Genomic DNA, 56,119 nt, shown 5'->3' with positions numbered 1-56,119 from the left:
GCGCGACTACCTGATCCAGATGCGCTTCAAGCCGAAGCCGCGCTACAATGCCGGCCTTTTCCTCGACCTCGACCAGCCGACATTCGAGGCGAGCTTGGTCGGCGAAATGGTTCCGCAGCCACACATCGGCAGCGATGCACGGCTTCTCGATGACCATCTCGGTGAAGGTTTTGCACTGGTTGCCCAGGACGAGTCCGGCCGGCGCGCCATCGAGCAGCTCCAGCAGAGCCGACTGATGAGCCTTCCGCTCAGCAAGGTGCATTTCGATCCCAACGCCTGTTCAGGCACCGCGGACCACGCGCGCATAGCAAGACCGCTGTTGACGCACCGCGACCAGATCATGCTGATCCGTCCGGACCGCTATTGTGCGGCAGCCTTCGCGCCCGACCGGCTGCGAGCCGAGCTCGATCGCTACTCTTCGCTCTGTTCGGCGGCCACCCGGGCGAGATCGTCCGAGATGGACGCCGCGGTCGAGATGAGTGCATCCCTGTGAAGCCTTAGCGCCTCGTCGAACTTCAAGGCCGTGCCGATCCAGATCATGGTGAGGCAGGCGATGGGTCGCTCGCCGCTGTAGATCGGTGCCGAGATGCTCATCGTGCGCGCATTGAAGCCCTTGATCCGAAAGCCGACGCCGAGTTCCGATGTGCGGGCAAGAATATAGTCCAGCGGTCCGTCGTCGTGGAAATCGACCGCGTCGCTGCCGAGCCGCTCCCTCAGGCCCTCGATGATCTGCGCACGTTCCTGGCCGGGTACGAAGGCGAGATGCGCCCGCCCGCCGGCAGTCTCGAGCACCGGCAGTTCACGCCCCACCATGCCGTGATCGACCGAGAACGGGCTGATGTTGTGGGTCGATTCGCGAATGGCCATGCGGTAGTCGTGAAAGGTGACGAGGTCGAGCGGCCAGAGAATCTTGCGTCCGAGCTTCATCATTCTCGGCACTGCAACCTGCGCCACCCAGTCCTCATCGCGAAATCCGGAGCTGAGCGACTTGGTCTGCAACGTCGGACGCCAGGCATCCTCCGACGGGCCGCGCACCACAAAACCCAGCCCCTCCAGGGTCTCGAGCAAACGGTATGCGGTCGGCCGCGGGATGCCGACGATGCGGGCGACTTCGGCTGCCCTCAGCCCGTTGTTGCAGTTGATTGCCTGGAGTACTTCCAGTCCACGCTGCAGGGAGCGAACTGCGCCGAAAGTCGAAATGGTGCCGGCCTCCTGATGTTCACGATACGGACAATCGCGGGGGCTACGTTGCAACGAGCCGCCTGCATGTCAAGAGTGTCCGCCTGTCCGTTCGGTTCTCGCCGCGGTGGGAGGAAATACGTGGAAAACATCGAAAGGCGCATCAAGGGCGTCGCGCGCGTCGTTGCGCTCATCGGCTTCTTCGGCCTGCTTCTGCTGGCGGCGATGACCACGGTCGACATCCTGTTGAGGTGGCTTTTCAACGCGCCGCTCCACGGCGTCAACGACGTGAGTTCCGTCGTCATGGCCATCGTCATCGCCGCGTGCATCCCGGCAAACCTTGCAATGAAGCAGAACATTTCGGTCGAAGTCCTCGGCTCGATCGGCGGTACGCGCACACGGCGCGTGCTCGACGTCGTGGCCAGCCTGTTCACGCTCGTGTTCATCGTTCTGATGGCCTGGCGCTTTGTGCCTTACGCGGAAGGTCTGCGCGAGACCGGCGACCGGACCTGGGTGCTGGGCTGGCCCATCTGGCCTTGGTGGATGGCCGCATCCGCGTTGATGATCGCCGCCGCCATCGTTCAGGTTCTGGTCACGATCTCCGACATCGCCACTCTCATTCTGGGCGGGCCCGACGAGGCCGAGCCATCCGAGCCGACAGGCGGCGACGCCATCCTCTGACCTGATCGCCCTCCAGCGAAGGAATATCACTTGGATCCGCTACTGATTGCCCTGGTGGGCTTCCTCGCGATGATGGTGCTGATTGTCGTTCACGTGCCGATCGGCGTGGCGATGGCGCTCGTCGGCGTCACCGGCTTTGCCTCGATCGTGGGCTGGGGGCCTGCGGTCACCTTGATGGCAACCGAGCCGGCCTCGGCGATGGCCAATCTCGACCTCGCGGTGATCCCGCTGTTCATGCTGATGGGCAGCCTTGCCGCTGCCGCGGGCCTGGCGTCCGATGTCTACAACCTCGCCAACGCGCTGATCGGCCACCGGCGCGGCGGGCTGGCGTCGACCACGATCGTGGCGAGCGCCGGCTTCGGCGCGATATGCGGCTCGGGCGTGGCAACCACGGCGACGTTCGGGCGGGTTGCAATGCCCGAGATGCTCGAACGCGGCTACCGGCCTGATCTTGCAGCAGGCTCTATCGCAGCCGGCGGTACGCTCGGCATCATCGTCCCGCCGTCGAGCATGATGATCCTCTATGCCGTGCTGACGGAGCAGTCGGTACTCGACCTCTTTTCGGCAGCGATCGTTCCGGCCGCCCTGGCCGTCATCTTCTACATGATCGCCATTCAGGTGAAACTGACGATGGACCCCGAAGCCGCACAGCGCGGCGAGCGCGCCACCATGCGCCAGCGGCTTCATGCCGCCGGTCAGGCCTGGGGCGTCATCGTCCTCTTCGTCGTGGTCATGGGCGGCATCTATTCTGGCATCTTCACCGTCCACGAGGCGGCCGCCGTCGGCGTCGTGTTCTCATTCCTGCTGCTGGTCGCCAAAGGTCGCTTCACATGGAATACGCTGATCGGCGTGCTGGCCGAGGCGAGTGCGGGGACGGCGATGATCTACATCATGGTCTTCGGCGCCACCATCTTCTCCTATTTCATGGCGGTCTCCGGCGCGGCCGCCTTCATGGTCGGAGCGATTTCCGGGCTGCCTGTCCCGCCTATCGCGATCCTCGTGCTGCTGCTGGTGCTCTATATCTTCCTCGGCGCGTTCTTCGATGAAGTCGCCGCGATGGTGATCACGCTGCCGCTTGTGATCCCGCTCATCCTGTCCTTCGGCTACGACCTTGTCTGGTGGGGCATCATCAACGTCGTCGTGATCGGGATCGGCATGATGACGCCTCCGATCGGCATCAACGTCATGGTGCTGAATTCGATGTATCGATCGATCAGCCTGGGCACGATCTATCGCGGCATAATGCCCTTCCTGATCGCCGAGTTGGCGCGGCTGCTTCTGCTGACGCTGTTCCCGCAGCTGACTCTCTGGCTGCCCAGCGTGCTGCACTAACGATGTCCGCTAAGTGGACAGTTCGAATGGATGCAATGCCTTGCCGAGGGCCGCGCATTAGCGTCAATCCATCATGGAACGAACCAGCAGGGAGGATGCAATGACGTTCATGACCAGGCTGCTTGGCGCCGCTGCCGCGCTCGGTATCATCGCGGTTCCCGCGTCGGCGGAGACGTTGCGTTTTTCAAGCTTCGAGCCACCCGTCGCGCATGTGACGAAAGAGATCCTTACGCCGTGGGCCGAGGATGTCTCGGCAGCGTCGGACGGCGAACTCACGATCCAGATGTTCGCGGGCGGGTCGCTCGGCAGAAATCCCGCCCAGCAGCTCCAGCTCGTCGAGGACGGTGTCGCCGATATCGCCTGGGTGATCCCGGGCTATTCGCCCGGTCGTTTCCAGGAGAGCACCGTGGCGGAGCTTCCGTTCCTCATTCCAAGCTCGACGGCAGGGTCGCCGGCGATGTGGAAAATGTACGAGGACGGCCACTTCAAGGGTGACTTCGACAAGCTGAAGATGCTTGGCATCTTCGTTTCCTATCCCAATTCGATCGCCTCGAGGAAAGAGGTGACGGTCCCCGAGGACATGAACGGTCTCAAGATGCGGGCACCCGGGCCGACCATGCTGTCGGCGCTCGAGGCGCTCGGTTCGGTGCCGGTCGGCGGCATTACCGGTCCGACCGTCGCCGAAAGCATCAGCCGCGGCCTGATCGACGGAACGTTCACCCAGTGGGGCGCGATCGAGACGTTCCGGATGGGCGATGTCATCACGCATTTCAATACGGCACCGCTGGGCGCGACGCCGATGCTGGTCGTCATGAACAAGGCCAAGTACGACAGTCTGTCCGACAAGGCCAAGGCAGCGATCGACAAGTTCTCCGGCGCGGCATTCTCGGAACGCTTCGGCGCTTCCTTCGACGCCAATATCGCCGAGGCCCGCGACGAACTGCTTGCAAAGGGTACGATTACCGTCGTCGAGCCCGATGAGGCGCAGCTCGAGCAATGGAAAGAAGCCGTTGCCATCGCGACGCAGCAATGGATCGAGCAGAACGAGAACGGCCAGGCGATCCACGACGCCTTCGTCAAGGCGGTTGCCGAGGCTCAAGGGACGAACTGACGGCCCCTCAACTCGATTGCCGCCGCCAGACGATGGCGGCGGCGCTCCAGGGATAGGAACCATGGCACTCGCATCGCTCGGATACATAGGCGTCCGCTCCTCGCGCACGGCTGATTGGCAGAGCTTCGCGACCGATCTTCTCGGCATGCAGCAGGTCGATGCCGGCGGCAAGGTTCGCGCCTTCCGCATGGACGACCGCAAGCAGCGCCTGATCGTGTCGGCGGAAGGCGACGAAGGCCTGGACTTCATGGGCTGGGAAATCGAAAGTGCTGAAGCTCTCGATGCACTCGCCAGCCGTCTCGAGAATGCTGGCGTTGCGGTACGCCTTGAAGCGGTTTCGCTGGCCGACCAGCGCCATGTGACGCGGCTGATCTCGTTCGCGGACCCGGAGGGCAATCGGCTCGAAGTGTTCTGCGGACCCGAGATCGCTTCGGAACCGTTCCTCGCCGGCAGGCCGATCTCCGGCTTCAAGACGGGATCGCTGGGAATGGGCCATGCGGTGCTTCACGCCCGGGACGTCGACGTCCTCCTTCCATTCTATCGCGATCTGCTGGGCTTCCAGGTCACCGACTACGGGCTCAAGCCTTTCAAGCTCTATTTCTTCCACCTCAACGGTCGGCACCATTCCTTTGCCATGGTCGGGACCGGCCGCAGGGGCATGCACCATTTCATGGTCGAACTGCTTTCGCTGGACGATGTCGGGCAGGGCTACGATCTTGCCCAGCAGGACGCAGGCCGGGTCGCCTATACGCTGGGCCGCCATTCGAACGATCACATGACGAGCTTCTACGCCAATTCGCCCTCGGGCTTCTTCGTGGAATATGGCTGGGGCGCGCGGGTCATCGACCCGGCTATCTGGGAGCCTCACGAAACGTTCGACGGACCAAGTTACTGGGGGCACGACCGCCTCTACATGCCCGAGGATTCACCCGACCGCGCGCGGTTGCGCGAGATGCGGCTCGATGCGGCCAGGCGCGGGATGCGCGCCGCCGACCCCGCCTCCAACTGCGCCTGGCTCGACAGCATCGTCAGCAACGAGTGACGAAGCACTAGACTTAACCCCGACACATCAACACCTGCCAGGAGACATGACATGCGTGTCTGTTCATACATCATGCCTAACGGAACCCGATCCTACGGCATCGCCGACGGCGAAACGCTGATCGACGCCGGAGAAGCGCTTCGAGGCCGTTATGCCGATCTGCGCGCCGTCATCGCAGCGGGAGCGCTTGCCGAGCTGGGCAAGGATGCGGGCGGCGAGCGGCTGGCGTTTTCCGATGTGACCCTCCTTTCGCCGATCCCCAACCCGGACAAGATCCTATGCATCGGCCTCAACTACATGACCCACATCAAGGAGACGGGGCGCGAGGCGCCGAAGAAGCCTTCCATCTTCACACGCTATCCGTCGTCCGTCGTCGGTCATGGCGTCGATCTGGTGCGCCCGAAGGTTTCCGACTGGTTCGATTTCGAAGGCGAGCTTGCCGTCGTGATAGGAAAGCCGGGCCGTGCGATTTCCGCGGCGAACGCCTATGCCCATGTTGCCGGCTATAGCTGCTTCAACGACGGATCGATTCGTGATTTCCAGCGCCACACCACGCAGTTCTGGGCGGGCAAGAACTTCGACGGAAGCGGCTCCATGGGCCCGTGGCTGGTGACCGCCGAAGCATTCGGCGATCCGGCCGCCCAGTCCATGGAGACCCGGCTCAACGGCGAGGTGATGCAGTCGACGCCTATCGCCGACCTGGCCTTCGACGTGCCGGCATTGATCGAATACATCTCCACGGTCACCGAACTGCTGCCCGGGGACATCATCGCCACCGGCACGCCAAGCGGCGTGGGCCTGTTCCGCGAGCCCAAGCTGTTCATGAAAGCTGGCGATCGCGTCGAGGTCGAGATCAGCGGCATCGGCACGCTCGCCAACTCGATCGTCGACGAAGGCTAGGTAACGCCATGCGCGCCGTCCGTTTCGATACACCCGGAGGTCCGGACGTCCTGTATGTCGGAACCGCCGACATGCCGGTCGCGGGCCGTGGCGAGATCGTCATCAAGGTCAGCGCCGCGGGGGTCAATCGTCCGGACGTCTCGCAGCGTCTCGGCCGCTATCCGGTGCCGCCGGATGCCAGTTCGATCCTGGGGTTGGAGGTTGCGGGCGTGGTGGCCGAAGTCGGCGGCGGCGTGCAGGCCTTCAAGCCGGGCGACCGGGTTATGGCGCTCGTCCATGGCGGCGGCTATGCCGAATTCTGCCGGGCGGACGCGCGGCATGTCATGCCGATGCCGGATGGCCTTTCCTTCGTCGAGGCCGCCGGGTTTCCCGAAGTTGCCATGACCGTCGAATTCAACATGGTCATGCGCGCCGGCCTGAATACAGGAGAGACCGTCCTGGTCCATGGCGGATCGTCGGGGATCGGGACGTACGCGATCGCGAGGGCGAACAGCCTCGGCGCAACCCCCATCACGACTTCGCGCGGCGCCGACAAAGCCGCGTTCTGCCGGGGAATGGGAGCAGCGATGGCGATCGACTCGTCGGCCGGGGAATGGGTCGACGAGATCATGGACTTTACGGACGGCCGCGGCGTCGATGTCGTTCTCGACATGGTTGGGGGCGACTATGCCGACCGCAACCTGGCGTGCATGGCCGTGGACGGGCGCTATGCACTGATATCGCTCCAGGGCGGCGCGAAAGCGGCGGTCAATCTCGAACCGGTACTGCGCCGCCGCCTAACGCTGGTAGGCTCCACGTTGCGCCCGTTGCCCCCCGAGATGAAGGCGGCTATCGCCGCGCGGCTCGTGCGCGACGTCTTGCCCATTCTTTCCGAAGGAAGGCTGCGCCCGCACATTCACGCCACCTTCGACATCGAAGACGTGGGCGAAGCGCATCGCACGCTGGAGCAGAACGATCACTTCGGAAAGCTCGTCCTCACGATTGGCGACTTCCCGTAGCGCCATTCGCCCACGCATCCGCCCTTCCAGCCACACAGATCGGAGACACTCAATGCTGACCCTGTTTCATTCGCCGGGAAGCTGTTCGAATGGCATTCTGTATCTCCTCAATGAAGTCGGGGCCGAGCATGACGTCTCCGTGGTCAACGTTCTCGCCGGCGACCAGAGGAAGGAGGCCTATCTGAGCCTGAACCCGAAGGGGAAGGTTCCGGCGCTGCGGCTCGATGATTGTGAGGTGCTGACCGAATTCCAGACGATCGCGTTCTGGCTCGCGCGTTCCTTCCCGCAGGCGGGCCTGTGGCCGGAGGACACAATGGAGCAGGCGCGCACGCTCGAACTCCTGGATTTCATTGTCGGCTCGGTGCACATGCGCGGTCGCACATTCATCAGGATGCCGCACAAATTCGTGGACGACCCAGCATGTCACGCAGCGCTTCAAGCCCATGGGCGCCAGCAGGTCGCCAACGGATTGGCGCAGCTCGAGGCGACGCTTGGGGGCAAGCCGTTCCTGCTGGGACGTTTCGGCGTAGCGGACGCCGCTGCACTCTACGTCCTCGACTGGGCCGTGCGCGATGACATTGAACTGAGCAGCGCGCTTGTCGCGTACCGGGAACGGCTACACGCGCGGCCGGCCTTCGCTGCCTCTGTCGATAACTGGGGACCAATGTAGCGTCTCGGTACTCTCTGCCTTCAAACGCGGGAGAGCCAGCAAGAACATATGAGAGACGCTGAGTCCTCATTTAGAGGGCGTAACGGGCACACACGTCGAAATATTCGCGAGGCGGAACAAAATCCGCTGCAAATCGTATGGTTTGTATCCTAACCCGCGAACGGGGCGCTTTGATGCACGACCAGGATGTCCTCTACCCACCCGTCTGGGCAGTCAGTCATGTCTATCGTGCCTTGGCGTCCTTCCCCATCGCGGCATTTACACTCACTGTCGTCACCGACCTGGCATATTTGACGACATCGAATCTGCTTTGGCTGCACTTTTCCGAATGGCTGCTGCTGTTCGGGCTGATCGTAGGCATCATGGCGGCACTCTATCTCGGGATCATCTGCCTCGTGCGCCGCAGCAGGCCGTCGCGGTTACACGCGGTGTCCGGACTTGTCGCGTTGACGCTGGCTGCGCTCAACAGCTTTATCCACACTGCAGATGGATGGACGGCCGTTATGCCGTTTGGGTTGGCGACGTCCATCGCGACGGTCGTTGCCATGCTTCTAGCCGGATGGTTCGGTCGCGGGAGGCACGCCAATGAGTGAGTCGCTTGCTTACAGGTCCTTGGCACTCGCACTGGTCGCTGCCCTTGGGGCGGCCTGCAGCGGCGAGGACGAGTTCGACATCTCGCAGCAAATCGGTCCTGAGCCGGTGCTGCCCGAGCCGTCGTCGAGCCTCATCCCAGATTTGAAAGTGGCGGAAGTTGTCGGCTGGTCAGACGGTCAGACGCCCACTGTATCCGACGGGCTGGTAATCACCGCCTACGCCACAGATCTTGCCAACCCGCGCACTGTCCACACCTTGCCGAACGGCGACGTTCTCGTTGTGCAGTCGAAAGCGCCGCCGGGCAAGCCGCTCAACCGACCGAAGGATATCATCCGCGGTTTCATCATGTCGATGGCCTCGGGTGGCGGTGGTGAGAACAAGGAGACGAATCTTGTCACGCTGCTGCAGGATTCGAACCGCGACGGTACGGTGGACGAGCGCAGCGATCTACTGACGGGACTGACTTCCCCATTTGGAATCGCATGGCACGAGGATGTTCTCTATGTGGCCGCGGCGGATGCGATCCTCGCCTATCCCTATCAGCTTGGACAACAGGAGATCACGGACAAGCCACAGGTCCTGACGCCTCTGCCCGGAGGGCCGATCAACCACCACTGGACAAAAGATCTGGCGCTAAGCCCCGACGGACGGTTTCTCTACGCCTCTGTCGGATCGAACTCCAATGTCGGTGAGCGCGGGATGGAGGCCGAGAAGGGTCGAGCGGCCATCTGGCAGGTGGAAATCCAGACAGGGGCATCTCGCGTCTTCGCGTCCGGCCTGCGCAACCCGAACGGATTGAATATCCATCCAGAAACTGGCGAGCTCTGGACCGTGGTCAATGAGCGCGATGAGCTCGGACCGAACCTCGTTCCCGACTACATGACTTCAGTACGCGACGGCGGCTTCTACGGCTGGCCCTGGAGCTATTACGGCCAGCATGTCGACGAACGGGTCCATCCGTCACGGCCTGACATGGTCGAGCAGGCAATATCACCGGACTATGCGCTGTCCAGCCATGTCGCGGCGCTCGGTCTCGTCTTCACCAACGACTCTGCGATGCCGGAGGCGTATCTCAACGGTGCATTCGTTGGCAATCGGGGCAGCTGGAATCGTGACGCTTTCAACGGCTACAAGGTGATTTATGTGCCGTTCACCGACGGCATGCCTTCCGGTCAGGCTAAGGATATTGTGACCGGGTTTCTGGACGGCGAGGAGGCGCGCGGCCGTCCTGTGGGCCTCGCTATCGACGGGACGGGCGCTCTGCTGGTTGCTGACGATGCAGGCAACACGGTCTGGCGAGTTTCGTCTGCTGACGGGAATATTACACCGGAGCCTATTCCGACCGACCGCGTCACCGGCGTTTCGGCGGAGCCCGCGGAGACGACGCAACCGGCTAACCCACGTGAACCCGGAGATGGAGCCCCTTCTCAGACAGATGTCGCACCCCCGGTGTCGCCGGAGGAGGGGGCACCCGCGCCGCAGACGGAATGACGTGATTGGAGCAATACCTTGGGCCTATTCGCGCGGGGTTGGCGACAGCGCGGCAGGATCATCTGGATCAGGTCTCAGCATGCGCATCAGCACGTCGGACCGACGTATGAAGTGTTGGAAGAGTGCACCTGCCACGTGAAGCACGATCGCGGCGAGAAGGGCATTCTTGAGGACGACGTGTATAGCGCCGGCGGGAGGCACTGCAAGGAACCATGCAATGAAGCCGCTGACGGGCAGCAGGAGCAGAAGTGCGTAAATCGCGACGTGAACGACCTCGGACAAAAGCTGCAACAACCGAGGTTCTTCCGCAGGCGGTGGCGGTGCGCCGCGCGTCAAACGCAGCCCGATCCGGGTTCCGGCGAGCAGGAAAACGAGGATGCCGGCGCCGATGTGAAGATAGACCAAAGCAGCCGCCTCTGCAGGCGGTGTCTCGTTGCGCCGCAGGGCGTCCCATGCCGCCTCTATACCGCTGTGCGCTACATACTGGAAGGCGACGAGCACGACGACGGCCCAATGCAGTCCGATCTGGAGCGAGGAATAACCCGTCACCGGTTTCTGCATGGCATCGCCTCTTGTTTGGTAGGGAACGTGATTCCTGACCGCACGTTCCCGTTTTCCAGCGCGCGTCGGTATCGAAGTTTGATGCCAACCGCTTCGCGATCTGTATGCTGTTTCACTGGTTCGTTATCGCCGCAAAGAAAGCCCAGAGGGTAACCGACCTGACCCAGACCGAGCAACCAGCAGCCTTAAGGCGGATCGTGTCGCCCGGCCGGTGGGGTGCCCTTTCGGTCGCCTGCCCATTGCTCGTTTCCTGCAGCGGCATCCAGTCGGCGCTTGATCCTGCGGGCGAGGAGGCGAGCCAGGTGGCCACGCTGTTCTGGGCAATGGTGATTGGCGGCGTTTTCATATGGGCATTCATGGTGACGTTGTCGCTCTATGCATCGCTCTGGAAGCGCCGACCCATTTCGGAGGAGGCCGCTGGCCGCCTGATCCTGTGGGGTGGTGCTGCCTTTCCGGTAGCCGTGCTGACCGCCCTTCTGGCTTACGCACTGTGGCTGATGCCCTCGCTACGCCCCTTTAAGGCTGAGGAACAGGCGGAATTGCGGATCGAAATCGTCGGCAGCCAATTTTGGTGGCGGGTGGTCTATCATCAGCCGGAAGGCCCGCCGGTAATCTCCGCCAACGAAGTCAGAATGCCGGTCGGCAAACGCGTCGAATTCTCGCTGACAAGCGCGGACATGATCCACTCCTTCTGGATACCCGCGCTCGGCGGCAAGATGGATCTCATCCCGGGCAGGACCAACAGGCTTTCGCTGCTTGCCAACCGCGAAGGTACATATCGTGGCCAGTGTGCCGAGTTCTGCGGCACGTCCCATGCTCTGATGGCATTCCCGGCAATAGCAATGGAGACATCCGACTTCGAGGCGTGGCTGAGCGCGCGAACCTCGCCGTCAACAGGAGTGGAGGCGGAAGGAGAGGGGCGGGCGCTCTTCCTGCGCGAGGGATGCGGCGACTGCCACAGTGTGGCCGGAACATCCGCGCAGGGAACGTCAGGACCCGACCTTTCGCACATGGGTTCGCGGCTGACGATCGGCGCGGCGGCACTGGATAACGATGCCGACATGCTGAAGCGCTTCATCGCGCATTCTGCCTCCCTGAAGCCCGGAAGCCACATGCCAGCCTATCCGGCACTTTCGACCGATGACCTCACTGCCATCGCCGTGTGGCTCAAGGGGCTGCAATGAGCGAGATATCCCCGCCGGGACGCGATCAGGCAGAAGAAGAGAGGCAACTTCGTGCCGTTTGGGCCAACCCCAGTGGGTGGCGGTACTGGACTTCGGTCAACAATACGCAAATCGGGCTCTGGTACGGGTCCGCAGCATTCAGCTTCATGCTGTTTGCGGGGCTACTCGGTCTCCTGATCCGAGCCCAACTCGCCGTTCCAGAGAACGATCTTCTGTCGGCCGAGACCTACAACCAAGTCTATACCCTGCATGGCACGGTAATGATGTTCCTTTTCGCCGTGCCGATCTTTGAGGCGGTGGCAATCTTCCTGCTTCCCCCGATGCTGGGAGCGCGAGAACTGCCGTTTCCCCGCCTGGGGGCCTTCGGTTTCTGGAGCTTTTTGATTGGCGGAGTGTTCGTTTGCGGTTCGATCTTCTTCGGTGCAGCGCCGAATTCGGGTTGGTTCATGTATCCGCCCCTGGCAACCAGCGAACAGGCGGGCATCGGCGCCGATATATGGCTGCTCGGCCTATCCTTCATAGAGGTAGCCTCGCTCGCGGCCGCGGTCGAACTCATAGTCGGCATCATGAAGTGCCGCGCACCGGGTATGCGCATCAACCTGATGCCGCTGTTCGCCTGGTATCTGCTGATCGTGGCAGGCATGATCCTATTCGCCTTCCCGCCGCTTATCGCGGGTGACCTGCTGTTCGAGATGCAGCGTATGTTCGACTGGCCGTTCTTCGATCCGGAGCGCGGTGGCGACCCTCTCCTGTGGCAGCACCTATTCTGGATCTTCGGCCACCCAGAAGTATACATCATCTTCCTGCCGGCTATCGCCCTGTTGGCGATGATCGTCCCGACATTCGCTGGGCGGCCCATAGTCGGCTATTCCTGGATCGTGCTTGCCGCGGTCGGCACTGGCTTCTTGTCTTTTGGCTTGTGGGTCCACCACATGTTCGCGACCGGCCTGCCACAGATATCGCTTGCCTTCTTCTCTGCAGCCTCTGGTGCTGTCGCGATTCCGACCGGCGTGCAGATCTTTGTCTTCATCGCCACGATGCTGGCTGGAAGGGTAGTTTTCTCCATTCCGATGCTGTTTGCCATCGGCGGGCTTGCCATCTTCGTAATGGGCGGTCTGACCGGCGTAATGGTTGCGCTGGTGCCATTCGACTGGCAAGCGCACGACAGCTACTTCATCGTCGCTCACCTTCATTACGTGCTGATCGGCGGCATGCTGTTTCCAGTCTTCGCCGGGCTTTACTATTATTACCCGCTGATCGACGGGAAGCACATGTCCAAGAAGGTCGGCCGCTTCTCCTTCTGGATGATGTTCACCGGCTTCAACATCGCTTTCCTGCCGATGCACCTTACCGGCCTGCGGGGTATGCCGCGCCGCGTCTATACCTATCCGGCCGATATTGGCTGGGACTGGCTCAACCTGGTCTCGACCATGGGTGCGGTCGTCCTCGGCATCGGCATGTTCGCCGTGGTCGTGGACGTCACGTTGCACCGCCGCAAGCAACCGAAAGGAGAGGTAAACCCCTGGAACGCTGGCACGCTCGAGTGGATCAGCGAGCCAGAGGAGCTTTGGGGTATTCGCTCGATCCCGCGCGTCGAAAGTCGCTATCCGCTGTGGGAACAGCCGAACCTGGCGCACGAGGTCAAGGCCGGCAACTGGTATCTGCCCGACGCTGCGGAGGGGCTCCGCGAGACCCTGGTGACCTCGGTGCTGGACGCAGAACCTGAACAGGTGCTGCGCGTTGGAGGCACCTCTTTCGTCACGATCGTGGCCGCCTCGACACTCGGCACGGTGTTTGTAGCGTTGACCTTCAAGTGGTGGTTGGCGTCGCTAGTGGCCGGCGTGGCCTTCGTCGTCGCCGTGATCTGGTGGCTGTGGACCGGCACCGCAGCAGTTCCCAAGAAAGTCGAGAAGGACATTGGACGTGGCATGAGCCTGCCGCTCTACGCTTCCGGCGTGAAGTCAGCCGGTTGGTGGGCCATGTTCATTACCATGACGGGGGACGGCACGGCATTCGCCAGCCTCCTGTTTGGCTACTTCTTCTTCTGGACCATCCACACAGACTTTACCGGCGGTGTTGGCGGGCCGGGCATGTTCTGGCCGCTTACAGCGCTGGCGCTATTCGCCGCGGCGTGGGCTGCAACCCTCGGCGCTCGTGAAACCAATCGACGCGGGGGCGTGTTCGCAGGACGATTTTTGCTGGTTGCTGGAGCGGCTTTATCCATCGGGGGGTGTATCGCCGCCCTGGCGGGACCATGGACGACGGGCATGGACCCGACCGCCCACGTCTATCCTGCGATTGTCTGGATCCTCGTCATCTGGGCGTCGGTCCACGGCGCGGTTGGCGTCCTGATGCAACTCTACTGCCTCGCCCGCAGCTTCGCCGGCTACCTTACCCCGCGCCACGACATGGACCTGCACAATGTCGCGCTCTACTGGCACTTCATGCTGGTGACGGCGGTCATCACCTTCGGTGTCATCGGCTTGTTTCCGGAGGCGCTCTAGATGTGGCACCTGCTGCCGAGACAGGTCGAGACGCTCTGGACGCTGTTTACCGCGCCGGTGGTCTGGGCGCTGCATTTCCTTGCCTGCTACATTGGAGCAGCGATATTCTGCGAGAAGCCGGGTTTTCTGGGCAACGACTTCGGCAATCTTCGCATTGCCATCGGCGTCGTCACCACACTTTCACTGGGCATGATTGTTTTCTCCGCCGCGCTGGCGTGGCGGCAATGGGGATTTGGTGCCGGAGACCCGCCGCATGACGATCCGACCAGGCGCGACCGGCTACTTTTCCAAGGCTACGCTACGTTGCTTCTATCGGGCCTCAGTTTTGTCGCTGTCATCTTCACGGCACTTCCTGCTTTCTTCATTACGGAATGCCTCCGATGAGAAGGCTGGCGCTGGCGGCGGGCATCGCCATTCTGGCGATAGTCTGGCTGGGGCCTTTGCTCTCCGAATGGCGCGGATCTTTCGCGTCAGGAATGGTTGCCCACATGGCAGTCGTAGCGATCGTCGCTCCACTCATCTCTATAGGCCTACCCGTGCGTCTGCGTCCGGGACCTGGTATGCCAGTCGCACTGCCAGCCCTCGCCTCGCTGTTAGAATTGCTGGTCGTCTGGGGATGGCATGCGCCAGCCATTCGTTACATCGCGGAGACATCCGTCGCCATCACGGTGTTGGAGCAGGCGAGTTTTCTCGCCGCTGGACTTCTGCTTTGGTCCACCAGCTTCGCTGGAAGCGAAAGAGCTCATGCCGCAACGGGCGCCGGTGCGCTGCTGTTGACGTCGATCCACATGACCCTGCTCGGCGCTCTGCTGTCGCTCAGCCCGCGCCCGCTTTACGGGTCGGGAGAAGTCACCTGTTTCGGCGTCGTGCTTGATGCCGCGCAGGACCAGCAGGTGGGCGGCGTCATCATGTTGGGGGTCGGAGCAGCCGTGTATCTCGCCGGCGGGCTTGTCCTTGCCGGGAGGTTGTTGGGCCACGAAGGTGAACGACGTCGGACTTAGCTTGTTCACTAGCGTAGTGCAGCTTTAGGCCCGACAGCAGATTTTCAGTTGTTAGTCAAAATCAGAGCAGCGCAGTCGCTGCTAGCGGCCCAGAAAGCGTCCGCCAAACGGCTCGGCCGTTGTGACACGACCGTCACACAGCGCTGCTACGCAGTCCCGTCTTTCTACAAATCACGGGAGCCTTCCATGCGCGCTCACGCATTCCGATTCCTCGCTGCTGCGGCCTTTCTTACTATAGCCAGCCCGGCACTCGCCGAGCCCTCCGGTTCAATAACCGTCTACACTTCGCAGCCGAGCGAGCAGATGCAGGCTGTGGTCGATGCCTTCAACAACGATTACCCCAACGTCACCGTTGACGTGTTCCGTTCGGGTACGACCGAGGTCATGAGCCGGTTACAGGCCGAACTGACTGCCGGCTCCAGCCCGGCCGACATCGTGCTGCTCGCCGACGCCGTCGCGCTGACGCAGCTCAAGAACGCCGGTCACCTGTTGACCTATGCAGATGCGCCGGTGCGTGACATTCCAGAGGCGCTGGTCGATGCCGACAAGACCTATTTCGGCACCAAGCTCATCACCACCGGGATAGTCTATAACACCAATCTTGTACAGAAGCCGCCGAAGTCGTGGAAAGACCTGGTCGCGGCCGAGGTTGCCTCACAGACAATCATGCCATCGCCGCTCTATTCCGGCGCGGCGGTGATCCACGTTGGCACGATGGCGCAGCAGGGAGAGTTCGGCTGGGGCTATTACGACACGCTGGCAGAAAATGGCGCTGTCGCGGGCCAAGGCAACGGCACGGTGATTGAAGCCGTCGCAAATGGCGAGAAGGCCTACGGCATCATCATCGAATACATGGCTTTCAACGCCAAAAAGAAGGGCTCGCCGGTCGAGTTCGTATTCCCCGAGGAGGGCGTGTCGTCGATATCGCAGCCGGTAGCCATCCTTAAAGGGACCGACAATGAGGAAGCTGCCAAGGCTTTCGTCGACTGGCAGCTGTCGCGCACCGCGCAGGAACAGTCTGTGGCGCAAGGCTATTTCCCGATCGTTGACGGGGTCGCTTCGCCGGAGGGCTATCCAGAAGCGAAGTCGCTGAAGATCCTGCCCACCGACCACGGCGCAATCCTAGCCAATGACGAGGCCAATAAGAAGATGTTCGCCGAGCTCTTCGGTGGCTGACACGACGCTGGGAGGCGTCACCGGTGGCCGGCGCCTCTCACTGCCGGCGATACCCGTTGGGCGCCTTCTCATCTGGCTCGTGGCAGCATATCTCGTCGCAACGACGCTCTGGCCGCTGCTGCGCCTCTTCGCGGAGGCCTTGCGCAGCGACGAAGGGCGCACGCTCGGCATCCTGCTCGACCAATGGCAGAGCCGATCGACCGGGCGAGCTCTTTGGAACACCCTGGAAGCGAGCGCACTCGCCACGCTGCTCTCGGTGCTGATGGGAACCGCCTTCGCCGCGCTGGTGACGCTCACAAACATCCGGCTGAAAAGCGCGACCGTTTTCGCGCTGCTGTTGCCATTGCTGATACCGTCGCAGATCACGGCGCTTGCCTGGATCGGCCTTGTCGGTCCGTCGAGTCCGATCCTCAGCGCGTTCGGGGTAGCGCCCGCAGCCGGCACGACCAGCCCACTCTACTCGAAGTGGGGAATCGTGCTTGTCATGGGCATCGAACATGCCGGTCTGGTATTCCTGACGGTGCGGGCGGCTCTCATCGGCCTGCCGAGAGAACTGGTCGAGGCCGGGCGACTCGCGGGCGCCGGGGGTGCGCGCATGGTCGGCGCGATACTGATTCCACTAGCGTTGCCGTCTATCATTGCGGGTGCGGCGCTGTCGTTCGTCGCGTCGATCGGCAATTTTGGAGTACCCGCGTTCCTCGGCATTCCCGGGCGGTATTCGATGATGACGACGCTGATCTATCAGCGCTTGCAGGGTTTCGGTCCGTCAGCACTCGGGGAGGTAGCCAGCCTCGCGCTGCTGTTGACGCTGATTGCGGCGGCTGGCCTGGCGCTACGCGCGCTGGCCAGCCGCTCTTTCGCGACTGTCGTCGAGCGTGGTGGCGGAGCCATGGAGCCGCTCGACCTCGGCCGATGGCGCCTGCCGGCGGAATTGACTGCATGGCTGACAATGCTGTGCGTCTCGATCCTGCCGCTCTTCGCTCTGCTCGGTACGGCACTGATTCCGGCGACCGGGGTGCCGCTTTCCTCGGAAACAATTACCCTATCCAATTTCGCATTCGTGCTAACAGAATACGCCTCCGCGCAGCGTGCTTTCGTCAACAGTCTGCTGCTCGCACTCTCGGCGGCCATAATCAGTGCGGCGGTCGCACTCTGCCTCGCCTATCTCGGCGTGTTCGCCAAGAGCCGCGTCGCCCGAGCACTCGATCTCATCGCCGATGCGCCTTACGCCATACCCGGCACGGTGCTCGGGATCGCCATCATTCTCGTCTACCTGCCACCGCTGCCGTTGCTGGACGTTTCGATCTACAACAGCTTCTGGATCGTCCTGATCGCCTATCTCGCGCGTTTCCTGATCCTCGCGTTGCGCCCCGCCGTCGGCGCGTTGGAAGCGCTTGATCCGGCTCTCGATGAGGCCGGCAGGATGGCCGGTGCCAGCGTCGGACGCAGACTGATCGCGATCATCGTGCCGGCCGCAGCGCCGGCACTGGGCGCCGGTGCGATCCTCATATTCATGCAAGCCTTCAACGAACTTACGGTTTCGGCGCTGCTGTGGTCGAGTGGATGGGAGACATTGGGTGTGGTGATTTTCTTCCTGCAGCGCGAAGGCAACGCCGTTGCGGCCGCTGCACTTGCCGTGCTCACATTGTCGGTGACGCTGCTGATCGCGCTTCTGGCAACCGCCTTCGCTCGCCTCCTTCCGAAGGGTGTACTGCCATGGCACGGCTAGAGCTCACCGGGCTTGGGCGGGCCTACGGCTCCAGCCGCGCCGTCGACAACGTCGATATTGCGGTGCCGGACGGCGGCTTCATGGCACTGCTTGGGCCTTCGGGCTGCGGCAAGACGACCCTGCTGCGCCTCATCGCTGGGTTCGACCTGCCGAGCGCCGGCGAGATCAGGCTCGACGACGAGGTGGTGAGTACGCCCGACTGGGCTCTTCCGCCGGAGCGCCGCGGCGTCGGTATGGTATTTCAGTCCTATGCGCTGTGGCCGCACATGAGCGTCGCGGGAAACGTCGAGTTCGCTCTCAAGGTCCGCGGGCTGCCTGCGGCGGAGCGCAAGGCGCGGCTCGACCGTGTGCTCGATCTCGTCGGACTTACGCAATATGCGACGCGACGCCCTGCTGCGCTATCCGGCGGCCAGCGCCAGCGCGTAGCGTTAGCACGGTGCCTGGCGATGGAGCCGCGCGTGATCCTGCTGGACGAGCCGCTAGCCAATCTCGACGCGCATCTGCGCGAGGCGATGCAGGCCGAGTTCCGTCGCTATCATCGCGAGTCGCGAACGACATTCGTCTACGTGACGCACGATCAAAGCGAGGCGATGGCGCTGGCCGACCGGATCGCCGTCATGGACCGCGGACGCGTGGTCCAGTTCGCCGATCCTCGGACAATCTATCGCGAACCGGCGACGGCGATGGTCGCGCGCTTCATCGGCGGCGGCATGGCGCTACCCGCGTATGCAGCGCGTGGTTCGGGTATCGTCGATGTAGAGGGCTGCCAAGTGCCGGCGCGCGGAGAGACGGGTGGTCGCGGCAAGGTCGAAATCTGTGTCAGGCCTCCCGACCTGCAGTTGGCGAAGCTCGGCCCGAATGCGATTGGCGCCAGGGTCACGGACGTGCGCTATCAAGGGGCGCGCTCGTTAATCGCGGTCGCAACGGCGCGAGGTGCCGACCTGCGCGTCGAGCACGAGGGTGAACCGCCGACCATCGGCGAACAGATCGGCATCGCAATCAGGGACGCCTGGATCATTCCCGAATAGGCGCCGATCGCCTGTCGTCAGGCAGCAACAAATATGCGCTACGCGGAACTTACGTGGGATACGCCCAATTGAATGCTACAGCTACCAAGCTTGTCGAAGCCTGCGAACGTCTGCTCTGCGAGGTCGGCAGCGTCGAGGAACTGACGGCGCGACGCGTGGCGCTCGCCGCCGGAACAACGCCGTCCTCGGTGAACTACCATTTCGGGTCACAGGAACAGCTTATCATCGCGACCGGCAAACGCGTCTACAAGCGGCTCAATGCGGAACGCCTGTCGTTGCTCAACGCCGCTGTCCAAAAAGCATTCCCGGCCCCGCCGGTGCTGGAGGACATCATCGCGGCGCTGATCGGCCCATCGGTTCGGTGGAGCCTCGATCCGCAATCGAAATACAGGGTGCTGTCGCATTTGACCTCGATGTCCCAGCGTAGCAGTTCGCCCGAACTCTACCGTTCGATCGCTGAAGGCATCGAACACCACAATGTCTTCATCCCCTATTTCCGCCTGCTGGCACCGTGGCTCAGCGAGGCCGATATCGGTTGGCGCATAAGTTGCGCGCTCGGCATCCGCTCGCAGGTTACCCGCAACCGGCCGCGAAATGAGGTGCTGACCCGCCACACTATCGACTTTTCAGATGCCGAACAGGTCATAGCGCGCATTGTCGAGGTCGTCGCGCCAATGTTCCGCAGGCCCGAGATCGCAGGCCGGTAGATTCTTTCCACAGGTTCGAACGCCGTTCGAGAAGCGTCACGCGGGCGATACGCCCCCCCGATATTCACAATCCATCGCCGCCCTAAACGAGGCCCCGGCATGGCATCGATTGACATACGTTCCGTCCACAAGCTCTACGGCAAGACGCCCGCGATGCGTGGCGCGAACCTTGAAGTGGCAGACGGCGACTCCTGTGTCGTTCAGGGGCGGCCCGGTTGCGGCAAGTCGACTGTCCTGCGGATGATCCCCGGGCTGGAGGACATCATCTCGGGCGATATCTCGATCGACGGCCGCGTCGCTGCCGCGATCGGCCTGAAAAGGCTGCTCGTCCGCTCTCCCTTGCTGCTTTCCCGCGGGCAGTGGCAGCGCGTTGCGATGGGTCGTGCCATCATGCGCTCGCCGGGCATCGTCCTGTTAGACGAGCCGCTATCGGACCTCGACGCCGAGCTGCCCATCCACGTCGAGCCCCGCAGGCTCAGCATCGAATTCACCGAAACCTCCGGAGCAGATCCATGGCGCGAGAAGTCACTTTCGTACACCTGACCGATTTGCACATCGGCGACCCCACCGCCGATGATCATCTGTTCAGCGACACACGCGAAACGTTGCGGCTGGTGATGGCGCTAGTCGCCACGATAGAGCCGAAACCGAGCTTTATCGTGGCCAGCGGCGATCTTTCCAATCGCGGCGACACAGAAAGCTACGCCGCGCTAACAGAACTTATGCAGGCGACCGACCTGCCCATCGTCTACGCGCTGGGCAATCACGACACGCGTGTGGGCTTCTACGCTGGCATGGGCATCGATTCAGCCTACGGCGATACACCCTATTTCCACGACCGCGTCATCGACGACGTCCACATCGTCACGCTCGATTCGAGCACGCCGGGTTTTATCGGCGGCAGCATCGAGGACGAGCAGTTCGAATGGCTCGAGCGCGTCCTCGACACGCATCCGGACCTGCCTAAACTGATCGTCTGTCACCATCCTCCAGCGCTCGGCGAAGGCCCTGACGACACTCACTGGCGGCACGTTGCCTTCGAACACTCTGTGCGCCTCGCGGAAACGCTCAAGGGCCGCAACATAGTCGGCATCCTCAGCGGCCATATTCATCACGACCGCGTCTCGGTTTGGCACGGCATCCCCGTCGTCGTCGGTATCGGCCAGCATGCGGCCACCGACATTTTGCGAGGTGACGTGTTGCGCATGGTGCGCGGCGCGTCTTTCGCGATCGGTACGATCCGCAAGAGCGGGCTTTCGGTCGCATTCGTGCCGATGCCGTCGGACCGCGCCGAACTCAATGTCTACCCGCTCGAACTGCTGCGGCAGCGCGCCGCGCCAGTGCCGACCGCGGCCAAATAAAACTCCCACCCGTTGAAAGGACGTTCCTATGCTGCGCAGACATTTCCTAGCTTTGGCCCTGTCGACCGGCTTGGCCGGTGCGGCCAATGCCCAGATGGCCGACAAAGTCACCGAGCCGGTGACGCTCTCGTTCTACAACTACAATCTGGCCAGCGCCGGTATCGGCCGCGACGCGACACTGGAGCTGATCGCGCAGTTTGAGAAGGCCAATCCGTTGGTCAAGGTTGAGCCGATCGCCGCGCCGTCCAACGAGGTGCTGTCGCGTGTGCAGGCCGACATGGTGGCCGGCGTTGACGTCGACGTGGCGCAGCTTGTGTTCCGCGACCTGATCTACGCCGCCGACGAGTTGGGCGCCGTGGCACTCGAGGATCTGGCGGGCGAGGAATTGGCCAAACACGCCGAGGGCTTTGTGCCGCAGGGGCTGGCGCTTGGCGAGGTCGACGGCAAGACCTACGGCCTTGCCTACGTGTTCTCGACCCCGGTCATGTTCATCAACCGCGATCTATTCCGCGCGGCAGGGCTTGATCCCGACCAGCCGCCGCGCACTTGGGAAGATGTGAAAACCGCCGGCATGGCGATCAACCGGAAGACCGGCAAACACGGCTTCTTCCCCGGTGCTTACGGCCCGGCCGACGGAACCTTTGTCTATCAGTCGATTGTTATGTCCAACGGTGGCAAGGTGCGCGACGGCAACAAACTGACCTTCGCCGACGAGGACCAGGCCGACGCTGTCGCAATGCTGCGTGACCTGATGGACAGTGGCGCCCATGCGCGTATCGACGTCGGCGCGCATCTCGAAACGTTCCAATCCGGCAATCTCGGCATGTTCTTGTTCACCTCGGCGGTGCTGAATCGCCTGGAGCAGGCTTCGAAGGGCAATTTCGAACTCGGGCTCGCGCCGATGCCGGCCTTTGGTGAAAAACCGACGGCGCCAACCAATTCGGGCTCGGCCGTGTTCATGTTCTCGCAGGATCCGATCAAGCAGCGCGCCGCTTGGGAATTTATGAAATTCCTGACATCGGACGAGGCCTACACGATCATCACCTCCAGGATCGGCTATCTGCCCCTGCGCCCGGCAATCGTCGACGACGAGCGCTACCTGAAAGATTGGCTCGCCGCCAACCCGAAATACCAGGCCAATCTGGAGCAGCTCGAGCGCCTGACACCGAATGTCGCCTTCCGCGGTCCGAACTACCGACAAGTCGAAAACATGATGAAGGATGCGATGACAGAGGCCGTGTTCGGCGAAGGCGATCCACACGAGGTCCTGCGAACCGCGCAGGAGCTTGCGCAACCGCTGATGCCGCAGGACTGATCGCATCCACGTTCAACAGCACCGGAACATATGTCCCGGTGCCAACCTTCGCGGCCGAAATGACCAACATAGCCCTTTCCAATGCTGCCTGGCAAAAGCGGCGCATGCCGCGCCTGCGGCTGAGTGCAGTCGAGCCGTGGTTCTACTTGGCGCCGGCGCTGGCCGTTCTGGTCGTGTGGACCTATCTGCCGCTGCTACAGGCCTTCGAACTGTCGTTCTACCAGTGGAATATGCTGCCGCGCTCGCAGCCGCGTTTTGTCGGGTTCGACAACTACGCTAACCTGCTCACGCTGCCCGACATGCGGCAGGCGGTAATCAACACGATCCTTTACACACTCGGTCTTCTGCCGCTGTCTGTAGGCGTGCCGCTGGCAGTCGCACTGCTGACGGCGCGGCTGAGCGGGCCACTGCGCAATCTCTATCGCTCGCTGATCTTCGTCCCGATGATCGTGGCGCCGATCGTCGCAGCCATCATCTGGAGGTGGTTGCTCAACGAGGACCACGGTCTTGTCAACACATGGCTGCAGGCGATTGGCTTCGACGCGATCGGCTTCCTACGCAATCCCGACGTTGCGCTATGGACGCTGGTGTGGATCACCGGCTGGAAGCTGATCGGCTTCTCAACGCTGCTCTTCGCCGCCGCTGACAGCGCGATCAACCCGAGCTACATCGAGGCTGCGCAGATGGACGGTGCCAAGTCATGGCAGATCGTGCGCGACATCAGATTGCCGCTGCTGTCGCCGACAATCCTGCTGCTCTCCATGATGACGATCCTGTTCGGCGCGCAGTGGAGCTTCGTCTACATTAACGCACTGACGGGCGGAGGGCCGCTGCGATCGACGACGAACGTCTATTTCCTGATGTGGGAATATGGCTTCAAGACCATGGCGGCCGGCTGGAGCACGGCGGCCGGCGTGCTTGTCTTCCTCGTCTTCGGCCTCATTGCCTTGGGCTGCCTTGCGCTGATGAAGAGGCTCGCCGTCTATGACGAATGATGCACGCCTGGCCCGCTACAGCGCGCATACGGTGATGATCGTCTTGATGCTGTTGGCGATCTTCCCGGTCTTCTGGATGGTTCAGACCTCGTTCCGGCCGTCGAACGAAGTTTTTTCGTCGGGCCTGTGGCCGTCAGCGCCGACGTTACAGAACTACCGCGATGTGATGGCCGCGATGCCGATCTTCGGCATCCTGTTGAACACGTTCCTGATGGCCGCTGCGACGACGCTGGCGCAGGTCGCGACTGGCGTGCTCGCCGCCTGGGCGATCGTGCGATGGCGCTTCCCCGGCGGCCGGCTCGCCTATTCGCTGATCGCGCTGTCGTGGCTGGTGCCGTTCCAGGTCGTGATGATCCCCAACTATGTGCTGGCGACGCGGCTCGGACTGCTCGACAGCCTGACCGGACTGGTCGTGCCCAACGCGGCCGCCGCCTTCGCCGTGCTCGTTCTATACAATGCCATGCGCGGCTTTCCGCGCGAAATCGTCGAAGCAGCCCGCATTGACGGCGCAGGCAGCCTGCGCTCCCTGATCGAGGTCGTTCTTCCGAACCTCAAGGCGCCGCTCGCCTCGATCTCCATTCTCTGCTTCATTTCGGCGTGGAACGACTATTTCTGGCCGCTGCTGCTGATCCGGCGCATTGAGCGTTCCGTTGTGCAGATCGGCTTGCAGTTCTTCATGACGCAAGAGGGTAACGACTGGGGCTTGCTGATGGCCGCCGCGACGCTTGCCTCCCTGCCCATCCTGCTGCTCTACCTAGTCCTACAGCGCCAGGTAGTCGACTCCTTCATGAAATCCGGTATCCGCTGATGCCAGATGAAATGTTCACAGGGAACGAACGCCACATCCGTCTCGACGGCGCCTTCAACGTGCGAGACCTTGGTGGTTATCCGACCGCCCGCGGCGGCACTACGCGCTGGCGATCCTTCCTTCGCGCCGACGCGCTGCATGAGTTGACGGAACGAGACGTCAGCACCCTACTTTCGATTGGCCTTCGCACCGTGATCGACCTGCGTAGCGACACCGAGCTTGCGCATCAGCCGAGCGTATTTGCGCGGCACGAACGCGTCCGCTATCATCACATACCGCTGTTCGACGGGCTGGCGCCGGCAGATTTCATGCTAAAACAGGCGGAAACGATCGATCTCTCGCATCGCTATATTGAGGCTGTCGACACGTGCCGTCCCGCACTCTTGCGAGTCGCCAACACCATTGCAGAAAGCGACGACGGACTTGTCCTTTTCAATTGCACGGCGGGAAAGGACCGTACCGGTATCGTGGCCGCGATGCTGCTTGCCCTGGCGGGCGTGGCGCATGAAGACATTGCCGCCGACTACGCACTGACGGGCGAACTTGCGGGTCCCTTCATCGACCGCCTCACCGCAAGGGCGCTGGCGCGTGGTCTCGAACCGGCGATTGCCGCAAAGCTGCTGTCGAGCGAAAGGTCGGCGATGCTTTCCTTCATGTGCCACATAGAACAGCAGCATGCAGGATTCCATAATTACCTGGGCACCGCGCTATCCGCGCGAATTTCAGCGATCGAGGACCGGATACTTCGATCCTGATCTTCCGAACTCGTCTCCAGTCAACGGATTGCGGCAATCGATGCAGTTTACCCTAGCTTGCGTCCGAAGGCTCTGATCGTAGTCACGAAGGCGTCGAGCAACTCGGTGGCTTCCTCGGCCACGGTCAATGCGATCTCGTCATACTCGACGTCCATCTGCCTTACCTCCACGCGTCTGGCGCCGTCGCTGCGACCGCGTGCCCACAGATTTGAGGCCAGTTGCCGACGAAGTACTACCTACTCTCCATCAATCTTGACCCGTTCAGCCGCGCTCGATGCCGGGCTTCCTTCAGATCGGCGGCGCGTAGGGACTTAGTTGGAAGCCGTTGGTGGAGCCGAGGGGGATCGAACCCCTGACCTCGTCATTGCGAACGACGCGCTCTCCCAGCTGAGCTACGGCCCCGTCCAGCGGATGGGCGGCATTTACGAGCGAGGGCGCTATCGTGTCAAGCGCCAGGTGGCCGGCCCTGCCACCCGCATCGGATCTGCGCGCGATCCGTAACGGGCGTTTACCGTGCGGGGGCCGTGCGGCAGCTCGGCACTTGCCGGTTGTGCCCGCAATGGCTACATGTCGCGGGCGTTCGAAGGGAGACCGGCATGCTCGCGCTTATCCAGACCATCGTGCTCGCGCTCGATCTTTACTGGTGGATCATCATCGCATCCGCGATCTTCTCGTGGCTCTATGCATTCAACGTCATCAATCCGCGCAACCAGTTCGTGGGCTCGATCGGCAATATGCTGTTCCGCCTCACCGAACCGGCACTGCGTCCGATCCGGCGCTTCATGCCCGATCTGGGCGGCATCGACATCTCGCCGATCATCCTGCTGCTCATTCTCTTCTTCATCCGCCAGCTCCTTCTGACGACGGTCGCGCCGATCCTGCTTTCCGCCTGATCGAGATGTCGGCGGGACCAGCTTTCCACCGCCGCCATGTGGGCGGCGTGGAGCTATTTGTCCGGCTGACACCGAAATCGGCGCGCGACGCCATCGAGGGTGTGGAGGCCGGCGCCGACGGCCGCGCATTCCTGAAGGTGCGGGTGCGGGCCTTGCCCGAGAAGGGCAAGGCCAATCAGGCGCTTGAAAGACTTCTCGCATCGGCGCTTGGCGTGCCTGCGAGCTCGGTCCGCGTCGTTGCCGGCGGGACCGCGCGCCTCAAGACCCTTCTCGTGGCAGGTGACCCGGAGCTTATCGAAGCGCAGCTTGCACTCTTCGATGGCTGAAGCGAGGCTGGGCGTGCGGCTGCCTTTAGGTTAGATTTGCCCGATCCAGACCAGGGAGCAGCCGATGCGTATCATCCTTTCAGCCCTTCTCCTGCTTGGCGGCACCGGTATCGCAGGCGCACAGGAGATCGTCAGCGCCTACACCAATCTGGAAGCCGATCACCACTGCTCCGTCTTTGCGGCGGCTGAGGAAGGCGACGGCGACTGGGTCGACATGGTCTGCTCCGGCTATCGCGGATATCCGATCGTCATCTATTACGCCGACGCACGCGAATCGATCTTCTACGGCTTTCCGCCGGACGGCGATCTCGCTCCGGCCTGGGAGAGTTTCGACGGCTTCAATTCGGCGGGACCCCGCATCGAATGGCGCATCGAGCGCGACGGCTCGCGCGAGACGCCTTTTGCGACTATCCATCGCTGGTTCGTCAGCGAGCCCGACGATGCGGATACAAAGACCGAGGTTCTGGTGGTGGAAAAGGTCGGCCAGATCCATGGCCGGGAAGGGTGCGCCGTTGGCTATGTGGTCGCCACGGGCAACCCCGACGCTAATGAGAAGGCGCGGCGCATAGCCGATACGCAGGCGCGCGATTTCGCCTGCGGGGACCAGCCGGTCATCGACGCCGGAAGCGTGCCGGTGCCGCCTTTCAGCCGCGCAGAGAATTGAGGCCGATCCCGCAGGCCGGCCTCGTTCGTATCAGGATTTCGCGCGCTCGATGGCCTCGACGATCATCTTGCGGGCTGCTGCCGCGCCGCGCCAGTCGCCGATCTTGACCCACTTGCCGGGCTCCAGATCCTTGTAGTGCTCGAAGAAATGTTCGATCTGCTTGAGCGTGATCTCGGGCATGTCGGTATGCTCGTGCACGTTCTCGTAGCGCCGAGTCAGGTGCGGCGAGGGCACGGCGATGATCTTCTCGTCCTTGCCGGCATTGTCTTCCATCACCAGCACGCCGATCGGGCGCACATTGATGACGCAGCCGGGGATGAGCTGGCGGGTGTTGCAGACCAGCACGTCGATCGGGTCGCCGTCTTCCGAGAGGGTATGCGGCACGAAGCCGTAGTTCCCCGGATAGGTCATCGGCGTGTAGAGGAAGCGATCCACGACGAGCGTGCCGGCGTTCTTGTCCATCTCGTACTTGATCGGCTGGCCGCCGACGGGCACCTCGACGATAACGTTGACGTCTTCCGGTGGGTTGCTGCCGATGGCGATGGCGTCGATGCGCATGGTCGTCCGTTCCTGATGCTGCGTTTGCCCCGGCCGCCACGATTATGAGCGTGTCGCCGCAGGCGTCAAATCCGTCGAGCCAGCGGATATACCGCGCAGCCCGATATTGCAATGCAGCAAGGAAGGGAGGGGCGCGTCAGTCCCAGACGAAGGCGACTTTGCGCAATGCCTTCTGGTCGAAAACCTCGACGCCTTCGGCGACGTCGCGGCCGCCCGCACCGGTATAGAAACCGATGGCGTTGGCGTTTTCCTCGAGCGCCCAGACTACCAGTCCTGAGAGGCCGTGGGTGGCAAGCTTCTCGCGTGCGGCGGCAAAAAGACGCCCGCCGAGGCCGATGCCCTGATATTCCGGCTTGAGGTAGAGCTCGTAGATTTCGCCCTGCTGTGGCAACTCGCGCGCGCGGTTGCGCCCAAGCGTTGCATAGCCGACGACCTCCCCGCCGATCTCGATCACCAGAACACTGGCGGCGCGGCGAATGGCGTTGGACCACCAGGAGGTGCCGCGCCGGTTGATCATCGTCGTCAGCGCCCGATAAGGGATGATGCCGGCATAAGCGCCCTGCCAGGCTTCATGATGCACGCCGGCGATCGCGTCTGCGTCGCGTGGTTCCGCCCGTCTGATGTCGATCGTCAGCGTATTCATGATTTGTTAAGCATAAACCGGGGGGCGGCATTGCGGCAAGAGTCAGGCCGCGTGAGCGACCATTTCTCGCAGGGTGTTGCCGAACTGCCCGTTCAGATTTCGACGACGTGGTCGTCGAGTTCGTTGGGATTGTTGGTGTCGCCGGGAAAATGCCCGGAAAGCAGGGCGCCGGCGCGGTCGACCGCATCGGCAAGGCCCTCGGCAAGGTGGTCGGCGGAAGCGGCCGCGACCAGCCGCTCGACGATCCCGTTCCACTCATCCTGCTGCACCTTGGCGTTGATGCCGGAATCGGCCACGACCTCGGCATATCGTTCCGCAAGCGAAACGAATATCAGGATGCCGGTGCGCTGCTCCGTGAGATGCACATTGTGTGCGAGGAACTGCTTGAGCGCGTTGTCATGCGCGCGCAGGTAGCGCAGGCGTCGCGGCACCAGCAGGATCCGCAATCCCGGCACGGCAAACAGCACCAAGCAGGCGACGGCGAGTGCCGCGAGCTGCGACAGGGCGAGCGTCAGGTGGGACAGGCCGAGCCAGCTCTGGTCCAGCCAGATGGCGACCGGCAGGCTGACGAGCACCACGCCCACCGCAAGCATGAAGGCGGCCGGATAAGCGTAGCTGTCGCTGGAGCGCGCCACCACGCAATAGATTTCGCCGCGCGTGCGTGCTTCGGCTTCGCGGATGCGGGCGGCCAGCGACTGATGCTGATCCGGGGTCAGCGGCTTTGTCATCTGCGTCTCCCTACCAGCTTCCCGATGCGCCGCCGCCACCGGACGAACCGCCACCGCCGGAGAAACCGCCCCCGCCTGAGGACGACGACCAGCCGCCGCCGGAAGATCGTCCGGAGGAGCTTCGCGATGACTGCGTGTAGTCGAACTCCATGCCCAGCCATTTGTAGCGCTTGGCGCCGATCTTGCGGCCGAAGACAGGAGCCAGAAAGGCGAACGCGAAGGCGCCGAAGAAGAGAACGCACCAGACGAGGATGAAGATAACGACAAACCACGGCATGCTGTCGTCCTGTGCCCGATTGCGCTCGGCGCGGGCCTCGAGTTCGGCTGCGTTGCCTTCGAGGACCATGATGATGTCGTCGACGGCGCGGGTGATGCCGCCGGAAAAGTCACCCGCCCGGAAGGCCGGCACCATCGTGTTTTCGATGATGAGCTTGGAATGCAGGTCGGTGAGCGTGCCCTCGAGCCCGTAGCCGACCTCGATGCGCATTCGCCGGTCGTCGCGAGCGACCAGCAGCAGAACGCCATTGTTCTCGCCGGCCTGGCCCAGGCCCCACTGACGGAAAAGCCGGTTGGCGTATGGCTCGATGGCCTCCCCGCCAAGCGATTCGATCGTGGCGACGACGATCTGGTCCGACGATTTCTGCTCGAAAGCCTCCAGCGTGGCGACCAGCGCGCTTTCGTCGGCCGGATCGATCATGCCCGCGTTGTCAACGACGCGGTCGGTGAGCGCAGGCAGCGACTGGGCGAGCACGGGCAGGCAGAAGAGCAGCGCGGCCAGGAGAAGCGCTGCGCCGCGCCAGCAATGCGATGACGCGGGGACTGGCGAAAGCCGGTGCCGTTGGGTCGGGACCTGCATGGTTATGTGCGTAGCCCGCCTAGCCGTCGTTGCCGAAGTTCACCTGCGGCACCTCCAACTTGTCCTCGGCGACTGTGAAGTTCTGGAAAGGCTCGTTGTCGGTGAACCAGATCTTGGCCCATATCATCGACGGCAGGGTCCTCAGGGACGTGTTGTAGACGCGTACCGCTTCGATGTAGTCGCGCCGCGCCACTGCGATGCGGTTCTCGGTTCCTTCAAGCTGGGCCTGGAGCGCCAGGAAGTTCTGGTTGGCCTTCAGGTCGGGATAGTTCTCGACCACGGCAAGCAGCCGCGACAGCGCTCCGGTGAGCTGGGACTGGCTCTGCTGAAACGCCTCGAATGCCGCGGGGTCTTGCAGTAACTCCGGCGAGATCTGCACCTGCGTTGCCTGGGCGCGAGCCTTCACCACCGCCTCCAGAACCTCGCGTTCGTGGGCTGCGTAGCCGCGCACGGTCTCGACCAGATTAGGGATAAGGTCGGCGCGCCGCTGGTACTGGTTGAGCACCTCGCTCCAGGCCGCCTTGGCGCGCTCCTCGTTGGTAGGAATGGTGTTGAAACCGCAGGCCGAAAGGAGCGGCAGCATCAGAGCCACAAACAGCGCCGACAGAGCGGGCCGCGGCAGAGAAAAGGGAATGGCGCGCAACGACATGATTCGATCCCCGGGGTTGTAGAGAGCGCGACCTTAGCGACATTCGCGCGCCGCGAAAATGCGCTATCGCAAATCCGCTTGTGCTTGTGCGCGGCGCTGCCAAGCGTCTAAGGTCCGCGCAGCCAGGAAAGGGCCGCGGATGGGCCGGGACGACGACAGGAAAGCGGAATCGCAGCGCATCATCGGGCGCGTCGGCACCGAGAGCGAGCCGACGATGGCCGGTCGCGTGAAGGACCACATGACCGGACGCGACGCCCAGGAAAAGGACTGGGCCGAATTGTGGGGTACGCGCATCGGCCGATGGTTCGGGCTCGCCTTGCTGCTCTATCTCGTCTGGTGGCTGATCGACTTCACGGCAAGTGGCGGCTGAGACAATGACAAGCGAGGGACCGGGCGGGCGCAGCGCCGTCATCGTCGTTTCCAGCCACGTCGCGCGCGGCGCGGTCGGCAACCGGGCGGCCGTCTTTGCCTTGCAGCAGCTCGGCTTCCCGGTGTGGGCAGTGCCGACCGTCGTTCTGCCCTGGCATCCGGGGCATGGTCGCGCGACAAGGATCATTCCGGACCCGGATCAATTCACAGCGCTGATGCGCGATCTCGAATCGTCGCCCTGGATCGGCGAAGTGGGCGCGGTCCTTTCCGGCTATCTCGGCGATGCGGGGCAGGCCCAGGCGGTCGCATCGCTCGTCGCGGCGGTCAAGGCGCGCAATCCGGATGCACTCTATCTCTGCGATCCGGTGATGGGCGATGCCGGCGGGCTCTACGTTGCGGAGGCGACGGCTGCCGCCATGCGTGACCTGCTGATGCCGCTTGCAGACATCGCCACGCCGAACCGCTTCGAGCTGGAATGGCTTGCCGGCGAGACGCTCGGCGACAACCGCGCCGTGGCGCAGGCCGCGCTGCGTATGGGGCCGTCGCGGATGCTGGTCACTTCGGCCCATGCGCTGATGGCCGGTTCTATCGGCAACCTGCTGGTGACGCCCCGCGAGGCGATACTTGCCGAGCACCGCTCCGTGCCCAGGCCGCCTAACGGTACCGGCGACCTCGCCGCTGCCCTGTTCCTGGCGCGGCTCATGGAAGGCCGCAGCGCGGAGAAGGCGCTGCAGATGACGGCGGCGGCGGTGTTCGAGGTGGTGGCGCGCGCGGTCAAGCGCCAGGCCGACGAACTGATGCTGGAAACCGACGCTCAAAGCCTTGTGCATCCGATGGCGATGGTGCAGATGCGCCGGCTGGTGCATCCCGGCGGCGAAAGGCGTGCATGAGAAGTTGTGCCGGCGTTGACGGCTGCAAAGCCGGCTGGGTCGCGGCGATCCGCCGGCCAGACAGTACGGTCGAGGCGGCGGTCTTCGGCGATTTCGCCACGCTCGTCGATTTCCTGCCGGCTGACGCGACGACTGCCGTAGATATGCCCATCGGGCTGCCGGAGACAACCGGGAAGGCTGGCAGGGGTCCGGAACCGCTGGTGCGGCGGCATCTCGGACAACGCCAGTCGAGTGTGTTCTCGATACCGTCGCGTGCGGCTGTCTACGCTGAGCCGGGTCCGTTCGATGGCATCGAGGCCTGGTATGCGGCGCACCGGCGAGCGAGCGCGGTCGCGCGTGAAACATCCGATCCGCCGCGGGGAGTGTCCATTCAGGCCTTTGGCATCTTCTCGAAGATCCGCGAACTGGACGGGTTGATGATAGATCGCCCGGGACTGCGGGCACGCGTCATCGAATCCCATCCCGAAGCCGCATTCTGGCGCCTCAACGGCGAACAGGCGATGAGCCTGCCGAAGAAGGTGAAGGGGCGCGTCAACGCGCCGGGCATGGCCGAGCGCAAGGCGCTGCTGGCACGGTGCGGCCTGCCGGAAGCGTTTGTCTCCGCCCCGCCACCGCGCGGTGCTGCGGAAGACGACTTTCTGGATGCCTGCGCGGTGCTTCTGGTCGCCGAGCGACATGCGCGTGGCGAGGCGGTGTCGTTTCCCGATCCGCCGCTTGAAGACGCCCATGGCATCCCCATCGCCATATGGACCTGAGCAAGGCGATTGCACGACCGGCGGTTTGAGGCTAGTGGCAAGGCATGGAACATCTGCCGCAAAGACTGCTCGAAGGCTACAGCGCCTTCATGCGTGGCCGCTACGCTGCCGAGCGCGACCGCTACCGTGAACTCGCCCGCGAAGGCCAGACGCCCGAAACGATGGTCATCGCCTGCTGCGATTCACGCGCCGCGCCCGAGACCATATTCGATACCGGACCGGGCGAACTCTTCGTCGTCCGCAACGTCGCCAATCTGGTGCCGCCCTACGCGCCGGACGGCAAGCATCACTCAACTTCCGCCGCACTGGAATTCGCGGTGCAGAGCCTGAAGGTCAAGCACATCGTCGTGCTTGGCCATGGGCGCTGCGGCGGCATCCAGGCAGCCCTGTCCCCCACGGCGGAGCCACTCTCGCCGGGCGATTTCATCGGCAAGTGGATGAACCTCGTCGCGCCGGCGGCGGAGACGGTGGCCGGCAATGCGATGATGACGGCATCGGAGCGTCAGACCGCACTCGAGCGTATCTCCATCCGCTATTCGATCGCCAACCTGCGCACCTTCCCCTGTGTCTCCATTCTCGAGCGCAAGGAACGGTTGAGCCTGCATGGCGCCTGGTTCGATATTTCGACCGGCGAATTGTGGACCATGAATCCCGAGAGCGGGGACTTCCAGCGACCCGAGGTCGACTGACCCGCTACTCGGCCGGAGGCGGCGGGGTCTCGGCCGTGCGGGCCAGAACGACGCTTGCCATCGCGGGTTCGGGCAGCGAGCGCCACCACGCCCAGCACAGGATCGCCAGGATTCCGAGGCCTGGCACCACGGTGGCGATCGCGATCACCGGATCGTCGAAGAGAGCCGCCAGCAGCCCGCCAACCAACCCGCCGCCCATCTGCAGGAAGCCGCCCAGCGCCGCGGCCGCGCCCGCGATGTGCGGGAAGGGTGCGAGCGATGCGGTGGACATCGCGGGCAGGATGAAGGCTGCGCCGAAGGCATAGAGCGCAACGGGTCCCATCACGATGATGAAAGACGGCTCCATCACCCGTAGCAGCACCGCCAGCGCGAGGCTGCCGGCCGCGATGAAGGCAAGCCCGGCCGGCATGATGCGATAGGCGCCGTAAACGCCCATCGCGCGCCGCACGACCAGCGAACCGGCGAAAAACGCACCGGATTGAAAGAGCATTCCGAGGCCGAACTGCGTCGGCGACAGGCCCACCCGGCCCATCAGGATAAAGGGCAGCACGACGGCGAGCGTGTAGAAGGCGCCAATCGCGCCGCCCAGTGCCAGACCCGACGACATGAAGTAGCCGCTGCGTAGAAGCTGGCCGTAGGAGCGGACCAGCGCGCGGGGCCGGATGCGCGAGATGTCGCGAACCACCGTTTCGACGAGCATGAAATGGATGACCAGCACGATGACGATGCCGAAAAGCAGCATCAGCGCGAAGATCGAATGCCAGCCGAAAAGTTCCATCGTTATGCCGCCCAGCGTTGGCGCGAAGGCCGGGCCGATGCCGAGGATCATGCCGATCAGGTTCATGATCCGGGCCGAGCGCTCGTTGGTGAAAAGGTCGCGCACGACGGCACGCGAGATGGCAACGCCGACCGCTGCGCCGATACCCTGCAGGAAGCGGGCAGCGATCAGGAATTCGATGGTCGGGGCAAAAAGGGCCAGCGCACTCGCGAGCAGATAGATGCCCATGAAGGCGAGCGCCACGGGCTTGCGCCCGAAGCCGTCGGAGAGCGGGCCGCAGACGAGCTGGGCAAGCGCGAAGCCGGCAAAATAAAGCGACAGCGTCATCTTCACCGCCGCTTCGGTGGTGCCGAAGGCGCGCACGATCTCGGTCATGGCCGGGGTGAACAAGGCCATCGATATGGGGCCGACGGCGACAAGCAGCGCGCCGAGCAGGCTGACCCGACGTTCGCTCATCAAGGGTGCGGCGACCGGGGGGGTCGGATGGACGTTCATGTACTGGAACTTCCTTTCCCGAAGTCCGGGCGCATGCCGGCCAGGGTCGTGCGCATCGTTTTCAACCCGTCGCGAATCTCTTCGAGCTGCTTAGGCGCAAGCGAGACGGAGATGTCCGTGCGCAGCTCAGCGCCAATCCTCGAAATCTCCTCAAGCACCGGCTGCGCCGCTTCCGTGACCTCGACGAGCTTGGCGCGGCGGTCGCTCGGGTCGGGCTCGCGGCGCACGAGACCATGGGCTTCCAGCCGGTCAAGATAGGCGGACAGCGTCATCGCCTCCACGCCCATGCGCTCGGCGAGCACGGTCTGCCTGACCCCGCCGGCGCGGGCGGCGTTGACGAGCGTGCGCGCGTCACCCGGTGTCAGGCCGAGGCCGCTATTGGCCGTTCGGCGGTCGAATTCGGCGCGCAGCAGGCGGGCGACATCAGTGATCAGGAAGCCGATCGCGTCTGGATCGAACCTTGCGGGCATTCGTAAGATATCCTTATTATCTCGGTTTCTTATCGGCGCGGCCCTTTGCCGTCAAGGATCGGGGCGGCGCTGCGTTGCGCTTGCGCTGCGCGGCACCTAAATCAGGCACGATGTTCCAGCGCCGTTCGCGCATTCTTCCCCGAGGTTCCGCATGTCCACCGAAGCAATCGATCTTGACCGCCATCCGCTGACGCATTGGACGGCGCCTCTCGGCCTGCCTGACTTCGCGGCGATCAGCGATGATCAGTTCGCTCCGGTCTTCGACGCGGCGCTGTCCGCACATGAGACCGAGATTTCAGCGATTGCCGGCAACGAGCAGGAGCCGAGCATTGCCAACACGCTGGAGGCGCTGGAGCTGGCGGGTGAGGCGCTCGGCAGGGTCTCGGCGATTTTCTGGGGTCGGGCTGGGGCGCATACCAACCCGCAGATACAGGCGCTCGAACGCGAGATCGCGCCGAAGATGTCGCGCCATTTCTCGGCGATCTACATGAACGAGGCGCTGTTCGCACGCATCGATTCGCTCTACGCGCGGCGTGACGCGCTGGGGCTCGACGCGGAGACTGCACGCGTGCTCGAGAAGACATGGAAGCGCTTCGTCAAGGCCGGTGCGAAGCTTGGAGCCGAAGACAAGAAGAGGCTGGCAGCGATCGGCGAGAGGCTCGCTTCGCTGGGTGCGCAGTTCGGCCAGAATGTGCTGGCCGACGAGGCCGAATGGGCGCTGTTCCTCGACGATGGCGACGATCTCGCCGGCCTGCCGGACTTCCTCAAGGATGCGATGGCTGAAGCTGCCGAATCGCGTGGTCAGGCAGGGCGCTTCGCGGTCACGCTTTCCCGCTCTATCATCGAGCCGTTCCTGACGTTCTCCGCACGGCGGGACCTGCGCGAAAAAGCGTTCGCGGCTTTCACTTCGCGCGGGGAGAACGGCGGCGAGACCGACAATGGCGCGATCGTGAAGGAGACGCTGGCGCTGCGTGCGGAGAAGGCGAAGCTGCTGGGTTATGCCAGCTATGCCGCGTTGAAGCTCGACGACACGATGGCGAAGACGCCCGAAGCGGTGATGGAGCTGCTGGTTCCGGTCTGGGAGAAGGCGCGCGAGAAGGCGGCTGCCGACAAGGCGAAGCTGGAGCGCATCGCGCTGGCCGCAGGCAGCAACGACAAGATCGCCGCAGCCGACTGGCGCTACTGGCAGGAGAAGCTGCGCGCGGAGAAATACGCCTTCGACGAGGCCGAGCTGAAACCCTACCTCCAGCTCGACCGGATCATCGATGCGTGCTTCGATGTGGCGAACCGGCTTTTCGGGCTGACCTTCGAGGAGAAGAAGGGCATCGCCGCCTGGCACGAGGACGTGCGCGTCTTCGAGGTGAAGAATGCCGACGGGTCGCATCGTGCGACATTCCTGGCCGACTATTTCAACCGGCCATCCAAGCGCTCCGGCGCCTGGATGAGCTCGCTGGAAAGCGGCTACAAGCTCGGCGATGGAGCGTCGCCGATCATCTACAACGTGATGAACTTCGCCAAGCCACCCAAGGGCCAGCCGGCGCTTCTGTCGATGGACGATGCGCGCACGCTGTTCCATGAGTTCGGCCACGCGCTGCACGGCATGCTGACCGACGTCACATGGCCGTCGGTGGCGGGTACCTCGGTGTCGCGCGATTTCGTGGAGCTTCCCTCGCAGCTCTACGAACACTGGCTGACAGTACCTGAAATCCTGGAAAAGCACGCGCTGCACTATCGCACCGGCGCGCCGATGCCCAAGGCACTGCTCGACAAGATGCTGGCTGCGCGCACCTTCAACGCGGGGTTCGCCACGGTGGAGTTCACAGCGAGCGCGCTGGTCGACATGGCCTATCACGCAGAGGCGGACGCACCGGAAAATCCCGCCGAGTTCGAGGCCGACACGCTTCGAAGGCTCGCCATGCCGGACGAGATCGTCATGCGCCATCGCACGCCGCATTTCCTGCACGTGTTCTCAGGCGACGGCTATTCCGCCGGCTATTATTCCTACATGTGGTCGGAGGTTCTCGACGCGGACGCGTTCTCGGCATTCGAGGAAACAGGCGACGTGTTCGATCCGGAGATGGCCGGCAAGCTGCGGACCTTCATTTATTCAGCAGGTGGCTCAAGGGACCCGGAAGAACTCTACACCGCATTCCGCGGCAAGATGCCATCGCCCGAGGCGATGATGGAGAAACGCGGGCTGATCTAGCCCGCTACTTCAGGCAGGGCGCGAGGCCGCTTGCCGGGTCCGCGCAGGCCGGCTTCCTGCCGTCGCGTGGGGCAACGGGGCCCGTTACGGATGCGAAATCAACGCCCTCGGTGCCGGGGCGGTAGGTGTCGTCGCGAAGGATATCTGTCGTATCCACCCGTGGGGCGGGCGCGGAAAGGGCAACCCCCATTCCGACCATAACGGGAATGACTGCTGCTGCGGCAAGTTTGAGAACCCAGGCGGGCGTCGTCATTGTGACCTCGTGTCGATCTTCGCCACGGTAACGCGCAAGCGTTAAGAATGTTTCAAGCTTTCGTTAACGCGGGCGCCGAGATCTTCAGTCGGATGCGTAGCAGACGGCCTGCAGCTTGTTGCCGTCGGGGTCGCGGACATAGGCGGCATAATAGTCCGGGCCGTAATGTGGTCGTGGTCCCGGTTTGCCTTCGCTTATGCCGCCGCATTTCAGCGCTTGCGCGTGAAACACATCAACCTGCGCCCGGGTGTCGGCGATGAAGGCGATATGCGTGCCGTTGCCCCAAGTGGCAGGTCGACCGTCCTCGGGTGCGTAGATGTAGACCGTCGGCATTTGCCCGTCGCGCTCATAGGCCAGCGGCTTCTCCGGTGGTTTCGGTAGCCTGACAAAGCCTATCGCCCCCAGCACGGCATCGTAGAAGGTTGCCGAACGTTGCTTGTCGTTCGTTCCTAGCGTGATGTGGCTGAGAATGGACAAGACACCCCCCTTTCCTGTGCGACCAGACGATGGACCGCTCCGTTATTAGCAAACAGCGGTTGGCCAGCGCGCGCAAGCCGGATGATGATCCATCCTGACACGACGGATACCGAGCGTGATGGCGCCGCCGCGCCTATGCTCTGCAGCGATGCAGCCAGTGTCGGCTGACAACTTTCCACAGTCACGGAACAGTCAGCAAAAATTCATGCAGCGGACAAATGCCTGCAACCTTGCTCGGGGAGGGTGCCGTGGTTTTCAGCCATCAGGATGACAGCCATGAACATGATCCCCTCCCTTAACCGGCGCAGGCTTTTGAAGAGCGCCGGGGCCACCGCCGTTCTGGCAGCTTCCGGTCTCGCGATGCCGGCGCTGTCCCGGGCGAGCAGCCGCCCGGTTTTCACGCACGGCGTGCAATCCGGCGATGTCGATACGAATTCCGGCATGATCTGGACCCGCACGGACCGCCCGTCGCGTGTCATGTTCGAGGTTTCGACGACGGAGAGCTTCGCCAACCCGACGCGGCTGGCGCCGCTCGACGCGCTGCCCGACAGCGATTTCGCCGTGAAGCGGCTGCTCGAGGGTCTGCCCTCCGACCAGGAGATATTCTACCGCATGGTCGCCGTCGATCTTTCGGATACGAACGCGATGTCGGAGCCTGTCATCGGTCGTTTCCGGACCGCGCCGGCGGCGCGTCGCAATGTCCGCTTTACCTGGTCGGGCGATACGGCGGGCCAAGGCTGGGGCATCGACGAGCAGGGCATGTACACCTATGCGACGATGGCGCGGCACGAACCCGACTTCTTCCTCCACTCTGGCGATACGATCTATGCCGACGGGCCGATGAAGGACGAAGTCGAGCTCGCGGACGGCACCAAATGGGTCAACAAGGTGCTTATCGACGAGAAGCGCAAGGTCGCCGAGACGCTCGATGAGTATCGGGGCCAATGGAAATACAATCTGATGGACGAACACTGCCGCGCGCTCAACGCCGTTTGCCCGACCTTCTTCCAGTGGGACGATCACGAGGTGACCAACAACTGGTCGAGCTCGAAGGACCTTTCCGGCGACGACCGCTACAGCGAGAAGTCGGTGGGGCTGCTCACCGCCCGCGCGGCGCGCGCCTTCCACGAGATGACGCCGATCCGCTTCATGCCGGCTGAGCCGGGGCGCGTCTATCGCAAGATCGCCTATGGTCCGCTGCTCGACGTCTTCTTCCTGGACCTGCGCTCCTATCGCGGCCCCAACGGCGCTTCGATGGAAGAGGAAATGACCGACGCGTCGCGTGTCCTCGGTGCAGAACAGATGCGGTGGCTGAAGCGTGAGCTGGCGAACTCACGCGCAACCTGGAAGGTGATCGCATCCGACATGCCGATCGGCGTGATCGTGTGGGACAATTTCATGGAAAGCACCGGTGCGGAGGCGGTCGCCAATGGCGATCATGGCCCGGCCAAGGGGCGGGAGCTGGAGATCGCCGACCTGCTGCGCTTCATCAAGAATGCCGGTATCGACAATACGGTGTGGATGACCGCTGACGTTCACTACACGGCGGCGCACTATTACGATCCGAACAAGGCGCAGTTCCAGGACTTCAATCCGTTCTGGGAGTTCGTTTCAGGCCCCATCCATGCCGGCACCTTCGGCCCGAACGATCTCGACATGACGTTCGGACCCGAGGTGAAATACGTGAAGGCCCCTACGGCAGAACAGGGCGCCAACCTGCCGCCATCGGCCGGGCTGCAGTTCTTCGGTATCGCCGACATCGACGGGCAGAGCGAGCAGATGACGGTTCGGCTGATGGATCGCGACGACAACGAACTCTACAGTGTGACGCTCGATCCCGTGCATTCGACCTGATTTCTAGGGCCTTCTGCGAAGCCGCCGCTGCCGAAAGGAGCGGCGGCTTTTGTGATACTGAAGGAACGTCAGGCGCCGAGCTGGTCGCGATAGCGGCGCGAGCCCCTGATCTCCGAGCCGTCGCGTAGCCGAATGCGGAAATCACCGTCACCAGCCGGAACGATTTCGGTGACCATCGAGCGGTTGACGATATGCGAGCGGTGGACCCGCACCATGTCGACACCTGCCTCGCGGAGCTGCTGCTCCAGTGCCGTCAGCGTCACACGCGGCAGCAGGGTCCGTCCACCCGCGCGAATCTCGGCATAGTTGCCCGCCGCGCGCGCCCATTGCGTGGTGCCGGCGTCAATGAAGAAGGAGCGGCCGCCCGATTTCAGCGTCAGCCGCCCGGTCTCGCGGGCCTCGGCGCGCGTAGCCGCCGTCTCGCGCCTGCTTTCCTCGACGCTGCGGGACAGGGTCGCGATGGCGATGATGCCGGCATAGGGAAACAGGTCCTTGCGGAACTCATAAACCAGATCGGTCACCGGGTCGTCGAAGAACCAGTAATTGCCGCCGAGCACCAGCGGCGCCAGCAAGGTGCGCAGCAAGACCATGCCGGCAATATGCAGCAGGGAGAACGCCACGCTGCCGGCCGCCAGTATGGCAAGCGAGCGCAGCAGTTCCCCAGGGGCCAGCGGAAACCGCCTTTCGAGCAGGATGACGAGCGGCGCCAGCGCCAGGATCGCGGCGATGCTGGTGAATTCGTAGAACCATGGCTGCAGCGGATCGACTGCAAGGCCGATGCGCACTGCGTCGGTCCACCAGGAGGCGGCGTTGATCGCCGCGACGAGAGGAAAGAACGTCAGGCAAATGAGAAAGACGCGGCGGCCGATCCGGCGCTCGATCTCATCGTCGCTCAACACGTCCGGCAGGGTCATGACGCGACAGGTGCTCCCGCTGGCGTCCGCCGTTCGTCCCATTCGCGCCGCCGCTGGTCACAGGCCTCGAATTGCGCCGCGCCGCTCGTCCCGCCGGCCCGGCATCCGTCACCCGGCGCTGTTCGTCGCCGCGCGCTGGTGAATAGGCTCGCTCCGCAACACAGCTTTCGGAGACAATTCATGTCCGCCCTCATTTCCGTTCCGCAATCCACGCGCCGTCACGATCTCGACTGGCTGCGCGTGCTCGCCTTCGGCGCGCTCATCTTCTACCACATCGGCATGTTCTACGTGACGTGGGGCTGGCACGTGAAGAGCGATCACGCCTCACCGTTCCTGGAGCCAGCCATGTTGCTGCTCAATCCGTGGCGTCTCGCCCTCCTGTTCTTCATTTCCGGCGTCGCGCTGCGCTTTGCCGCCGACGCGCGCGGCTTCAGGGCGCTGCTGCCGGAACGGAGCGCGCGCCTGTTCGTGCCGCTTGCCTCCGGCATGCTGGCGCTGGTCGTGCCCCAGGCCTATTTCGAGCTCTGCTACAAGGGCGAATTCCGAGGCAGCATCGTGGATTTCTATCCGCGCTATCTCGGTATCGGGGAGGGGTTCTCGATCATAACGCCGACCTGGAATCACCTGTGGTATGTCGCCTATGTGCTCGTCTACACATTCCTTCTGGCAGGGCTGGCGCCGCTGCTGAAAATCCTCGAACGCAATTTCGGCGGCGTGGTAACCGGCTGGCTGGCGCGCCGTCCTGCCACGATCCTTCTCATTGCTGCGCCATTCGTGTTCTACTCGCTCGTGCTCAATCCGCTCTTCCCGACAACCCATGCGCTGATCGACGACTGGGCCACACACGCCAACTACCTGACCGTGCTTCTGGTCGGCTGGTTCGCGGCCCGCAACGAGACGTTCTGGTCGGCGGTCGACCGTGTGCTGCCGGTTGCGGGAGCGATCGTCCTGGCACTCGGCGTCGCCATCGTTGTGGCAAGGCTCAATCTTGACGAATTTCGCCGGATCGACGGTTTCTGGCCGGTCTTCGGCGTGGTTCGCACGATTTACGCATGGACCGTCATCGTCACGCTGCTCGGCCTGGCACGGCGGTTTCTACGGTGGCGTTCGCAGGCGCTGAACTACATGTCAGAGGCGGTGTTTCCCTGGTACATCCTGCACCAGACGATCATCGTGGTGGTCGGCTATGCGATGATCGGTTCGGGGTTGCCGGTATGGGGCGAGGCCGCCATCATCGTGGTTGCGACCGTCGGCGGCTGCCTGATCCTCCACGAATATGTCATCCGGCGGGTCCGGTGGCTGCGGCCGCTCTTCGGCCTCAAGGGCACCAGCAAAGGACGCGGGGCCGCTGCAGCCGGCGCTATGGCTTAAGGAAAGCCAGCCTCTCCCCACGTTTTGTGTAGGGGAGGGGCTGGCCCTTCGGGTTCGAATGCCTAAGGTTCGGCCGCCCCCTTTCGCATTTGCGAAAAAGCCTGTATGAGCGCGGCAACCGAAAACGCCCGTGCCCTGCCGGGCCTGCCGAACCTCCGAGAGACCTATGAAGCTCCGCAACATCGCGATCATCGCGCATGTCGACCATGGCAAGACCACGCTCGTCGACGAACTGCTCAAACAGTCGGGCTCGTTCCGCGAAAACCAGCGCGTGGCCGAACGCGCAATGGACTCGAACGACCTCGAGAAGGAGCGCGGCATCACCATCCTCGCCAAGGCCACGTCGGTGGACTGGAAGGATACGCGCATCAATATCGTCGATACCCCCGGCCACGCCGACTTTGGCGGCGAGGTGGAACGCATCCTGTCGATGGTCGACGGCGCGATCGTGCTGGTGGACGCTGCCGAAGGCCCGATGCCGCAAACCAAGTTCGTCGTCGGCAAGGCGCTGAAGGTCGGGCTGAAGCCGATCGTCGCGATCAACAAGATCGACCGGCCGGACGCACGCCATATCGAGGTCGTCAACGAGGTCTTCGATCTGTTCGCCGCCCTCGACGCCACCGACGAACAGCTCGATTTCCCGATCCTCTACGGCTCCGGCCGCGACGGCTGGATGGCGGAAGCGCCGGAGGGGCCGAAGGAAGACGGGCTGGCGCCCCTGTTCGACCTCGTGCTCAAGCATGTGCCGGAGCCGACGGTTCATGCCGGTCCGTTCCGCATGATCGGCACCATTCTGGAGGCCAATCCCTTCCTCGGTCGCATCATCACCGGCCGTATCGAATCGGGTTCGCTCAAGCCTAACCAGGCGGTGAAGGTGCTGCATCACGACGGTTCGCTGCTCGAGAACGGCCGCGTCTCGAAAATCCTCGCCTTCCGCGGGCTCGAGCGCCAGCCGATCGAGGAAGCGCAGGCCGGCGACATCGTCGCCATTGCCGGGCTTTCCAAGGGCACGGTCGCCGACACGTTCTGCGATCCTTCCATTTCCGAGCCGATGCAGGCCCAGCCGATCGACCCGCCGACGGTGACGATGTCCTTCATCGTCAACGATTCGCCGCTGGCCGGCACCGAGGGCGACAAGGTGACGAGCCGCGTGATCCGCGACCGCCTGCTCAAGGAGGCCGAAGGCAACGTCGCGCTCAAGATCGAGGAATCGGCCGACAAGGATTCCTTCTACGTCTCCGGCCGCGGCGAACTGCAGCTTGCGGTGCTGATCGAGACGATGCGCCGCGAAGGCTTCGAGCTTGCCGTCTCGCGCCCCCGCGTGGTCATGCAGAAGGACGAGGACGGCAACCTGCTCGAGCCGATCGAGGAAGTGGTCGTCGACGTCGACGAGGAACATGCCGGCGTCGTCGTTCAGAAGATGTCGGAACGCAAGGCCGAGATGGTCGAGCTGCGTCCTTCCGGCGGCAACCGCCAGCGCCTCGTCTTCCACGCGCCGACGCGCGGCCTCATCGGCTACCAGTCGGAGCTGCTCACCGACACGCGCGGCACGGCGGTGATGAACCGGCTGTTCCATGCCTATCAGCCCTACAAGGGCGAGCTGCCCGGCCGCGTCAACGGCGTGCTGATCTCCAACGACCAGGGCGAGGCCGTCGCCTATGCGCTGTTCAACCTGGAGGATCGCGGCCCGATGGTGGTCGACCCCGGCGTGAAGGTCTATCAGGGCATGATCATCGGCATTCACAGCCGCGACAACGACCTTGAGGTCAACGTGTTGAAGGGCAAGAAGCTGACCAACATCCGCGCCGCCGGCAAGGACGAGGCGGTGAAGCTGACACCGCCGATCCGCATGACGCTGGAGCGTGCGCTGTCGTGGATCCAGGATGACGAGCTGGTCGAGGTGACGCCGAAGTCGATCCGGCTGCGCAAGCTCTATCTCGACCCCAACGAGCGCAAGCGCTTCGAGAAGCAGCGGACGGCGGGCGCGGCTTAGAGTTTTCGCTCACGGGCCGCGCCGCCGCCTCGCGGCTGGCCCTCCGCGGGGGCGCGCCATCAGGCGCGACGCCCGGTCGGGCTTGCAGCCTTCGGCTGATCCCGTCTGCTGTTTGGCAGCTCGCCGTGCGGGCCGACTTGCCGTCCGTGCGATCCTGGCCTATTGAAGTCGCCTCCGAAACAATGCGGACGCCCTGAGCTTTGCCACAGTAACGACCGGTCTCATCGTCAGTCCCCAACGGGCGCGCAACAGCGCCCGCGAGATCGTCTTCGTTCGTGAGGGGCGGCGGTTCGAGACCGGTATGGCATCGCCTGCCTCCGGACACGCCGTCCCGAACATATCCTAGCGCCGCCGCACCGAGCCTCTTACGAGGCGTCTCGCCCCGCATGCTCCGCCGGACCCTTTTCAAGGGCAAGCGTTTATGCCGGGCACCCTGTGCATCAACTGGACCATCACCTCGACCGTATCCGTCCCACCCATGCCGATCCTGACCTGCGCACGCTGCGACACGCGGCGGGCATTCGCCAGCAGCGGCCGGTTTCGGCTCAACGCCAATGGGAAGCGTCTCGACGCCTGGCTGATCTATCGCTGCACCTTCTGCGACCAGACCTGGAACCGACCGGTGTTCGAGCGCCGGGTCCGAAACGCGGTCGATCCGGCGTTGCTCGACGCATTGCAGCGCAACGATCCAAGGCTTGCGTCGAAAACCGCTCTCGACACGACCGGCATCAAGCGCTGGGACCCCGGAGGCGATCACATCGGCCTATCGGTCGCCAAGGCGGTCGCTTCAGCCTGCAAGGTAGATGCCGCACTTCTGCAAATCACCGTACGCATGCCGTCGCCGGTGCCGGGTATACGGTGCGACAAGTTGCTGGCGCTTGGGCTCGGCGTTTCGCGAAGCGCTGTCAACAAACTGGCGCTGACTGGATGGCTGGCGTTCGAGCCGGCGGCGGCGACTGCTCTGACCAGACCGGTGCGCGACGGGCAGCGGGTATGGCTCAAGCTCGACGGGCTGAGCGATGCGGCGTTACTTCGAGCCGCCGCATCCGGACAGGCTGACACTCCCATGTCAGCAGCGTCTGCACCGGTCGATTGACAGCGTCCGGCTTCCGGCGATGATGCGGGCTTTGCATCGGGAGGCCCGCATCATGGACCTGGCATTTCTGATTACGGCCCTGATCGTCGTCGCATCGCCGGGCACCGGCGTTCTCTATACGCTGGCGGTGGCCCTCGGTCGCGGCGGGGCCGCGTCGGTGTCCGCAGCCTTCGGCTGCACGCTGGGTATCATACCGCATATGGTGGCGGCGATCCTCGGTCTTGCGGCGCTGATGCATACCAGCGCGGTGCTGTTCCAGATCGTCAAGTTCGCCGGTGTTGCCTACCTTCTGTGGATGGCCTGGAACACGCTGAAGGAGCGCGGCCTGCTCGATGCCCAGCCGGAACGGTCCCGGCTGTCGCATTTCGCGATTGCCCGGCGCGGCGTGCTGATCAACATCCTCAACCCGAAGCTTTCGATCTTCTTCCTCGCCTTCCTGCCGCAATTCGTGCCAGCCGACGCCGCAGCGCCGACGGCGACGATGGTCTGGCTCGCCCTGATATTCATGGCGATGACCTTCGCGGTCTTCGTCATTTACGGCCAGATGGCCGCACTGGTGCGCGGCCGCGTGCTGTCGAGCCCGGTCGTCATGGCGTGGCTGCGGCGGAGCTTCGCTACAGCCTTCGCCCTGCTCGGCCTGCGGCTGGCGCTGTCGACACGGTAACCTCAGGCTCTTGGCCCAGGAGGGTTGAACAATGGAACTGACCTCGCTCATCGTCTTTGCCGGCGCCCTGCTGGTTGCAGCCGGCTCGCCCGGCCCGTCGATCGCCGCGCTGGTGGCGCGTGTGATCTCCAAGGGGTTTCGCGATGTCTTTCCGTTTCTGGCCGCCATGTGGATCGGCGAGGCGATCTGGCTGTCGATGGCCGTCTTCGGCCTCGCCTTCGTGGCGCAGACCTTTCACTTCGCCTTTGTCGTGTTGAAATGGGCGGGGGTGGCCTATCTCTGCTGGCTCGCGTGGAAGATGTGGACGGCACCGGTGACGATCCGCGAAGGCGAAATGCCGCGCGCCGAGTCGCCGTGGCGGCTGTTCATGGCCGGCATGGCCGTCACGCTCGGCAATCCCAAGATCATGATGTTCTACATGGCATTGCTGCCGACCATTATCGATCTGGGCCAGGTCACTTTGGTCGGCTGGACCGAGCTGACGGCGACGATGGCTCTCGTGCTGATCGCCATAGATCTCGTCTGGGTCGCGGCAGCCGTGCAGGCGCGTCGTCTGCTGCGCAGCCCACGCGCCATGCGCGCCGCCAACCGGGTCTCGGCGACAACCATGGCCGGGGCCGCCGCCGCGATCGCCGCGCGGTCGTGATGTTCCTTATCGGCGTCCAATGGAGCCAGAAAGTTCAGACCGACTCCAAGAGATTCATACTGTCTGACGTACCAACTTTCCAACCGGCGAAGCAGCCCAGTACTCCGCACGCGGTGCACCGGGTCCCGACGTAGAGCCACCGAATGCCGCCCCGGTCGGGATAGATTGAAAACCCGACACCCACATTGGTGGACTCCGACCCACATTCAATGCATTTCAGACGCTCCGGCTCGGCGTCGCTCCAGTATTCGCCGCTGTCACATATGAAATGCTCGGATGCACAACTCCTACACGTTCGCCGCGCGACACTCTCATTGTCGTCCGCGTCCAAGAGAAACGCTAACGATCCGCAGTTGCATTGAGCAAGCCGGAGTTCGTGGACCTCATACCCTTTGGGGGCATAGGCTGCCAGGAAGCCTGCGATATCGCTCGGCTCGCTGCCGACCCACCAGGTGCCTGACGTATCTATGCTCATCGTCTACCGTGCCATGGCGTGGTATTCGGCGTTGGGGCGCATGTCAATGGCGGCCGCGACCCGGTTGGACATGTTGAAGAAGGCGGCTGTCGAGGCGATGTCCCAGATGTCGCGGTCGGAAAAGCCGGCATCGCGCAGGGCCTGCCGATCGGCTTCCTCGATCGTGTCGGGCCGCTCGGTCAGCTTTACGGCGAAATCGAGCATGGCCTTCTGTTTTGCCGTCAGATCGGCGGCGCGATAGTTCATCACCATCATCTCGCCGAGCGCCGGGTCGCCGGAGAGCTGGCGCACCGCCGCGCCGTGGGCGGTGAGGCAGTAGTAGCAATGGTTCACCGACGAGACGGCGACCGCGATCATCTCGCGTTCGAGCTTGGAGAGACCCGAATCGCCGAGCATCAGGTCGTTGTACATGTCGGTGAAGGCGCGCAGCTTCTTTTCGTTGAACGCATAGGCCAGAAGCACGTTGGGCACGAGGCCAAGTTTCTCCTCGCATTTGGCGAAATAGGCCTTCGTTGCATCGGAAAGCTCGCCCTCCTGCGCCAGATCCAGCGCCGTCACCTTTTCGCCCATCGCTTCATCTCCCTTTCATCGCTTGTCTGCATATTCGCCGCGCGCCGGTGGTCAACCCGGCTCGTCAAACCGTTTTTGTCTGCTACGATACCGACAAAAGTATTATTTGGGAGAGGGAATCGCCATGGTTGCGGGCACCAGGAAGCCGACCGCCACAAAGTCGAAAACGGCTGAAGTGGAGAAGCTTGCGGCCTTCCTCAAGGCAAGGGCCCCGGCCGAAGACCTTTCCGATTACGATCCCGGCGTCTTCGAACATGCGGCCGGGCTGGCTTACGCGGCACTGAAGCGGCACAAGCGCGGCGAAAGCGTTATCTCCATCGACGAGGACCCGGCGCTCCTGCGGCACGGCCGCCCGGTTTCCGCGATCACCATCGTCAACGACAACATGCCGTTCCTGTTCGATTCGATCACCGGCGAGATCGCAGAGAGCGCCGGCGAGGCGTCGCTGGTGCTGCACCCGGTCATTCTGGTTAAGCACGACAAGAACGGCGTCGCCGATCTGGTGGGCGACGGGTCGGCCGGCAAATCGGACCCGCAGGCTGACCGCGTCAGCCTCATCCATGTGCATGTCGCGCGCATGGGCAAGGAAGCGGCTGATGCACTCAAGGGCCGGCTGGGGCATATCCTCTCGCAGGTGAGAGCCTCCGTCACCGACTGGAAACCGATGCTCGCCCGGCTCGACCAGGCGATCCACGATTTCCGCTACGTGCCGGTGCCGCTCGACAAGGACGAGGTGACCGAAAGCATCGCGTTCCTGGAATGGCTGCGAGACGACAATTTCACCTTCCTGGGCATGCGCGAGTTCAAATATGTCGGGGGCGAGAAGAGCGGTTCGCTCGAGCGCACCAAGAAGGTCGGCCTCGGCATTCTTGCCGACCCCGACGTGCGGGTGCTGCGTCGCGGCGCGGAGCCGGTGACGACAACGCCCGAGATCCGCGCATTCCTGCACGGGCCGGAGCCGCTGCTGGTCACCAAGGCCAATGCCAAGTCGGTCGTCCACCGGCGTATCTATCTCGACTATATCGGGGTCAAGACCTTCGACGCGAAGGGCAAGCTGACCGGCGAACTGCGGATCGTCGGCCTGTTCACCTCGACGGCCTACACGCGCTCGGTGATGAAGATCCCCTATCTGCGCTCGAAGGCCAACGCCGTCATCGCGCGGTCGGGGTTCGATCCGGGCGACCACTCCGGCAAGGCGCTCATCAACGTGCTGGAATCCTATCCGCGCGACGAGCTGTTCCAGATCAGCGTTCCGATTTTGCGCAAGCATGCCGAGGCGATCCTGGCGCTGGGCGAGCGGCCGCGCGTGCGGGCACTTTTCCGCGTCGACCAGTTCGACCGTTTCGTCTCCGTCATCGTCTTCGTGCCGCGCGACCGCTACGATTCCAACGTGCGCGAGCGAATCGGCGATTTCCTCAAGACGATCTTTGACGGACGTTTGTCGGCTTATTATCCGGCCTTTCCGGAAGGCAGTCTCGCCCGCGTCCACTTCATCATCGGCCGCTCGGGGGACAAGACCCCCAAGGTCGAGACCGCGGCGCTCGAGGCGGGTCTGCGCGCCATCGTGCGCACCTGGGACGACGCTCTGCGCGAGGCTGCCGCCGATGCCGGTGTGGCGCCCGCGATGGTGGCCATCGCCAACCGCCTGCCGCAGAGCTATCGCAACTCGTTCCCGGCAGACATTGCGCTGCGCGACGCGGGCCGGATCGCGAATGTCGGCCCTGAGAACCCCATTGCGATCGATTTTTACCGGCTTGGAGACCACACAGCTTCCGATGCCGGACTGAAAATCTATCATCACGGCACGCCGGTGGCGCTGTCCAAGCGCGTGCCGCTTCTCGAAAACATGGGCTTCCGCGTCATCAGCGAGCGCACATTCGAGATCGAGGCCGAGGAGGGCGCGGCGCCCACCTTCGTGCACGACATGGAGCTGGTCAACGGCTTCGGCCAGCCGATCGACCTGTCCGACGGCGGCGCATTGCTGGAAGAAGTGTTCCTTTCCGTCTGGCGCGGGGAAACCGACAACGACGCCTATGCCGCGCTGGTGCAGACGGCGGGCATGGGCGCCCATCAGATACAGCTCCTGCGCGCCTACGGGCGCTATCTCCAGCAGGCCGGTATTCCCCAGAGCCAGGATTTTATCGCTGCCGTGCTCAACCGATACCCCGACGTAGCGCGGGCCCTCTTCCAGCTATTCGAGGCGCGGTTCGACCCGGCCATGCAGAAGGAGGGCGACGTCACGGCCCTTCACATCAAGGCGGCGATCAAGGACGCGCTTGACGCAGTCCCGAACCTCGACGACGACACGATCCTGCGCCGCTACCAGAACCTCATCGAATCCTCGTTGCGCACCAACTATTTCTCGGTCAAATCCGAAGGGCCGCGCTCGCTCGCGATCAAGCTCGATTCGCGGTCCGTTTCCGGTTTGCCGGAACCGCGTCCATGGCGCGAGATCTTCGTCTACGGCTCAGAGGTCGAGGGTGTGCATCTGCGCTTCGGCGCGGTGGCGCGCGGCGGCCTGCGCTGGTCGGACCGTGCGCAGGACTACCGCACCGAGGTGCTGGGTCTCGTCAAGGCGCAGCAGGTCAAGAATGCCGTGATCGTGCCGGTGGGCGCCAAGGGCGGCTTCTACCCGCGCCTGCTACCGACAGGCGGCAGCCGCGCCGAGATATTCGAGGCCGGCAAGAAGGCCTACATCAACTTCATCTCGACTATGCTGTCGATCACCGACAATCTCCACGGCGACAAGGTCGTGCCGCCGAAGGGCGTGATCCGCCGCGACGGTGACGACCCCTATTTCGTGGTCGCGGCCGACAAGGGTACGGCGACGTTCTCTGACACCGCAAACGCGATCAGCCAGTCGCATGATTTCTGGCTCGACGACGCCTTCGCATCGGGCGGGTCGGCCGGATACGACCACAAGAAGATGGGCATCACAGCGCGTGGCGCGTGGGAGGCGGTGAAGCGGCATTTCCGCGAGATGAACCGCGACATCCAGACCGAGCCCTTCACCGTGGTCGGCGTCGGCGACATGTCAGGCGACGTGTTCGGCAACGGCATGCTGCTGTCGCCCTGCATCCGGCTTATCGCCGCGTTCGACCATCGCGACATCTTCATCGATCCGAACCCCGACGAGGCGAAATCCTTCGCCGAGCGCAAGCGGCTATTCGAGAACCCGCAGCTCAACTGGCAGGACTACAACCGCGAGGCCATGTCGGAAGGCGGCATGGTGATCCCGCGCTCGGCCAAGTCGGTTTCGCTGACCCCGCAGGCCATGAACGCGATCGGGCTCGACAAGGCGACGGCCTCGCCGGCCGAGATCATGAATGCCATCCTCAAGGCATCGGTGGACCTGCTCTGGTTCGGCGGTATCGGCACCTATGTGCGCGGCGCGGGCGAATCGAATGCCGAGGTGGGCGATCGCGCCAACGACGCGATCCGCATCATCGGCGCCGAGGTGCGGGCCAAGGTTGTCGGCGAGGGCGCCAATCTCGGCCTGACCCAGCGCGCGCGTATCGAATATGGCCTCAATGGCGGGCGCTGCAATTCCGACGCGATCGACAATTCCGCCGGCGTGAATTCGTCGGACGTCGAGGTCAACATCAAGATCGCGCTGGCGGCTGCCATGCGCAAGGGCTCGCTCACGCGCCCCGCCCGCGACAAGCTGCTCGCCGAGATGACCGAAGAGGTAGCGGCGCTGGTGCTCGCCAACAATTACGAGCAGACGCTGTCGATCTCGCTCACCCGCCGGCGCGGGCTGGCCGATCTTGCTCATCAGGAGCGCTTCATGCAAGCGCTGGAGGGGCGGGGGCAGCTCGACCGGGTTGTCGAGGTGCTGCCGAGCAGTGCCGCACTGGCCGAGCGCGAGACGCGCGGCGAGCCGCTGACCCGCGCCGAGATCGGCGTCCTGCTCGCCTATGCCAAGATCGTGCTGTTCGACGACATCGTGGCGAGCAAGCTGCCCGACGATCCGCATTTCCATACCGACCTGATGAGCTATTTCCCGGCCCGCATGGCCAAGAAATATGCGACCGAAATCGAAGGACACCGGCTGCGGCGCGAGATCGTTGCGACGGTTGTTGGCAACGATGTTATCAATCGTGGCGGGCCGTCGTTCATTACGCGCATGCAGGACCTGACCGGCTGCGCGGCGGCCGAAGCCGTGGCTGCCTTCTCGGTCGTGCGGGACGGTTTCGAACTGCCGGCGCTCTACAGCGAGATCGACGCGCTCGACAACAAGGTGGACGGCAACCTCCAGCTCGAGCTTTACCAGTCGGTCGGGCGGCTGGTGCATTCGGCGACCACGTGGTTCCTCAAGCACGACGACAACGCCGCCCCGCTGGGTGAGCGCATCGCGGCGCTGCGGGCCGCGCGCAAGGCACTCGAGGGCCGCATCGGCGCGATGTTGCCGTCCTTTACCGGAGACCGGCTGGAGGAGCGTACCCACGAGCTTTTCAAGGCCGGCGCGCCGGAGGCGCTGGCCAAGCGCGTCGCCTTCCTGCCCATCGCGGAACTGGTTCCGGACATCGCCCGTGTCGCGCGGGATGCAAAGTCCGGCCTGGTGGAGGCGGCGCAGGCGTTCTTCGCCGTCACAGACGCCTTCCGTATCGGCCGCATCTCGGATGCCGCGCGCGCGATCACCCCGTCCGACTATTATGACGGGCTGGCGCTCTCGCGCGCCACGGAGATGATCAGCACAGCCCGCAACGATATGGCGGCGGCGGCGCTCTCTCGCTTCGGCAAGCAGGCCGACCCGGTCGCAACCTGGCTGGAGGCCGGTGGCGAACGCGTGGCCCGCGTGCGCGACCGGCTGCAGGCGCTGACCGAGGGCGGCGAGCTGACGGTCTCGCGCCTGACGGTCGCTTCCGGCCTGATGTCCGATCTGGGATAAGAACAACCGGGCGGCGCATCCGTCAGGATATCGGGAGGGGTGATGGTTGAGGAAACGCGCGCACCGAAGCGTGGAATCTGGGGCTGGATGCTGTTCGACTGGGCGCAGCAGCCTTTCCACACGCTCATCATCACCTTCGTCTTCGCCCCCTATTTCGCCGCGGCCGTGGCGCCGGACGCCGCGCGTGGGCAGGAACTCTGGGGTTACGCCACCGGCATAGGCGGCCTGCTGATCGCGCTGTCGTCGCCGGTGCTCGGCGCGATTGCGGACGCCAGCGGCCCCCGCAAGCCGTGGATCTTCGCGTTCTCGATTCTCGGCGTGATCGGCTGCTGGGCTCTGTGGTTCGCCGTGCCCGGCATGGAGAACCTGACATTCGTGCTCCTGGCGATCGCGCTGGCGGTGTTCGGGATGGAGTTCGCAGCCGTCTTCAACAACGCGATGATGCCGACTCTGGTGCCCCGCTCCGAGCTCGGCCGGCTTTCAGGCTCGGCATGGGGTCTCGGCTATCTTGGCGGTCTCATCACGCTCGTCCTCGTGCTCGGCTTCCTCTCCGCATCGCCTGAAACGGGCCGCACGCTGCTGGGTTTCGAACCGCTGTTCGGGCTCGACCCGGCCATGCGGGAGGGGGACCGGTCTGCCGGCCCGCTGACGGCGCTATGGTACGTGGTGTTCGTGCTGCCGATGTTCCTTTTCACACCCGACGTGAAGCGCAAGCCGTCGGTCTCCGGTGCGGTGAAGGAAGGGCTTTCGCAACTCGGCAAGACGTTGCGGCGGCTGCCGGGCGAGCGCAGCTATTTCAGCTTCCTGATGTCGAGCATGTTCTACCGCGACGCGCTCAATGCGCTTTATGCCTTCGGCGGCATCTATGCGGCGGGCGTGCTCGGCTGGTCGATCATCCAGATCGGCATCTTTGGCATCCTCGCCAACATCACGGGTGCGGCCGGCGCCTGGCTTGGCGGCCGCGCCGACCAGCGCTACGGCCCCAAGGTCGTGGTGAGCTGGTCCATCCTGATCCTAACCTTCTGCTGCCTGCTCGTCATTTCGACCACGCAGACACAGGTGCTCTTCATCACGGTGGCGGATGCCGCCGGCGGCAGCGGCCTGCCTGACATCACCTTCTATGTCGCCGGGGCGCTGATCGGCGCGGCTGGCGGCGCAATCCAGGCCGCTTCGCGCACGCTGCTGGTCGACCAGGTGGACCGCGACAAGGTGACGGAGGCGTTCGGCCTCTACGCGCTGTCGGGCAAGGCCACCACCTTCATCGGCCCGCTGGCGATCGCGTTTGCCACCGCCTTCTTCGCGCAGGAAGCGTTCGGGCTATCGACCCAGGAGGCGCAGCGACTGGGTGTCACGCCGATCATCGTCCTGTTCATGATCGGGCTGGTGCTGCTGCCGATGGTCAAGAGCCGGCAATATGAGGTGGCGCGGGCGTGAGTTTTCTTCCTTTGGGAGGAACGCAGAAACGCTCAATGCCGGAAGTGGCGCACTCCGGTGAAGACCATGGCGATGCCATGCTCGTCGGCCGCCGCGATGACCTCGTCGTCGCGCATCGAGCCACCGGGCTGGATGACCGCTGTGGCGCCTGCCTCGACGGCTGCGAGCAGCCCGTCGGCAAACGGGAAGAAGGCGTCGGAGGCGACCACCGAGCCTTTCGTCAGCGGCTCGCCGCCCCCGGCGGCTTCCGCCGCATCCAGCGCTTTGCGGGCGGCGATGCGCGAGGAGTCCACGCGGCTCATCTGGCCTGCGCCGATGCCGACGGTCGCGCCGCCTCGCGCGTAGACGATGGCGTTGGACTTGACGTGCTTGGCCACGCGGAAGGCGAAGCGCAGGTCGACCATCTCGGCATCTGACGGCGCGCGCTTCGTCACCACCTTGAGGTCGAGGTCATCGACCACGGCATTGTCGCGCGATTGCACCAGCAGGCCGCCTGCGACCGACTTCGCCATGATGCCGGCAGCGCGCGGGTCGGGCAGTCCATCGGTCACCAGCAGCCGCAGGTTCTTCTTGGCCGCGACGATCGCTATGGCTTCGGGTGACGCCTCGGGCGCGATGATCACCTCAGTGAAGGTCTTCACGATCTCTTCCGCGGCTTTTGCGTCAAGCAGGCGGTTGAGCGCGACGATGCCGCCGAATGCCGAAACCGGGTCGCAGGCAAGCGCAGCGAGATAGGCCTCGCGCAGGCTATCGCCCTCCGCCACGCCACAAGGGTTGGCGTGCTTGATGATCGCGACGGCGGCTGTGCGCGCCGGATCGAACTCGGCGACGAGCTCGAAGGCGGCGTCGGTGTCGTTGACGTTATTGTAGGAAAGCTGCTTGCCCTGGAGCTGGCGGGCGGTGGCGACGCCGGGTCGCTCGTCGCCGTTGACGTAGAAACCGGCCTTCTGGTGCGGGTTCTCGCCATAACGCATCACCGTCTCCAGCCTGCCGCCGAAGGCGCGCCATGCCGGAGCCTCGATGTCGAGCGCGTCTGCAAACCAGCCAGAGATCGCCGCGTCGTAGGCGGCTGTGCGCGCGTAGGCCTTTACCGCCAGCTCCTGGCGGAAGCGGTAGGGCGTCGCGCCGTCATTCGCAGCCAGCGTCTCGGAGAGGCGCGCGTAGTCGGCGGGGTCCGTGACGATCGCCACATAGGCGTGGTTCTTGGCGGACGCCCGCACCATGGCGGGGCCGCCGATGTCTATGTTCTCTACCACCGACGCATAGTCGCCGCCGCCTGCACGGACTTCCTCGAACGGGTAGAGATTGATGACGGCGATGTCGATCGGCCCGATGCCGTGCTCCCGCATCGCCGCTGCGTGCTCCGCATCGTCGCGGATCGCGAGAAGGCCGCCATGAACGGATGGATGCAGGGTCTTGACGCGGCCGTCCATGATCTCAGGGAAGCCAGTGATGTCGGAAACGTCCTTCACCGCGATGCCCGCCTCGGCGATCGCCTTTGCCGTGCCGCCGGTGGAGACCAGTTCGATGCCGGCTTCAGCGAGCGTCCGGGCGAGATCGACCAACCCGGTCTTGTCGGACACGGAAAGCAGCGCGCGGTGCGCCTTGATGAGATCGGGAGCGGGGATGTTCTTCGAGGCGACGGCCATAAGCGGCAGGCTCCATCTTGCGGCTGCGGGGATGGGCGGGCCGTAGCACAGCGGAGCTGGAATGCAAATGACCGGGCGTCAGATGCGCAGGAAGCGCCAGTGGATTTCCGGGTGATCGGACGCGTTGTAGGCCAGAACGATCTGGCGGCTTCGGCGGGGGCCGCCGAGGCCGGCGAAGAACAGCGATTCCTCGACCTCCGGCGCCAGCTCTTCGCAGGAGAATTCCCAACGTTCCTCGTTGCCGGGGGTGGCAAGCACCAGCTCGCTGCGCTTGTTCTCGAACAGCGCGACGTCGGGGTGAAGGTGAAACCGCACGACAGTCTGGTCGCGGCCGTCGGCCCTTGCGACCTCACCGCCCCGTCGGAATATGCGGTCGATGCCCTCGAGTAACTCGCCACCCGCGCCCAGTGCAAGTTCGCGCTCGTGATAGAGGCCGAAACGAGCCACATAGGCGTCGTGGCGCGCGACAAAAGACTGGATGCCCGCCGAATCCATGCGTTTGCACGGCACGGAGCGTGGCCCCGAAAGCAACGGCGCGCCGATGATGCCGGCAAACCCCTGGGTCAACGCGAAGCGCGCGGAAGACGTATCGTTAAGCGTCGCGGTGGAGTGGGCCGCCGTTGAGCGCGCCAGCGGCCTGAAATCGTCGGATCCGTAGGTGTCGACACCGCAATTGACGACGAAATGGCTCCTGCCGGACGACAGCTCGAAGGACAGGCATCCCGCCTGCGCGGCATGCGA

54 protein-coding genes and 1 tRNA gene (2 of these 55 cut by a window edge) are annotated in these 56,119 nt (G+C 63.8%); 40 read left to right on the top strand and 15 right to left on the bottom strand.

Features of this window, described 5'->3' with window-relative positions; translation table 11 throughout:
- Positions 1-493, top strand: partial view of a bifunctional 3-(3-hydroxy-phenyl)propionate/3-hydroxycinnamic acid hydroxylase gene (locus tag ACVJNE_RS06365; protein WP_499563943.1) — the final stretch only. Its footprint begins 1,121 nt before the window's first position; 493 of the gene's 1,614 nt are visible here — the last part of the coding sequence; its start codon lies beyond the left edge, outside the window; it ends in the stop codon at positions 491-493.
- On the opposite strand, the gene ACVJNE_RS06360 is transcribed toward ACVJNE_RS06365, so the two are convergent.
- Positions 412-1,254, bottom strand: a complete 843-nt coding sequence (locus ACVJNE_RS06360; RefSeq protein ID WP_379012929.1) for a helix-turn-helix domain-containing protein — start codon at positions 1,252-1,254, stop codon at positions 412-414. The two genes, ACVJNE_RS06365 and ACVJNE_RS06360, sit on opposite strands and share 82 nt — an antisense overlap.
- A 66-nt stretch (positions 1,255-1,320) precedes the next feature.
- Here ACVJNE_RS06360 and ACVJNE_RS06355 point away from each other — a divergent pair, with 66 nt between their 5' ends.
- From ACVJNE_RS06355 to ACVJNE_RS06315, 9 genes are all read left to right on the top strand, one after another.
- Positions 1,321-1,860 (top strand): TRAP transporter small permease, encoded by a 540-nt coding sequence (locus ACVJNE_RS06355; RefSeq protein WP_499563941.1) that lies wholly within the window; start codon positions 1,321-1,323, stop codon positions 1,858-1,860.
- Positions 1,861-1,890: 30 nt separating this feature from the next.
- Entirely contained in the window at positions 1,891-3,192 is a 1,302-nt protein-coding gene (locus tag ACVJNE_RS06350) for a TRAP transporter large permease (protein WP_368804527.1), read from the top strand.
- 100 nt (positions 3,193-3,292) lie between these two features.
- Positions 3,293-4,303 carry a TRAP transporter substrate-binding protein gene (locus tag ACVJNE_RS06345; RefSeq protein ID WP_499563939.1) on the top strand — a complete coding sequence of 337 codons (1,011 nt, stop codon included), beginning with the start codon at positions 3,293-3,295 and terminating at the stop codon, positions 4,301-4,303.
- Positions 4,304-4,364: 61 nt separating this feature from the next.
- Complete coding sequence (locus ACVJNE_RS06340; RefSeq protein WP_499563937.1) at positions 4,365-5,345, top strand: VOC family protein; 981 nt, start codon at positions 4,365-4,367, stop codon at positions 5,343-5,345.
- Between the two features lie 51 nt (positions 5,346-5,396).
- Positions 5,397-6,245, top strand: a complete 849-nt coding sequence (locus tag ACVJNE_RS06335) for a fumarylacetoacetate hydrolase family protein (protein ID WP_499563935.1) — start codon at positions 5,397-5,399, stop codon at positions 6,243-6,245.
- Positions 6,246-6,253: 8 nt separating this feature from the next.
- On the top strand, positions 6,254-7,243 hold the full coding sequence (locus ACVJNE_RS06330) for an NAD(P)H-quinone oxidoreductase (RefSeq protein WP_499563933.1): 990 nt from the start codon (positions 6,254-6,256) through the stop codon (positions 7,241-7,243).
- Between the two features lie 52 nt (positions 7,244-7,295).
- Positions 7,296-7,913 (top strand): glutathione S-transferase family protein, encoded by a 618-nt coding sequence (locus ACVJNE_RS06325; RefSeq protein ID WP_499563931.1) that lies wholly within the window; start codon positions 7,296-7,298, stop codon positions 7,911-7,913.
- Positions 7,914-8,086: 173 nt separating this feature from the next.
- Complete coding sequence (locus tag ACVJNE_RS06320; protein WP_499563929.1) at positions 8,087-8,506, top strand: DUF2231 domain-containing protein; 420 nt, start codon at positions 8,087-8,089, stop codon at positions 8,504-8,506.
- Positions 8,499-9,998: a PQQ-dependent sugar dehydrogenase gene (locus ACVJNE_RS06315; RefSeq protein WP_499563927.1), complete on the top strand. Its 1,500-nt coding sequence runs from the start codon at positions 8,499-8,501 to the stop codon at positions 9,996-9,998. The genes ACVJNE_RS06320 and ACVJNE_RS06315 overlap by 8 nt, the downstream gene beginning before the upstream one ends.
- A 24-nt stretch (positions 9,999-10,022) precedes the next feature.
- Here ACVJNE_RS06315 and ACVJNE_RS06310 read toward each other — a convergent pair whose 3' ends face one another.
- On the bottom strand, positions 10,023-10,559 hold the full coding sequence (locus ACVJNE_RS06310; RefSeq protein WP_499563925.1) for a cytochrome b: 537 nt from the start codon (positions 10,557-10,559) through the stop codon (positions 10,023-10,025).
- A 197-nt stretch (positions 10,560-10,756) separates the two neighbouring features.
- Between ACVJNE_RS06310 and coxB the strand changes: the two genes are divergently transcribed.
- The 14 genes from coxB to ACVJNE_RS06240 all read left to right on the top strand — a co-directional run bounded on the left by coxB (position 10,757) and on the right by ACVJNE_RS06240 (position 25,122).
- Positions 10,757-11,743 (top strand): cytochrome c oxidase subunit II, encoded by a 987-nt coding sequence (gene coxB / locus ACVJNE_RS06305; protein ID WP_499563923.1) that lies wholly within the window; start codon positions 10,757-10,759, stop codon positions 11,741-11,743.
- The gene (gene ctaD / locus ACVJNE_RS06300; RefSeq protein WP_499563921.1) at positions 11,740-14,247 is read left to right on the top strand and encodes a cytochrome c oxidase subunit I; all 2,508 of its coding nucleotides are present in this window, start codon (positions 11,740-11,742) and stop codon (positions 14,245-14,247) included. The genes coxB and ctaD overlap by 4 nt, the downstream gene beginning before the upstream one ends.
- The gene (locus ACVJNE_RS06295; RefSeq protein WP_499563919.1) at positions 14,248-14,631 is read left to right on the top strand and encodes a hypothetical protein; all 384 of its coding nucleotides are present in this window, start codon (positions 14,248-14,250) and stop codon (positions 14,629-14,631) included.
- Positions 14,628-15,248 carry a cytochrome c oxidase assembly protein gene (locus tag ACVJNE_RS06290; protein ID WP_499563917.1) on the top strand — a complete coding sequence of 207 codons (621 nt, stop codon included), beginning with the start codon at positions 14,628-14,630 and terminating at the stop codon, positions 15,246-15,248. The genes ACVJNE_RS06295 and ACVJNE_RS06290 overlap by 4 nt, the downstream gene beginning before the upstream one ends.
- Before the next feature lie 186 nt (positions 15,249-15,434).
- Positions 15,435-16,424: an ABC transporter substrate-binding protein gene (locus ACVJNE_RS06285; protein ID WP_499563915.1), complete on the top strand. Its 990-nt coding sequence runs from the start codon at positions 15,435-15,437 to the stop codon at positions 16,422-16,424.
- Positions 16,417-18,153, top strand: a complete 1,737-nt coding sequence (locus ACVJNE_RS06280) for an ABC transporter permease (protein WP_499563913.1) — start codon at positions 16,417-16,419, stop codon at positions 18,151-18,153. The genes ACVJNE_RS06285 and ACVJNE_RS06280 overlap by 8 nt, the downstream gene beginning before the upstream one ends.
- Positions 18,141-19,181, top strand: coding sequence for an ABC transporter ATP-binding protein (locus ACVJNE_RS06275; protein WP_499563911.1), 1,041 nt, complete (start codon positions 18,141-18,143; stop codon positions 19,179-19,181). Before ACVJNE_RS06280 ends, ACVJNE_RS06275 begins: the two co-directional genes overlap by 13 nt.
- Positions 19,182-19,249: 68 nt before the next feature.
- Complete coding sequence (locus tag ACVJNE_RS06270; protein WP_499563909.1) at positions 19,250-19,888, top strand: TetR family transcriptional regulator; 639 nt, start codon at positions 19,250-19,252, stop codon at positions 19,886-19,888.
- A gap of 99 nt (positions 19,889-19,987) precedes the next feature.
- Positions 19,988-20,431, top strand: coding sequence for an ATP-binding cassette domain-containing protein (locus tag ACVJNE_RS06265; protein WP_499563907.1), 444 nt, complete (start codon positions 19,988-19,990; stop codon positions 20,429-20,431).
- Positions 20,401-21,249 (top strand): metallophosphoesterase, encoded by an 849-nt coding sequence (locus ACVJNE_RS06260; RefSeq protein WP_499563905.1) that lies wholly within the window; start codon positions 20,401-20,403, stop codon positions 21,247-21,249. The genes ACVJNE_RS06265 and ACVJNE_RS06260 overlap by 31 nt, the downstream gene beginning before the upstream one ends.
- Before the next feature lie 28 nt (positions 21,250-21,277).
- Positions 21,278-22,564 carry an ABC transporter substrate-binding protein gene (locus tag ACVJNE_RS06255; protein ID WP_499563903.1) on the top strand — a complete coding sequence of 429 codons (1,287 nt, stop codon included), beginning with the start codon at positions 21,278-21,280 and terminating at the stop codon, positions 22,562-22,564.
- 59 nt (positions 22,565-22,623) lie between these two features.
- On the top strand, positions 22,624-23,559 hold the full coding sequence (locus ACVJNE_RS06250) for a carbohydrate ABC transporter permease (protein ID WP_499563901.1): 936 nt from the start codon (positions 22,624-22,626) through the stop codon (positions 23,557-23,559).
- Positions 23,549-24,367 carry a carbohydrate ABC transporter permease gene (locus ACVJNE_RS06245; RefSeq protein ID WP_499563899.1) on the top strand — a complete coding sequence of 273 codons (819 nt, stop codon included), beginning with the start codon at positions 23,549-23,551 and terminating at the stop codon, positions 24,365-24,367. The genes ACVJNE_RS06250 and ACVJNE_RS06245 overlap by 11 nt, the downstream gene beginning before the upstream one ends.
- Positions 24,367-25,122, top strand: coding sequence for a tyrosine-protein phosphatase (locus tag ACVJNE_RS06240; protein ID WP_499563897.1), 756 nt, complete (start codon positions 24,367-24,369; stop codon positions 25,120-25,122). Before ACVJNE_RS06245 ends, ACVJNE_RS06240 begins: the two co-directional genes overlap by 1 nt.
- 326 nt (positions 25,123-25,448) lie before the next feature.
- Here the strand turns inward: ACVJNE_RS06240 and ACVJNE_RS06235 are convergent.
- A tRNA-Ala gene (locus ACVJNE_RS06235) sits at positions 25,449-25,524 on the bottom strand.
- Between the two features lie 194 nt (positions 25,525-25,718).
- On the opposite strand from ACVJNE_RS06235, the gene ACVJNE_RS06230 reads away from it, so the two are divergent.
- The 3 genes from ACVJNE_RS06230 to ACVJNE_RS06220 all read left to right on the top strand — a co-directional run bounded on the left by ACVJNE_RS06230 (position 25,719) and on the right by ACVJNE_RS06220 (position 27,005).
- Positions 25,719-26,015 carry a YggT family protein gene (locus ACVJNE_RS06230; RefSeq protein WP_368801233.1) on the top strand — a complete coding sequence of 99 codons (297 nt, stop codon included), beginning with the start codon at positions 25,719-25,721 and terminating at the stop codon, positions 26,013-26,015.
- Positions 26,016-26,020: 5 nt separating this feature from the next.
- The gene (locus ACVJNE_RS06225; RefSeq protein WP_444726452.1) at positions 26,021-26,341 is read left to right on the top strand and encodes a DUF167 family protein; all 321 of its coding nucleotides are present in this window, start codon (positions 26,021-26,023) and stop codon (positions 26,339-26,341) included.
- A 64-nt stretch (positions 26,342-26,405) separates the two neighbouring features.
- Positions 26,406-27,005 (top strand): hypothetical protein, encoded by a 600-nt coding sequence (locus tag ACVJNE_RS06220; RefSeq protein WP_499563894.1) that lies wholly within the window; start codon positions 26,406-26,408, stop codon positions 27,003-27,005.
- Between the two features lie 30 nt (positions 27,006-27,035).
- On the opposite strand, the gene ppa is transcribed toward ACVJNE_RS06220, so the two are convergent.
- The 5 genes from ppa to ACVJNE_RS06195 form a co-directional block, all read right to left on the bottom strand.
- Complete coding sequence (gene ppa, locus ACVJNE_RS06215; RefSeq protein ID WP_173188951.1) at positions 27,036-27,563, bottom strand: inorganic diphosphatase; 528 nt, start codon at positions 27,561-27,563, stop codon at positions 27,036-27,038.
- A gap of 136 nt (positions 27,564-27,699) precedes the next feature.
- Positions 27,700-28,206, bottom strand: coding sequence for a GNAT family N-acetyltransferase (locus ACVJNE_RS06210; protein WP_499563892.1), 507 nt, complete (start codon positions 28,204-28,206; stop codon positions 27,700-27,702).
- Between the two features lie 92 nt (positions 28,207-28,298).
- Complete coding sequence (locus ACVJNE_RS06205) at positions 28,299-28,934, bottom strand: TPM domain-containing protein (protein ID WP_499563890.1); 636 nt, start codon at positions 28,932-28,934, stop codon at positions 28,299-28,301.
- A 10-nt stretch (positions 28,935-28,944) separates the two neighbouring features.
- The gene (locus tag ACVJNE_RS06200) at positions 28,945-29,790 is read right to left on the bottom strand and encodes a TPM domain-containing protein (protein WP_499563888.1); all 846 of its coding nucleotides are present in this window, start codon (positions 29,788-29,790) and stop codon (positions 28,945-28,947) included.
- A gap of 19 nt (positions 29,791-29,809) precedes the next feature.
- On the bottom strand, positions 29,810-30,439 hold the full coding sequence (locus ACVJNE_RS06195) for a LemA family protein (RefSeq protein WP_499563886.1): 630 nt from the start codon (positions 30,437-30,439) through the stop codon (positions 29,810-29,812).
- 139 nt (positions 30,440-30,578) lie between these two features.
- Between ACVJNE_RS06195 and ACVJNE_RS06190 the strand changes: the two genes are divergently transcribed.
- The 4 genes from ACVJNE_RS06190 to ACVJNE_RS06175 are packed head-to-tail and all read left to right on the top strand — an operon-like array spanning position 30,579 to position 33,142.
- Positions 30,579-30,809 carry a hypothetical protein gene (locus ACVJNE_RS06190; protein ID WP_499563884.1) on the top strand — a complete coding sequence of 77 codons (231 nt, stop codon included), beginning with the start codon at positions 30,579-30,581 and terminating at the stop codon, positions 30,807-30,809.
- Positions 30,810-30,813: 4 nt separating this feature from the next.
- Positions 30,814-31,698 (top strand): pyridoxal kinase PdxY, encoded by an 885-nt coding sequence (gene pdxY, locus ACVJNE_RS06185; RefSeq protein ID WP_499563882.1) that lies wholly within the window; start codon positions 30,814-30,816, stop codon positions 31,696-31,698.
- The gene (locus ACVJNE_RS06180; RefSeq protein ID WP_499563880.1) at positions 31,695-32,453 is read left to right on the top strand and encodes a DUF429 domain-containing protein; all 759 of its coding nucleotides are present in this window, start codon (positions 31,695-31,697) and stop codon (positions 32,451-32,453) included. The genes pdxY and ACVJNE_RS06180 overlap by 4 nt, the downstream gene beginning before the upstream one ends.
- A gap of 44 nt (positions 32,454-32,497) precedes the next feature.
- Entirely contained in the window at positions 32,498-33,142 is a 645-nt protein-coding gene (locus ACVJNE_RS06175) for a carbonic anhydrase (RefSeq protein ID WP_173188965.1), read from the top strand.
- A gap of 4 nt (positions 33,143-33,146) precedes the next feature.
- Here the strand turns inward: ACVJNE_RS06175 and ACVJNE_RS06170 are convergent, their stop codons facing one another.
- A complete protein-coding gene (locus tag ACVJNE_RS06170) occupies positions 33,147-34,415 on the bottom strand; it encodes a multidrug effflux MFS transporter (protein ID WP_499563878.1) in 1,269 nt (422 codons plus the stop codon).
- Positions 34,412-34,885: a MarR family winged helix-turn-helix transcriptional regulator gene (locus ACVJNE_RS06165; RefSeq protein ID WP_368801224.1), complete on the bottom strand. Its 474-nt coding sequence runs from the start codon at positions 34,883-34,885 to the stop codon at positions 34,412-34,414. Before ACVJNE_RS06165 ends, ACVJNE_RS06170 begins: the two co-directional genes overlap by 4 nt.
- Before the next feature lie 151 nt (positions 34,886-35,036).
- On the opposite strand from ACVJNE_RS06165, the gene ACVJNE_RS06160 reads away from it, so the two are divergent.
- Positions 35,037-37,091 (top strand): M3 family metallopeptidase, encoded by a 2,055-nt coding sequence (locus tag ACVJNE_RS06160; protein ID WP_499563876.1) that lies wholly within the window; start codon positions 35,037-35,039, stop codon positions 37,089-37,091.
- A 337-nt stretch (positions 37,092-37,428) separates the two neighbouring features.
- Here the strand turns inward: ACVJNE_RS06160 and ACVJNE_RS06155 are convergent, their stop codons facing one another.
- Positions 37,429-37,821, bottom strand: coding sequence for a VOC family protein (locus tag ACVJNE_RS06155; protein ID WP_499563874.1), 393 nt, complete (start codon positions 37,819-37,821; stop codon positions 37,429-37,431).
- A 282-nt stretch (positions 37,822-38,103) separates the two neighbouring features.
- Here ACVJNE_RS06155 and ACVJNE_RS06150 point away from each other — a divergent pair, with 282 nt between their 5' ends.
- Positions 38,104-39,675 carry an alkaline phosphatase D family protein gene (locus ACVJNE_RS06150; protein WP_499564176.1) on the top strand — a complete coding sequence of 524 codons (1,572 nt, stop codon included), beginning with the start codon at positions 38,104-38,106 and terminating at the stop codon, positions 39,673-39,675.
- Between the two features lie 68 nt (positions 39,676-39,743).
- Here the strand turns inward: ACVJNE_RS06150 and ACVJNE_RS06145 are convergent, their stop codons facing one another.
- Positions 39,744-40,589: a LytTR family DNA-binding domain-containing protein gene (locus ACVJNE_RS06145; protein WP_499563872.1), complete on the bottom strand. Its 846-nt coding sequence runs from the start codon at positions 40,587-40,589 to the stop codon at positions 39,744-39,746.
- 180 nt (positions 40,590-40,769) lie between these two features.
- Between ACVJNE_RS06145 and ACVJNE_RS06140 the strand changes: the two genes are divergently transcribed.
- From ACVJNE_RS06140 to ACVJNE_RS06120, 5 genes are all read left to right on the top strand, one after another.
- Positions 40,770-41,960 (top strand): acyltransferase family protein, encoded by a 1,191-nt coding sequence (locus ACVJNE_RS06140; protein ID WP_499563870.1) that lies wholly within the window; start codon positions 40,770-40,772, stop codon positions 41,958-41,960.
- 166 nt (positions 41,961-42,126) lie between these two features.
- Positions 42,127-43,953, top strand: a complete 1,827-nt coding sequence (typA, locus tag ACVJNE_RS06135; RefSeq protein ID WP_499563868.1) for a translational GTPase TypA — start codon at positions 42,127-42,129, stop codon at positions 43,951-43,953.
- Positions 43,954-44,374: 421 nt separating this feature from the next.
- Entirely contained in the window at positions 44,375-45,049 is a 675-nt protein-coding gene (locus tag ACVJNE_RS06130; protein WP_499563866.1) for a DUF1062 domain-containing protein, read from the top strand.
- Between the two features lie 52 nt (positions 45,050-45,101).
- Positions 45,102-45,713, top strand: coding sequence for a LysE family translocator (locus tag ACVJNE_RS06125; protein WP_499563865.1), 612 nt, complete (start codon positions 45,102-45,104; stop codon positions 45,711-45,713).
- 31 nt (positions 45,714-45,744) lie between these two features.
- The gene (locus ACVJNE_RS06120; RefSeq protein WP_499563863.1) at positions 45,745-46,359 is read left to right on the top strand and encodes a LysE family translocator; all 615 of its coding nucleotides are present in this window, start codon (positions 45,745-45,747) and stop codon (positions 46,357-46,359) included.
- 478 nt (positions 46,360-46,837) lie between these two features.
- On the opposite strand, the gene ACVJNE_RS06115 is transcribed toward ACVJNE_RS06120, so the two are convergent.
- The gene (locus ACVJNE_RS06115) at positions 46,838-47,404 is read right to left on the bottom strand and encodes a peroxidase-related enzyme (protein ID WP_499563861.1); all 567 of its coding nucleotides are present in this window, start codon (positions 47,402-47,404) and stop codon (positions 46,838-46,840) included.
- Between the two features lie 124 nt (positions 47,405-47,528).
- Here ACVJNE_RS06115 and ACVJNE_RS06110 point away from each other — a divergent pair, with 124 nt between their 5' ends.
- Together ACVJNE_RS06110 and ACVJNE_RS06105 are read left to right on the top strand one after the other, a co-directional pair.
- On the top strand, positions 47,529-52,295 hold the full coding sequence (locus ACVJNE_RS06110) for an NAD-glutamate dehydrogenase (RefSeq protein WP_499563859.1): 4,767 nt from the start codon (positions 47,529-47,531) through the stop codon (positions 52,293-52,295).
- 42 nt (positions 52,296-52,337) lie between these two features.
- Positions 52,338-53,729 carry an MFS transporter gene (locus ACVJNE_RS06105; RefSeq protein ID WP_499563857.1) on the top strand — a complete coding sequence of 464 codons (1,392 nt, stop codon included), beginning with the start codon at positions 52,338-52,340 and terminating at the stop codon, positions 53,727-53,729.
- A gap of 32 nt (positions 53,730-53,761) precedes the next feature.
- On the opposite strand, the gene purH is transcribed toward ACVJNE_RS06105, so the two are convergent.
- Both purH and ACVJNE_RS06095 read right to left on the bottom strand, forming a co-directional pair.
- Complete coding sequence (gene purH, locus ACVJNE_RS06100) at positions 53,762-55,378, bottom strand: bifunctional phosphoribosylaminoimidazolecarboxamide formyltransferase/IMP cyclohydrolase (RefSeq protein ID WP_499563855.1); 1,617 nt, start codon at positions 55,376-55,378, stop codon at positions 53,762-53,764.
- A 78-nt stretch (positions 55,379-55,456) separates the two neighbouring features.
- On the bottom strand, positions 55,457-56,119 hold the 3' end of the coding sequence (locus ACVJNE_RS06095; RefSeq protein ID WP_499564174.1) for a heparinase II/III family protein. It continues 984 nt past the right edge of the window; the window shows 663 of its 1,647 coding nt (coding positions 985-1,647); its start codon lies off the right edge, out of view; the stop codon is at positions 55,457-55,459.

The organism is Mesorhizobium sp. DxT, from assembly GCF_058448885.1.
Note: the sequence above shows the minus strand (reverse complement) of the source record. Positions and strands in the feature narration are given on the sequence as shown.

What these genes read in the sequence shown, in the direction of transcription:
- ACVJNE_RS06150 (WP_499564176.1), top strand. Translation starts at nt 38,104, where the DNA reads ATGATCCCCTCCCTTAACCGGCGCAGGCTTTTGAAGAGCGCCGGGGCC.
- ACVJNE_RS06225 (WP_444726452.1), top strand. Translation starts at nt 26,021, where the DNA reads ATGTCGGCGGGACCAGCTTTCCACCGCCGCCATGTGGGCGGCGTGGAG.
- ACVJNE_RS06325 (WP_499563931.1), top strand. Translation starts at nt 7,296, where the DNA reads ATGCTGACCCTGTTTCATTCGCCGGGAAGCTGTTCGAATGGCATTCTG.
- ACVJNE_RS06295 (WP_499563919.1), top strand. Translation starts at nt 14,248, where the DNA reads ATGTGGCACCTGCTGCCGAGACAGGTCGAGACGCTCTGGACGCTGTTT.
- ACVJNE_RS06250 (WP_499563901.1), top strand. Translation starts at nt 22,624, where the DNA reads ATGACCAACATAGCCCTTTCCAATGCTGCCTGGCAAAAGCGGCGCATG.
- ACVJNE_RS06330 (WP_499563933.1), top strand. Translation starts at nt 6,254, where the DNA reads ATGCGCGCCGTCCGTTTCGATACACCCGGAGGTCCGGACGTCCTGTAT.
- ACVJNE_RS06345 (WP_499563939.1), top strand. Translation starts at nt 3,293, where the DNA reads ATGACGTTCATGACCAGGCTGCTTGGCGCCGCTGCCGCGCTCGGTATC.
- ACVJNE_RS06180 (WP_499563880.1), top strand. Translation starts at nt 31,695, where the DNA reads ATGAGAAGTTGTGCCGGCGTTGACGGCTGCAAAGCCGGCTGGGTCGCG.
- ACVJNE_RS06200 (WP_499563888.1), bottom strand. Translation starts at nt 29,790, where the DNA reads ATGCAGGTCCCGACCCAACGGCACCGGCTTTCGCCAGTCCCCGCGTCA.
- ACVJNE_RS06220 (WP_499563894.1), top strand. Translation starts at nt 26,406, where the DNA reads ATGCGTATCATCCTTTCAGCCCTTCTCCTGCTTGGCGGCACCGGTATC.
- ACVJNE_RS06230 (WP_368801233.1), top strand. Translation starts at nt 25,719, where the DNA reads ATGCTCGCGCTTATCCAGACCATCGTGCTCGCGCTCGATCTTTACTGG.
- ACVJNE_RS06165 (WP_368801224.1), bottom strand. Translation starts at nt 34,885, where the DNA reads ATGCCCGCAAGGTTCGATCCAGACGCGATCGGCTTCCTGATCACTGAT.
- ACVJNE_RS06140 (WP_499563870.1), top strand. Translation starts at nt 40,770, where the DNA reads ATGTCCGCCCTCATTTCCGTTCCGCAATCCACGCGCCGTCACGATCTC.
- ACVJNE_RS06340 (WP_499563937.1), top strand. Translation starts at nt 4,365, where the DNA reads ATGGCACTCGCATCGCTCGGATACATAGGCGTCCGCTCCTCGCGCACG.
- ACVJNE_RS06335 (WP_499563935.1), top strand. Translation starts at nt 5,397, where the DNA reads ATGCGTGTCTGTTCATACATCATGCCTAACGGAACCCGATCCTACGGC.
- ACVJNE_RS06120 (WP_499563863.1), top strand. Translation starts at nt 45,745, where the DNA reads ATGGAACTGACCTCGCTCATCGTCTTTGCCGGCGCCCTGCTGGTTGCA.
- ACVJNE_RS06195 (WP_499563886.1), bottom strand. Translation starts at nt 30,439, where the DNA reads ATGTCGTTGCGCGCCATTCCCTTTTCTCTGCCGCGGCCCGCTCTGTCG.
- ACVJNE_RS06190 (WP_499563884.1), top strand. Translation starts at nt 30,579, where the DNA reads ATGGGCCGGGACGACGACAGGAAAGCGGAATCGCAGCGCATCATCGGG.
- ACVJNE_RS06310 (WP_499563925.1), bottom strand. Translation starts at nt 10,559, where the DNA reads ATGCAGAAACCGGTGACGGGTTATTCCTCGCTCCAGATCGGACTGCAT.
- ACVJNE_RS06115 (WP_499563861.1), bottom strand. Translation starts at nt 47,404, where the DNA reads ATGGGCGAAAAGGTGACGGCGCTGGATCTGGCGCAGGAGGGCGAGCTT.
- ACVJNE_RS06320 (WP_499563929.1), top strand. Translation starts at nt 8,087, where the DNA reads ATGCACGACCAGGATGTCCTCTACCCACCCGTCTGGGCAGTCAGTCAT.
- ACVJNE_RS06285 (WP_499563915.1), top strand. Translation starts at nt 15,435, where the DNA reads ATGCGCGCTCACGCATTCCGATTCCTCGCTGCTGCGGCCTTTCTTACT.
- ACVJNE_RS06125 (WP_499563865.1), top strand. Translation starts at nt 45,102, where the DNA reads ATGGACCTGGCATTTCTGATTACGGCCCTGATCGTCGTCGCATCGCCG.
- pdxY (WP_499563882.1), top strand. Translation starts at nt 30,814, where the DNA reads ATGACAAGCGAGGGACCGGGCGGGCGCAGCGCCGTCATCGTCGTTTCC.
- ACVJNE_RS06105 (WP_499563857.1), top strand. Translation starts at nt 52,338, where the DNA reads ATGGTTGAGGAAACGCGCGCACCGAAGCGTGGAATCTGGGGCTGGATG.
- typA (WP_499563868.1), top strand. Translation starts at nt 42,127, where the DNA reads ATGAAGCTCCGCAACATCGCGATCATCGCGCATGTCGACCATGGCAAG.
- ACVJNE_RS06265 (WP_499563907.1), top strand. Translation starts at nt 19,988, where the DNA reads ATGGCATCGATTGACATACGTTCCGTCCACAAGCTCTACGGCAAGACG.
- purH (WP_499563855.1), bottom strand. Translation starts at nt 55,378, where the DNA reads ATGGCCGTCGCCTCGAAGAACATCCCCGCTCCCGATCTCATCAAGGCG.
- ACVJNE_RS06210 (WP_499563892.1), bottom strand. Translation starts at nt 28,206, where the DNA reads ATGAATACGCTGACGATCGACATCAGACGGGCGGAACCACGCGACGCA.
- ACVJNE_RS06130 (WP_499563866.1), top strand. Translation starts at nt 44,375, where the DNA reads ATGCCGGGCACCCTGTGCATCAACTGGACCATCACCTCGACCGTATCC.
- ACVJNE_RS06275 (WP_499563911.1), top strand. Translation starts at nt 18,141, where the DNA reads ATGGCACGGCTAGAGCTCACCGGGCTTGGGCGGGCCTACGGCTCCAGC.
- ACVJNE_RS06240 (WP_499563897.1), top strand. Translation starts at nt 24,367, where the DNA reads ATGCCAGATGAAATGTTCACAGGGAACGAACGCCACATCCGTCTCGAC.
- ACVJNE_RS06175 (WP_173188965.1), top strand. Translation starts at nt 32,498, where the DNA reads ATGGAACATCTGCCGCAAAGACTGCTCGAAGGCTACAGCGCCTTCATG.
- ACVJNE_RS06260 (WP_499563905.1), top strand. Translation starts at nt 20,401, where the DNA reads ATGGCGCGAGAAGTCACTTTCGTACACCTGACCGATTTGCACATCGGC.
- ACVJNE_RS06160 (WP_499563876.1), top strand. Translation starts at nt 35,037, where the DNA reads ATGTCCACCGAAGCAATCGATCTTGACCGCCATCCGCTGACGCATTGG.
- ACVJNE_RS06205 (WP_499563890.1), bottom strand. Translation starts at nt 28,934, where the DNA reads ATGACAAAGCCGCTGACCCCGGATCAGCATCAGTCGCTGGCCGCCCGC.
- ACVJNE_RS06290 (WP_499563917.1), top strand. Translation starts at nt 14,628, where the DNA reads ATGAGAAGGCTGGCGCTGGCGGCGGGCATCGCCATTCTGGCGATAGTC.
- ppa (WP_173188951.1), bottom strand. Translation starts at nt 27,563, where the DNA reads ATGCGCATCGACGCCATCGCCATCGGCAGCAACCCACCGGAAGACGTC.
- ACVJNE_RS06170 (WP_499563878.1), bottom strand. Translation starts at nt 34,415, where the DNA reads ATGAACGTCCATCCGACCCCCCCGGTCGCCGCACCCTTGATGAGCGAA.
- ACVJNE_RS06110 (WP_499563859.1), top strand. Translation starts at nt 47,529, where the DNA reads ATGGTTGCGGGCACCAGGAAGCCGACCGCCACAAAGTCGAAAACGGCT.
- ACVJNE_RS06315 (WP_499563927.1), top strand. Translation starts at nt 8,499, where the DNA reads ATGAGTGAGTCGCTTGCTTACAGGTCCTTGGCACTCGCACTGGTCGCT.
- ACVJNE_RS06145 (WP_499563872.1), bottom strand. Translation starts at nt 40,589, where the DNA reads ATGACCCTGCCGGACGTGTTGAGCGACGATGAGATCGAGCGCCGGATC.
- ctaD (WP_499563921.1), top strand. Translation starts at nt 11,740, where the DNA reads ATGAGCGAGATATCCCCGCCGGGACGCGATCAGGCAGAAGAAGAGAGG.
- ACVJNE_RS06255 (WP_499563903.1), top strand. Translation starts at nt 21,278, where the DNA reads ATGCTGCGCAGACATTTCCTAGCTTTGGCCCTGTCGACCGGCTTGGCC.
- ACVJNE_RS06245 (WP_499563899.1), top strand. Translation starts at nt 23,549, where the DNA reads ATGACGAATGATGCACGCCTGGCCCGCTACAGCGCGCATACGGTGATG.